This window comes from Pseudomonas sp. Pse79 (assembly GCF_024519615.1).
GTDB classification, from domain to species: domain Bacteria; phylum Pseudomonadota; class Gammaproteobacteria; order Pseudomonadales; family Pseudomonadaceae; genus Aquipseudomonas; species Aquipseudomonas veronii.
This window is the reverse complement of the sequence record NZ_JALJRR010000006.1, coordinates 1-56,385: the sequence shown is the minus strand read 5'-3', so window position 1 is coordinate 56,385 and position 56,385 is coordinate 1. Positions and strand designations below refer to the sequence as shown.

The following is a 56,385-nucleotide window of genomic DNA, read 5'->3' as shown; positions in this document are numbered from 1 at the left end:
CTGACCCTGCGCCGCACCTTGCTTGCCTTGACCGGAAGAAGCACCCTGATTGGCCTGCCCCTGCCCCTGACCCTGCGCCGCGCCTTGCTTGCCTTGACCGGAAGAAGCACCCTGATTGGCCTGACCCTGACCCTGACCCTGACCCTGACCCTGCGCCGCGCCTTGCTTGCCTTGACCGGAAGAAGCACCCTGATTGGCCTGACCCTGACCCTGACCCTGCCCCTGCCCCTGCCCCTGCGCTGCGGGAGGCATCCGGGTCTGGGGAGTATCCGCGCCCAACCTCTTACTCAAATCACCGATCTGGTCTTGAAGCCCTTTAACGACCGAATTGAAACCGGACTCCAACTTATTGAGCCTATCGCCCAGTTGCTTATTTTCGGCAGTCAAGCGCTCAAGGGAGGGAGGAGCATCCCGCCCGGCCCCTTGTGTATTGTCCATACGGCCGCGCGCTTCAGGCGACGTGCCGTTCTGCTTCGCCGCAGGATCACCACGAGTACTGGGGTTCGACGGTGCCGCCTCTTTTCCAGACGCTGCCTTCACCTTGGGGTGCTGCGCAAGCTGGTTCACTTGCTCCTGAAGCTTCATGATTTGCGGCGTTAACTTGGCGACCATCTGATCATATTTTTCGGCCAACTGTTTGTTCTGGCCAGAGAGGTGTTCCAGATGAGCGGGTACCGCGTTTTTTGCCGCAGACGACGCCTTGGCCAGAGGACTGTCAGGTACTCTGAGGCTCTCGTCGGCGCGACGGAGCCTGGCGTTCGGCGACATGTCATAGCCGACGGTGTTGGGCATTGGCGGGCGATTGTTTACGCTATTCATAAAATGGCCTTTTCAGATTCAGGTGTTTGATCCACAAGCATCGCTTGCCAGATGACCCGCGCCTGCAGGGCATCTGACACCTGATTGGCTTCTATCTGAAAACGGTTCCGAAGATGTAGGACGCATCAATCGCAAAGTATGTCTGTGTCAAAACCTGCCCTTCGCGAGCGTGCGCAACCACGGCGCGTTCATATCACCCATAAATCCACAAAGCGATTCACCGGCGTGGCTTCAAGCCGCGCCTGATCCTTGCACAACGCAAAAATCTCGGCACTGCGCTGGGCCGTAAAGCGCGTCGCCAGGTTGGCCTTGAACTTGTCTTCCAGCAACGGAATACCGTCCACCCGGCGCCGACGATGCCCAATCGGGTACTCCACCGCGACCTGCTCGGTGTGGGTGCCATCGTTGAAGAACACCTGCACCGCGTTGGCGATGGAACGTTTGTCCGCCTCCAGGTATTCGCGGCTGTAGCGGGGCTCTTCGACGATCACCATCTTTTCGCGCAGCTCGTCGATGATCGGGTGCGCAGCGTGGAACTCATCTTCGTACTGCTCGGCCACCAGCGTGCCGAAGGCCAGCGGCACGGCGGTCATGTATTGCAGGCAGTGATCGCGGTCGGCCGCATTGGCCAATGGGCCGACCTTGGAAATGATCCGAATCGCCGACTCATGGGTAGTGATCACAATGCGTTCGATGTCGTGCAGGCGATCCACAACCTGCGGGTGCAAGGTCACCGCAGCTTCGCAGGCGGTTTGCGCGTGGAACTCGGCGGGAAAGCTGATCTTGAACAGCACGTTTTCCATCACATAGGTGCCGTAGGGTTGGGACAGGCTGAAGGTGCGCTTGTCTTCGGGCTTGAGCGCCAGGTCCTTGTTGGTGTGGCTGAACAGCACGTCGTAGAAGCCCCATTGCGGCGCGCTCAACACCCCGGGGATGCCCATCTCGCCGCGCAGCGCGATGTCTGCCAACCGCACACCGCGACTGGAAGCATCACCCGCCGCCCAGGATTTGCGCGAACCGGCATTCGGCGCGTGCCGATAGGTACGCAATGCCTGACCGTCGACAAAGGCGTGGGACAGCGCCGACAGCAGTTGCTCGCGGTTGGCGCCCATCAGCTTGGCGGTGACCGCCGTCGAGGCGACTTTCACCAGCAGCACATGGTCAAGACCGACACGGTTGAAGGCGTTTTCCAGGGCAATCACACCCTGGATCTCGTGGGCCATGATCATCGCTTCCAGCACTGCGCGCACGGTCAGCGGCGCGTCGCCATTGGCCACGCGTCGTTGCGAGAGGTGATCGGCCACGGCGAGGATGCCGCCGAGGTTATCCGAGGGGTGGCCCCATTCGGCGGCGAGCCAGGTGTCGTTGTAGTCGAGCCAGCGCACGATGCAGCCGATGTCCCAGGCGGCCTTGACCGGGTCGAGCCGGAACGACGTGCCCGGCACCCGCGCGCCGAACGGCACCACCGTACCCTCGACCAGCGGCCCCAGGTGCTTGGTGCATTCCGGGAACCGCAGCGCCAGCAGGCCGCAACCGAGGGTATCCATCAGGCAGTTGCGCGCAGTGTCCAGCGCGGCTGGGGAGTCGATCCGGTAGTTGAGGACGTAGTCAGCGATGTCCTGCAAAACCTGGTCGTAGTCGGGGCGGGTGTTCTGGTCGACGTTGGCGCTCATGGCTGTTCTCCAAAGTGGGTGGGGGGGCAGTCCTCGGGCTCACGGTTACTGGAAGCAGATCTTCGATGCCTGCCTTGGAATAGAGATCCCTTGTGGGAGGGGTGTTGGGTTTTAGAAGGCGTCGCCTGGGACGCGTACAAAGCCTTCCATCAACACCCGCGCGCTACGGCTCATGATGGCCTTCTTCACCACCCAAAGCCTTCCATCAACACCCGCGCGCTACGGCTCATGATGGCCTTCTTCACCACCCATTCGCCGTTGACCTGGGTGGCTTCAGCGCCGACCCGCAAGGTGCCGGACGGATGCCCGAAGCGCACCGCGTTGCGTTCCACGCCGCCCGCCGTCAGCGATGTCCTGCAAAACCTGGTCGTAGTCGGGGCGGGTGTTCTGGTCGACGTTGGCGCTCATGGCTGTTCTCCAAAGTGGGTGGGGGGTCAGTCCTCGGGCTCACAGTTACTGGAAGCAGATCTTCGATGCCTGCCTTGGAATAGAGACCCCTTGTGGGAGGGGGCTTGCCCCCGATGACGGTGGGTCAGTCAATGAATGTGTCGACTGGTATACCGCTATCGGGGGCAAGCCCCCTCCCACATTGGATGTGTATCGAACCTTAGAACGCGTCGCCTGGGACGCGCACGAAGCCTTCCATCAACACCCGCGCGCTACGGCTCATGATGGCCTTCTTCACCACCCATTCGCCGTTGACCTGGGTGGCTTCAGCGCCGACCCGCAAGGTGCCGGACGGATGCCCGAAGCGCACCGCGTTGCGTTCCACGCCGCCCGCCGCGAGGTTGACCAAGGTCCCGGAAATCGCCGCCGCCGTGCCGATCGCCACCGCTGCGGTGCCCATCATCGCGTGGTGCAACTTGCCCATGGACAAGGCACGCACCAGCAGGTCGATATCGCCGGCCTTGATCGCCTTGCCGCTGGAAGCCACGTAGTCCGCAGGCGGTGCCACGAAGGCCACCTTCGGCGTGTGCTGACGCTGGGCGGCCTCGTCCAGATGCTTGATCAGGCCCATGCGCAACGCGCCATAGGCCCGCACCGTCTCGAACATCGCCAGGGCTTTCGGGTCGCCGTTGATCGCGCCTTGCAGCTCGGTACCGGTATAGCCCAGGTCTTGCGCGTTGATGAAGATCGTCGGGATACCCGCATTGATCAGCGTGGCCTTGAAGGTGCCGACGCCCGGCACCTCCAGGTCATCGATCAGGTTGCCGGTGGGGAACATCGAACCACCGCCGCCCTCTTCTTCAGCGGCCGGGTCCAGGAACTCCAACTGCACTTCGGCGGCCGGGAAGGTCACGCCGTCCAGTTCGAAGTCGCCGGTTTCCTGCACCGCGCCGTCGGTGATCGGTACGTGGGCGATGATGGTCTTGCCGATATTGGCCTGCCAGATCCGCACCACGGCCACGCCGTTGCGCGGCACGCGAGCCGGGTCGACCAGGCCCGCGCTGATGGCGAAGGAACCCACCGCCGCCGATAGGTTGCCGCAGTTGCCGCTCCAGTCGACGAACGGTTTGTCGATGGCGACCTGGCCGAACAGGTAGTCCACGTCATGCTCGGCGCGGCTGCTCTTGGCCAGGATCACGGTTTTGCTGGTGCTCGACGTGGCGCCGCCCATGCCGTCGATCTGCTTGTCGTAGGGATCGGGGCTGCCGATCACCCGCAACAGCAGGGCATCGCGCGCAGCACCCGGGACCTGCGCCGACTCAGGCAGGTCCTGGACGCTGAAAAACACACCCTTGCTGGTGCCGCCACGCATGTAGGTGGAGGGGATCTTGATTTGCGGTACGTGTGACATGGTTATCCTCTTCAGGCGGTCGCCGCCGATTCCAGGAAGTCCTGGGCAAAACGTTGCAACACGCCGCCCGCCTCGTAGATCGACACTTCTTCAGCGGTGTCCAGGCGGCAGGTCACCGGCACTTCGACACGTTCGCCATTCTTGCGGTTGATCACCAGGGTCAACTGCGCGCGCGGGGTGCGTTCGCCGACCACGTCATAGGTTTCGCTGCCGTCGATCTTCAACGTGTGACGGTCGGTGCCCGGCAGGAACTCCAGCGGCAACACGCCCATGCCCACCAGGTTGGTGCGGTGAATGCGTTCGAAACCTTCGGCGGCAATCGCTTCCACACCCGCCAGGCGCACGCCCTTGGCCGCCCAGTCGCGGGACGAACCCTGACCGTAGTCGGCGCCAGCGATGATGATCAGCGGCTGCTTGCGCTCCATGTAGGTTTCGATGGCTTCCCACATGCGTGTGACCTTGCCTTCCGGCTCGATGCGCGCCAGGGAACCCTGCTTGACCTTGCCGTTCTCGACGACCATTTCGTTGAACAGTTTCGGGTTGGCGAAGGTCGCGCGTTGCGCGGTCAGGTGGTCGCCGCGGTGGGTTGCATAGGAGTTGAAGTCGACTTCCGGCAGGCCCATTTTCGCCAGGTATTCGCCGGCGGCGCTGTCGAGCATGATCGCGTTGGACGGCGACAGGTGGTCGGTGGTGATGTTGTCCGGCAGCACTGCCAGCGGGCGCATACCCTTGAGCGGTCGCGCACCGGCCAGCGCACCTTCCCAGTACGGCGGACGGCGGATATAGGTGCTTTGCGGGCGCCACTCATACAGCGGCGCGACTTTCGGGCCGGTGTCTTCGTGGATCGCGAACATCGGGATATACACTTTGCGGAACTGCTCCGGCTTGACCGACGCCTTGACCACCGCGTCGATTTCTTCGTCGCTCGGCCAGATGTCTTTCAGGCGGATTTCCTTGCCGTTGGCGTCGAGGCCCAGCACGTCCTTCTCGATGTCGAAACGGATGGTGCCGGCAATCGCATAGGCCACCACCAGCGGCGGCGAAGCCAGGAACGCTTGCTTGGCATACGGGTGGATACGCCCGTCGAAGTTGCGGTTACCCGACAACACGGCGGTGGCGTACAAGTCGCGGTCAATGATCTCTTGCTGGATCACCGGGTCGAGCGCACCGGACATGCCGTTGCAGGTGGTGCAGGCGAAGGCCACCACGCCGAAACCGAGTTTTTCCAGTTCGTGCCCAAGGCCGGCTTCTTCGAGGTACATGGCCACGGTTTTCGAACCGGGCGCCAGGGACGACTTGACCCACGGCTTGCGGCTCAGCCCCAGCTTGTTGGCGTTGCGCGCCAGGAGGCCGGCGGCGATCACGTTGCGCGGGTTGCTGGTGTTGGTGCAACTGGTGATCGCGGCAATGATGACCGCACCGTCGGGCATTTGCCCCGGTACTTCTTCCCACTGGCCGGAGATGCCTTTGGCGGCGAGGTCGCTGGTGGCGACACGGGCGTGCGGGTTGCTCGGGCCGGCCATGTTGCGCACGACGCTGGACAGGTCGAAGGTCAGGCCGCGCTCGTATTTCGCGCCCTTGAGGTCGTCGGCCCACAGGCCGGTCTGGCGAGCGTACTGCTCGACCAGGGCGACTTGTGCGTCTTCACGGCCAGTGAGTTTCAGGTAGGCGATGGTCTGCGGGTCGATGTAGAACATCGCCGCGGTGGCGCCGTATTCCGGGGCCATGTTGGAGATGGTCGCGCGGTCGCCCAGGGTCAGTGCCGATGCACCTTCGCCGAAGAACTCGAGCCATGCGCCCACCACTTTCTGTTGACGCAGGAACTCGGTCAGCGCCAGCACCATGTCGGTGGCGGTGATACCGGGTTGCAGCTTGCCCGTCAGCTCCACGCCGACGCTTTCCGGCAGGCGCATCCACGAGGCGCGGCCGAGCATCACGCTCTCGGCTTCGAGGCCGCCGACGCCTATGGCGATCACGCCGAGGGCATCCACGTGCGGAGTGTGGCTGTCGGTGCCGACGCAGGTGTCGGGGAACGCCACGCCGTCACGCACCTGGATCACCGGAGACATTTTCTCCAGGTTGATCTGGTGCATGATGCCGTTGCCCGGCGGGATCACGTCGACGTTCTTGAAGGCTTTTTTGGTCCACTCGATAAAGTGGAAGCGGTCTTCATTGCGGCGGTCTTCGATGGCGCGGTTTTTCTCGAACGCGTCCGGGTCGAAACCACCGGCTTCGACGGCCAGGGAGTGGTCGACGATCAGTTGGGTCGGCACCACCGGGTTGACCTGGGCCGGGTCGCCGCCTTGCAGGGCGATGGCATCGCGCAGGCCGGCGAGGTCGACCAGGGCGGTCTGGCCGAGGATGTCATGGCACACCACCCGCGCCGGGAACCAAGGGAAGTCGAGGTCGCGCTTGCGCTCGATCAGTTGGCTCAGGGAAGCGTTGAGGGTGGCCGGGTCGCAACGACGCACCAGGTTTTCCGCGAGTACGCGGGAGGTGTAAGGCAAGGTGGCGTAGGCGCCGGGGGTGATTGCATCGACAGCCGCGCGGGCGTCGAAGTAATCGAGGCGGCTGCCGGGGAGCGATTTGCGAAATTCAGTGTTCATCGTCAGGACTCGGTCACGGTGATTACAAAAGGAACCCACTGATCCAGATTTGAAATGCGATTCAAATCTGGGAGGGGGCTTGCCCCCTCCCACCTTTTGACCTCATTTCAATCCTGGAATCGTCGGCCTTCAGCGACGTTCGATTGGCACGAACTTGCGCTGTTCGACGCCGATGTACTCAGCGCTTGGACGGATGATGCGGTTGTTGGCGCGCTGTTCGAACACATGCGCGGCCCAGCCGGTGAGGCGCGAGCACACGAAGATCGGGGTGAACAGCTTGGTCGGGATGCCCATGAAGTGGTACGCCGAGGCATGGTAGAAGTCGGCGTTGGGGAACAACTTCTTCTGCTCCCACATGACCTTGTCGATGGCTTCGGAGACCGGGAACAACACTTTGTCGTCCACTTCTTCGGCGAGCAGTTTCGACCAGCCCTTGATCACTTCATTACGCGGGTCGCTGTCTTTGTAGATCGCGTGACCGAAGCCCATGATCTTGTCCTTGCGCGCCAGCATGGCGAGGGTGCCGTCGACGGCGTCCTCGGCCGACAAGAAGCGCTCGATCATTTCCATCGCCGCTTCGTTGGCGCCGCCGTGCAGCGGGCCGCGCAGCGAACCGATGGCGGCGGTGATGCACGAATACAAGTCAGACAGGGTCGACGCACAGACACGCGCGGTAAAGGTCGACGCGTTGAATTCGTGCTCGGCGTACAGGATCAGCGACACGTTCATCACTTTGACGTGCAACTCGCTCGGCGCTTTGCCGTGCAGCAGGTGCAGGAAGTGACCGCCGATGGAAGGTTCGTCGGTCACACAGTCGATGCGTTTGCCGTCATGGCTGAAGCGGTACCAGTAGCACATGATCGCCGGGAAGGCAGCGAGCAGACGGTCGGTGACATCGCGCTGTATGCTGAAGTCCTGCTCCGGCTCGAGATTGCCGAGGAACGAGCAACCGGTACGCATCACGTCCATCGGGTGGGCGTCGGCCGGGATGCGCTCGAGCACTTCCTTGAGCGCCTGGGGCAGGTCACGCAGCTTGCTCAGCTTGGCGCTGTAGGCAGCCAGTTCGGTCTTGGTCGGCAATTCGCCGTACAGCAGCAGGTAGGCGACTTCTTCGAACTGCGCATCAGCGGCCAGTTCGCGCACGTCGTAGCCGCGATAGGTCAGGCCGGCACCGGCCTGGCCCACGGTGGACAGTGCGGTCTGCCCGGCCACCTGGCCACGCAGGCCAGCGCCGCTCAGTACTTTTGCTTCAGCCATGGTTACTCTCCAATTTTGTAGTTATCCGGGAGGCGCGTTCGTTACTTCTTGGCGGCGAACAGCGCGTCGAGCTTCTGCTCGAAGGTGTGGTAGTCGATGCGATCGTAAAGCTCCATGCGGGTTTGCATGGTGTCGATCACGTTCTGTTGGGTGCCGTCGCGACGGATCGCGGTGTAGACGTTTTCGGCGGCCTTGTTCATGGCGCGGAAGGCCGAGAGCGGGTACAGCACGATGGAAACATCGGCAGATTTCAGTTGATCGACGGTGTACAACGGGGTTGCACCGAACTCGGTAATGTTAGCCAGGATCGGCGCCTTTACCTTTGACGCGAACAGCTTGTACATGTCCAGCTCGGTGATGGCTTCCGGGAACACCATGTCGGCGCCGGCCTCGATGCAGGCGGCGGCGCGGTCCAGGGCGGATTCCAGGCCTTCGACGGCCAGCGCATCGGTACGCGCCATGATCACGAAGCTGTCATCGGTGCGCGCATCCACGGCGGCCTTGATGCGGTCGACCATTTCCTGCTGGGACACGATTTCTTTGTTCGGGCGATGACCGCAGCGCTTGGCGCCGACCTGGTCTTCGATATGGATGGCAGCGGCGCCGAACTTGATCATCGACTTGACGGTGCGTGCCACGTTGAACGCCGAGGAGCCGAAACCGGTGTCCACGTCCACCAGCAGCGGCAGGTCGCACACGTCGGTGATGCGGCGCACGTCGGTCAGCACGTCATCGAGGCCGGTGATGCCCAGGTCCGGCACGCCGAGGGAGCCCGCGGCCACCCCGCCACCCGACAGGTAGATCGCCTTGAAACCGGCGCGCTTGGCCAGCAGTGCGTGGTTGGCATTGATCGTGCCGACCACCTGCAATGGGTGTTCGCTGGCGACCGCGTCACGGAAACGCTGGCCTGGAGTGCGGTTGTTATTGGAACTCATGACTCACCTCGCTGAGTGGCTGTCTGGGGAGCACCGCCTGGGAAGTGGCGGGCGATATTGCGTTTGGAGGCGCCGATGTGACGACGCATCAACAACTCGGCCAGTTCACCGTCGCGATCGGCGATCGCGTCAAGAATACGGTGATGCTCGGCAAAGGCCTGGCGTGGACGATTGGGGGTCGCGGAGAACTGGATGCGGTACATACGCACCAACTGGTACAGCTCGCCGCAGAGCATTTGGGTCAAGGTGCGGTTGCCCGCGCCCTGGATGATCCGGTAATGAAAGTCGAAGTCGCCTTCCTGCTGGTAATAGCCGACACCCGCCTGGAACGCCGCATCCCGTTCGTGGGTATGCAGCACCTGGCGCAGTTCTTCGATCTCCGCATCGGTCATGCGCTCGGCGGCCAGGCGGCACGCCATGCCTTCGAGGGATTCGCGGATTTCATAGAGTTCGATCAGTTCCGCGTGGCTCAACGACACCACGCGAGCGCCCACATGGGGCACTCGCACCAGCAGGCGCTGGCCTTCGAGACGGTGGATCGCCTCACGCAACGGGCCGCGGCTGATGCCGTAGGTGCGCGCCAGTTCCGGCTCGGAGATCTTGCTGCCGGGGGCGATCTCGCCTTTGACGATAGCGGCCTGTATACGCCTAAAGACGTTCTCCGACATTGTCTGGGATTCTTCCGGGGAGACCACCGGAGCTTCCGATTGATCCAGCATATTGTCGACACCTTTAAAAGCAATGCCGCAAAAACTAGCCAATAAGCCCTACTTAGTCAAAGAATAAATCAACATTGTCGACAATCGTCTAATAACCGCCGTTGTAAGCAACAAGGACATGGCCGCCTGCCAGCGCTGGCGCCAAAAAAGCATCATGTTAGAATAGACGCCGCTTTTGCCTGACATCTCTTGATGAAACGGCGCACGAGGGAGCTTGCGCAGCAATGCCAGTCGCCTTGAATTGAACATCGCACTGCACCGCCTCAGGATTTATGAGACTCAAGCCCTTCCCCCGATTGTTTTGCCTACTGTTCATACCAGGACTTATGCCGGGGCTATGCGCTGCCGCCGAGAAGACCGTGTATGGCCTCAACGAATACGCCAAGCTGGCGGATATCGACCTGGAAGTGGCGGCCAAACTCGACACCGGCGCCAAGACCGCCTCGTTGAGCGCCCGCGATATCAAACGCTTCAAGCGCAACGGCGAATCCTGGGTACGCTTCTACCTGGCCATCGACACTGCCCATTCCCACCCCATCGAACGCCCACTGGCCCGCGTCAGCAAGATCAAGCGCCGCGCCGGTGACTACGACCCCGATGAGGACAAGAACTACACCGCCCGTCCGGTGATTGCCCTGGATATCTGCATGGGCAGCGCTTTACGCAGCATCGAAGTGAACTTGACTGACCGCAGCGCTTTCCAATACCCGCTGCTGATCGGCTCCGAAGCGCTGAAACGCTTTGATGCGCTGGTCGACCCCAGTCTTAAATATGCAGCGGGCAAACCTGCCTGCGCCGCCGACGCTCATACCGCCGAGTAAACCGAATGCGCTCTCTGACCCTGCACCTGAAAATCCTCATCACCCTCCTGGTGGTGCTGGGTATTTCGGTCACCGCCTACCAGATCTTCGTGCTGGGCATTCCCGTCACCGAGGACGCCACCGACGACTTGTGGAACATCGACGCCAAGGTCGAGTTCGTCGCCAACCCGAAAGACCCGGTGAAGATCCAGATGTTCGTGCCGCCCCTGAGCCGCGACTTCGTCAGCCTCAATGAGAGTTTCATCTCGAATAACTACGGGGTCAGCGTCAACCGCATCGATGGCAACCGCAAGGTCACCTGGTCGGCGCGCCGGGCCAAGGGCAAGCAGACCCTGTATTACCGCCTGGTGCTGACCAAGCGTTACAGCGGTGAAAAGGTCAAGATCAAGGGCCCGACCTTCCGCGACAGCATCGCCGTGGAAGGCCCGGAAAAAATCGCCGCCGAAGCCCTGCTCGCGCCGATCCGCCAGCACTCGGCCGATGTGGAAACCTTTATTACCGAAGCCATCAAGCGCACCAACAACCTCAACGACGACAACGTCAAGCTGCTGCTGGCGGGCGACCCGTCGACACCGCACAAGGCCAAGATCGTCGAACTGCTGCTGTCCATCGCCCACGTGCCGGTGGAAAAGGTCCACACCATCCGCCTCGTCGCCGACCAGCCGCAAACCCCGGAACTGTGGCTGCGCAGCTTCAATGGCAATGACTGGCTGTACTTCAACCCGGAAACCGGCGAACCAGGCCTGCCCGCCGACCGCCTGCTGTGGTGGACCGGCGATGAAAACCTGATCACCGTCGATGGCGGCAAGAAAGCCATGGTCACCTTCAGCCTGAACAACAGCGAAATGAACGCGATCCGCCTGGCCAAGCTGACCGACGAAAACACCGACGCCAACTTCCTCGAATACTCGCTGTATGGCCTGCCGCTGCAAACCCAGCAGACCTTCATGATCATGGTGATGATCCCGATCGGCGTGCTGGTGATCCTGATCCTGCGCAACCTGATCGGCCTGCAGACCCTGGGCACGTTTACCCCGGTGCTGATCGCCCTGGCGTTCCGCGAGACTCAGTTGGGCTTCGGGATTGTGCTGTTTACGATCATCACCGCGCTGGGCTTGTCGCTGCGCTCGTACCTGGAACACCTGAAGTTGCAGATGCTGCCGAGGCTGTCGGTGGTGCTGACCTTCGTGGTGGTGCTGATCGCGGCCATCAGCCTGTTCAGCCATAAACTGGGGTTGGAGCGCGGGCTGTCGGTGGCGCTGTTCCCGATGGTGATTCTGACCATGACCATCGAACGCCTGTCGATCACCTGGGAAGAACGCGGCGCCAGCCATGCGCTGAAAGTGGCGATCGGCACGCTGTTCGCGGCATCCCTGGCGCACCTGATCATGAGCGTGCCGGAGCTGGTCTACTTTGTGTTCACCTTCCCGGCGATCCTGCTGATCCTGGTGGGCTTCATGCTGGCCATGGGGCGTTATCGCGGCTACCGCCTGACCGAGCTGGTGCGCTTCAAGGCCTTCCTCAAGGCTGACTCGTAATGTTCGGCTTCTGGAAGACCTGGAAGGCCCTGGAAGCGCGGGGCATCATGGGCATCAACCGGCGTAATGCGGACTACGTGCTCAAGTACAACAAGCGCAGCCTGTACCCGATCGTGGATGACAAGATCATCACCAAGGAACGGGCGCTGGCGGCCGGCATCCATGTGCCGGAAATGTACGGGGTGATTTCCACCGAGAAGGAAATCGACAAGCTCGACGAGATCATCGGTGGACGCAACGACTTCGTGATCAAGCCGGCCCAGGGCGCCGGCGGTGACGGCATCCTCGTCATCGCCGACCGCTTTGAGGGGCGTTATCGCACGGTGTCCGGCAAGATCATCAGCCATGAGGAAATCGAGCATCAGATTTCCAGCATCCTCACCGGCCTGTACTCCCTGGGCGGCCACCGCGACCGCGCGCTGATCGAGTACCGCGTGGTGCCCGACCAGATTTTCAAGAGCATCAGCTACGAAGGCGTGCCGGATATCCGCATCATCGTGCTGATGGGCTACCCGGTGATGGCCATGCTGCGCTTGCCGACCCGCCAGTCCGGCGGCAAGGCCAACCTGCACCAGGGCGCGATCGGCGTGGGCGTCGACCTGGCCACCGGCCTGACCCTGCGCGGCACCTGGCTGAACAACATCATCACCAAACACCCTGACACCACTAACGCGGTGGATGGCGTGCAACTGCCCAACTGGGACGGTTTCATGAAACTCGCCGCCGGCTGCTATGAGCTGTGCGGGCTGGGCTACATCGGCGTGGACATGGTACTGGACCAGGAAAAAGGCCCACTGATCCTCGAACTGAATGCGCGGCCGGGGCTGAATATCCAGATCGCCAACGACTGCGGCCTGACCCTGCGCACCCATGCGGTCGAGGCACGACTGGAAACCCTGAAAGCTGCCGGCGTGACGGAAACGCCGGAAGAACGAGTGAAATTCGTGCAGGCCATGTTCGGGCACATCCCCGCCGTCGAAGGCTGAGCCGGCCTTCGATCTGTCTATCCCCGACATCCCCCCTAGGACCAAATCCTACGGGGGTCTACAATCCCCTCCCCCACGCCATCAGCTGATCCACCCCGCATGTCGACCTGTTCCGTACACCCACTGCCCTACCGGGCCAACCCCGCCGAGTATTTTGCGGCGATTCGCCATGCCCCTGGCGCGGTGCTATTGGACAGCGGCCGCCCGACCGCCGAGCGGGGCCGTTATGACCTGCTCAGCGCCTGGCCCGAAGCGACGCTGGCGGTGCAGTCTGACGAGAGCGGCAGCGAGTTCCTGCAACGCCTGCGGGAAAACCTTACACAGTTGGGTGAGGCGGCATTGCCGGCTGGCTACGAGTTACCGTTCGCCGGCGGCCTGATCGGTTACCTGAGCTACGATTTCGGCCGGCACCTGGAACATTTACCGCACCACGCGGTGGACGATCTGCACCTGCCGGACGCACGTTTTGGGCTGTATGCCTGGGCCCTGGTCAGCGATCACCAGGCGCAGACCAGCCAGTTGGTGTTTCACCCGACACTGGCCGATGGCGAGCGGCAGCGACTGATCAAGCTGTTCAGCCAGCCAGCCGCCGAGATAGCCGCCAACTTCAAGCTCCACGGCCCCATGGCCCCCGACATCAGCGCCCAGACCTACGCGCAGGCCATCGCCCGCATCCACGACTATATTCGCGCGGGCGACTGCTACCAGGTCAACTTCACCCAGCGCTTTCGCGCAGCGTGCAGCGGCGATCCGTGGGCGGCCTACTGCGCCTTGCGCGAAGCCTGCCCGACGCCATTCTCCGGGTTCCAGAGCCTGCCGGATGACGGCGCGGTACTGAGCCTGTCGCCGGAACGTTTCGTCAGGATCAGCCAGCGCCAGGTCGAAACCCGCCCGATCAAAGGCACCCGCCCGCGCGGCCTGACGCCTGAAGAAGACGCCGCCAACGCCGCCGAACTGCTGGCCAGCCCCAAGGATCGTGCCGAGAACCTGATGATCGTCGATCTGTTGCGCAACGACCTCGGGCGCACCTGCCGCACCGGCTCGGTGAAAGTGCCGGAGTTGTTCAGCCTGGAAAGCTACCCCAACGTGCATCACTTGGTCAGCAGCGTCACCGGCGAATTGGCCGACGACAAGGACGCCCTGGATCTGATCGCCGGCAGCTTCCCTGGTGGCTCCATCACCGGCGCACCGAAGATCCGCGCAATGCAGATCATCGACGAACTGGAGCCAACCCGCCGCGGTCTGTACTGCGGCTCGCTGGTGTACCTGGACGTGCGTGGCGAGATGGACAGCTCCATCGCCATCCGCAGCCTGCTGGTCAAGGACGGCCAGGTGTGCTGCTGGGGCGGCGGCGGGATCGTCGCCGATTCGCAATGGCAGGCGGAATATCAGGAGTCGCTGACCAAGGTGCGGGTGTTGTTACAAACGCTGGAAAGCCTCTAGCGCAGCGCCCTTCCTGGCTTCGGGACGTAGCGCCCGAGCGCAGAAAAAACCTGAATCAGAAGCGCTGTGGACGGCGTACCAGCTGGAGGATAGCGTCCGGTTTCGACCGTCCACCCGCCATCTGTGAAGGATCACATGAAGCGATTGCTTACTCGTCAGAAAATATTTCCAAGATTGCATCTGCACTTGCCTGAGCCTAATATCTCCCAAATTGGGAGGTCCGACTCATGCGGATAATCGCGTTCTCGACCTTACGTCTCTTCTGGGAGAGCCACCCAGCTTGTATCGACGCCAAAACACCGCTGGTCGAGTTGTATCGCCATATGGAGAAGGCTGCATACCCAACGCCGCAAGCGCTCAAGGCGGAGCTCGGAACCGCGAGCATCCTCAAAGGCAGCAGGGTTGTATTCAACGTGGGCGGCAACCGGTATCGAGTGATCATGGCGATCAATTATCAGCGTCAGCTTGGGTTCATACGTTTCGTGGGAACCCACGCACAGTACGATCAGATCAACGCGGAGACCGTGTGATGAACATCAAACCCATACATTCCCAAGAAGACCTCACCGCCGCGCTCGCACGCGTCGAACAGATATGGGAAGCGCCAATCGGCTCGCCTGAGGGCGATGAGCTGGAAATTCTTGCGGTCCTCATTGAAAAGTATGAGGCCGAACATTATCCGATGCCGCCGTCGGACCCGGTGGAAGCCATCCGCTTTCGCATGGAGCAACTCGGCATGACGGCGCGCGACCTGGAGGCCTTCATCGGCACCAGCGGCCGGGTGTCCGAAGTGCTCAACCGCAAGCGCAAGCTGAGCCTGTCGATGATCAAGCGCCTGCATGAAGGCTTGAGCATCCCGTATGAGCGGTTGCTGGCAGGGGCTTAAGATCTCAGGCGGCTGTAGGCCCGCGCCCACATTCGACCGCGCTTCCAGAGGATAAACGCGGTCGAATGTGGGAGCGGGCTTGCTCGCGATAGGGCCGTCAGCTGCGCGGAACGACTTACAGGCTCAACGGCCGGTTCGAAGCCTTGATGAACTCGTTCTTCAGCTCTTCAAACGTATGCACCGCCGGGAACTGCGGGAACTCGCGGATCACATTCTCCGGCGCATGGAACAGAATCCCGCGGTCGGCCTCGCCCAGCATGCTGGTGTCGTTGTACGAATCGCCGGCAGCGATCACGCGGTAGTACAGGCTCTTGAACGACAGTACCGACTGGCGCTTGGGGTCTTTCTGGCGCAGTTGGTAACTGACCACGCGGTCGGTTTCGTCAGTGATCAGGCGGTGGCACAACAGGGTCGGGAACCCCAGCTGGCGCATCAGCGGCTGGGAGAATTCGTAGAAGGTGTCCGACAGAATCACCACCTGGAAGCGCTCGCGCAGCCAGTTGACGAACTCGATGGCACCGTCCAGCGGCTTGAGGGTAGCGATCACTTCCTGGATATCGGCGAGCTTGAGCCCGTGTTCGTCGAGGATGCGCAGGCGTTGCTTCATCAGCACGTCGTAGTCGGGAATGTCCCGGGTGGTCGCCCGCAGGGATTCAATACCGGTTTTTTCGGCGAAGGCGATCCAGATTTCCGGAACCAATACCCCTTCCAGGTCGAGACAGGCAATTTCCACGAGACACTCCTATTTGTATTGTTCAAGTCGAGCGAGCAAAAAGACTGCCGAACTCTAGCGATTCAAGGCGGCGGCCGCAACGCAGGGCGGATTTTGATACCATCACTCTCCTATAGAGCGCTCAGCGCCACTGACCTGTAGGAACCGTCCTGATGAACCAAGCCTTCGATGTCGTTGAACTCGCCACGACCTATGCCAACAAATCTGCCCAGGACATTCTCAAGCTGGCGTTCAGCCAGTTCGGCGATGACCTGTGGATTTCCTTCAGCGGTGCAGAGGATGTGGTGCTGGTGGACATGGCCTGGAAGCTGAACAAGAACGTCAAGGTGTTCAGCCTCGACACCGGCCGCCTGCACCCGGAGACCTACCGTTTCATCGAACAGGTGCGCGAGTTCTACAAGATCGACATCGAGCTGATCTCGCCGGACCAGAGCAAACTGGAACCCTTCGTCAAAGAGAAAGGCTTGTTCAGCTTCTACAAAGACGGCCATGGCGAATGCTGCGGTGTGCGCAAGATCGAGCCGCTGCGCCGCAAGCTCTCCGGCGTGCGCGCCTGGGCTACCGGCCAGCGCCGCGATCAGAGCCCCGGCACCCGCAGCCAAGTGGCGGCGCTGGAAATCGACACGGCCTTCTCCACCCCGGAACGCACCCTGTACAAGTTCAACCCACTGGCGCAGATGACCAGTGAAGAGATCTGGAGTTACATCCGCATGCTGGAGCTGCCGTACAACAGCCTGCACGAGCGCGGTTTTATCAGCATCGGCTGCGAGCCCTGCACCCGCCCGGTGTTGCCAAACCAACACGAGCGCGAAGGCCGCTGGTGGTGGGAAGAAGCCACGCAGAAGGAATGCGGGCTGCATGCCGGGAATCTCATCAGCAAGGCCTAAGCGCTGACGCAGTCAACCATGTGGGAGGGGGAGCAAGCCCCCTCCCACATTTGTTTTGTGCCGAGCGTAAAAATGTACACACAAATGTAACCATCGGTGCCATTTATGTGTGCAATCCACCGACCTTCGCACCAAAACGTAACATCTCCTCTCTGCCGCTGTTTATTCTCTAAACAGAGGTTCTGCCCCGTCAAAAATAAATACCTGTTCAAACGGTCAATTTATATCGCTTTGAATTCAGTCAGTTATTTATAGAACCTATAAAAACGAAATTAACCAAGGTTTTCATAGATCGAAAACTGGCACGTATGTGGCTTAAGGTGAAGTACGCTTTGTATACAATAAATACAAAACATACATACACTTTCCCGCTGCGGCTTTGCTGCAGCAGTGCTGGAGCCTGCCGGAATGCGTACACGCCTCTCGAACACCCTCGCACTGGATCTGCCCTCCTCCGCCCTCAACCCCGAGGCCGCGAGCCCCGGCCCGCTGGTACTCAGCCCGCGCCTGCACAACCGGGACCTGGCGCCGACCAAGGTCGAAGGCCGACGCTGGGGGCGCTACAGCATCTTTGCGTTATGGACCAACGACGTACACAACATCGCCAATTACTCGTTCGCCATTGGCTTATATGCGCTGGGCCTGGGTGGCTGGCAGATTCTGTTATCCCTGGGGATCGGCGCGGCGCTGGTGTACTTCTTCATGAACTTGTCGGGTTATATGGGGCAGAAGACCGGGGTGCCGTTTCCGGTGATCAGCCGCATCAGCTTCGGCATTCACGGCGCCCAGATTCCGGCCTTGATCCGTGCGGTCATTGCGATTACCTGGTTTGGTATCCAGACCTACCTGGCCTCGGTGGTGTTCCGAGTATTGCTGACGGCGATTCATCCGGGGTTTGCCGACTATGACCACAACTCGATCCTGGGCCTGTCGAGCCTGGGCTGGGCGTGCTTTGTGACGATCTGGTTCGTGCAACTGGTGATCCTGGCCTACGGCATGGAAACCGTGCGTCGCTACGAAGGCTTCGCCGGGCCGGTGATTTTGCTGACCGTCGCTTCGCTGGCCGGTTGGATGTACTTCCAGGCCGACGGCCACATCGCCTGGTCGATCCGCGAGCCGCTCACCGGTGGCGAGATGTGGCGCAATATCTTTGCCGGCGGCGCGCTGTGGCTGGCGATCTACGGTACGTTGATCCTCAACTTCTGCGACTTCGCACGCTCTTCGCCGTGCCGCAAGACCATCCAGGTCGGCAACTTCTGGGGCCTGCCGGTGAACATCCTGGTGTTCGCCGCCATCACCGTGTTGCTCTGCGGCGGGCAGTTCCAGCTCAATGGCCGGGTGATCGAAAGCCCGACCGAGATCATCGCGGCGATCCCCAATACGTTCTTCCTGGTACTCGGCTGCCTGGCGTTCCTGATCGTCACCGTGGCGGTGAACATCATGGCCAACTTCGTCGCCCCGGCCTTTGTGCTGAGCAACCTGGCGCCCAAGTACCTGAACTTCCGCCGCGCCGGGTTGATCAGCGCGGCCGTGGCGGTGCTGATCCTGCCGTGGAACCTCTACAACAGCCCGCTGGTGATCGTGTATTTCCTTTCCGGCCTGGGCGCGCTGCTCGGGCCGTTGTACGGAGTGATCATGGTCGATTACTGGCTGATCCGTAAAAGCCAGGTCGATGTGCCGCAACTGTACAGCGAAGACCCGAATGGCGTTTATTACTACAGCCGTGGCGTGAACATGCGCGCGGTGGCGGCATTTATTCCTGCGGCGGTGATCGCCATCCTGCTGGCGCTGTTGCCGGGGTTTGCCAGTGTCTCGCCGTTTTCCTGGTTGTTTGGCGCCGGTATTGCAGGGCTGTTGTACCGGCTGATCGCCAAGCGCCAAGCGTTCTACGCTGATGTCAGCGGTGAAAGCATTGCAGTCGATAACGTCAGTCATTAAAAAGGACATTCCATGCGTATCCTCGTGGTCAACGTCAACACCACCGAATCCATCACCCAGACCATCGCCGAGCAAGCGCGGTCCGTGGCCTCGCCGGGCACCGAGATTGTCGGGCTCACGCCGTACTTCGGCGCCGAATCGGTGGAAGGCAATTTTGAGAGCTACCTGGCGGCCATCGCGGTGATGGACCGCGTGATGGCCTACGACCAGCCGTTCGATGCGGTGATCCAGGCCGGGTATGGCGAACATGGGCGCGAAGGCCTACAGGAATTGTTGAATGTGCCGGTAGTGGACATCACCGAAGCGGCAGCCACCACCGCGATGTTCCTCGGCCACGCCTACTCGGTGGTGACCACCCTGGACCGCACCGTACCGCTGATCGAGGACCGCCTGAAACTCGCCGGCCTGTATCAACGCTGCGCCTCGGTGCGGGCCAGCGGCATGGCGGTGCTGGAGCTGGAAGAACACCCGCTGGCGGCCATGGAGGCCATCGTGCGGCAGGCGGAACTGGCGATCCGCGAGGACAAGGCCGAGGTGATCTGCCTGGGATGCGGCGGCATGGCCGGGCTGGACGAACGCATTCGCCAGCGCACCGGGGTGCCGGTGGTGGACGGGGTAACGGCGGCGGTGACGATTGCCGAAGGGTTGGTGCGATTGGGGTTGTCGACGTCGAAGGTCAGGACCTACGCCACCCCGCGGCCGAAGACTGTCATCGGCTGGCCGCGCAGCCGATAGAACAGGTCGCGGCGATCAAATCGCGCTGAAGCGCTGCGCCAGTCCCGCGATTAAAAACTGCTCGAGGATGAAGTCGACAAACGCCCGGGTCTTGCCGGGCAGCAGTTTGTGTTCGGCGTAGTAGAGGGAGATGTTGCCGTCGTCGACGTACCAGTCGGGCAGCACCCGCACCACCGCGCCACTGTCGAGGAACGGCACTGCCATCGGCATGCTCACCAGCGCAATGCCCATCCCCTGGGCACTCGCGCAACAGGCGGCCTCCGAGTCGCTCAGGGTCATGCGCGGCTTGAGCGCCAATGGACGCTGTTCGCGCTCGCGGCTGGTCAGTTGCCAGGAGCGCACGCGGCCGGTTTGCGGGGAGCGGATCAGGATGCCCAGGCAGCGCGCCAAATCCTCGGGCGCCAGTACCGGCGGGCGTTGCGCCAGGTAATCCGCTGACGCCACCAACACCCGGTGCGCGGGCGTCAGCTTGCGTGCAACCACGCCCTGGGGCAGCTCAAAACCACCGCCGATGGCCGCATCGAAGCCCTGGCCAATCAGGTCGACCTGGCGGTTGTCAAAATGCCAATCCGGGCTGATATCCGGAAAACGCCGGACGAATTCCCCCAGCAACGGCATGACATAACGATTACCGAACACCGTGCCCATGCTGACCTTGAGCGTCCCCACCGGCCGCCCCTCGGCGCTGGCCAGGTTGGCCACGGCGTTCTGAATGGTGATGAGGCTGTCGCTGACTTCGGCGAGGAACCGCTTGCCGGCTTCGGTCAGGGTCAGGCGCCGGGTGCTGCGCTGGAACAGCCGCACCCCCAGGCGCGCTTCCAGCTTGGCGACACTTTTGCCCACCGCCGCCGGGGTCAGGCTCAAGCGCCGGGCCGCTTCGGCAAAGCTGCCGCCTTCGGCGCTGCGCACAAAGCATTCGATACTGCCGAAGCTCTCCATATCCGCCCACTCTAAACTTTTGGTTTACACAGACTATAGCAATCCGGGTCTACCGACAGCGGCGGGTGAGGTCGATACTCGGCTGCATCCACAAGGCATCCCGCCTTGAACAGTGAGGAGATCAACATGACTACCCAGAACCTCAGCGGCAAAGTCGCCTTGATTCAAGGCGGTTCACGCGGCATCGGCGCCGCCATCGTCAAGCGTCTTGCGGCGCAAGGTGCGGCCGTCGCCTTTACCTACGTCAGTTCCGCCGCCAAGGCCGCAGAACTGCAGAACAGCGTGATCAGCGCCGGCGGCAAAGCCCTGGCGATTCAGGCCGACAGCGCCGATGCCACGGCGATTCGCAACGCGGTCAACGCCACGGTCCAAGCCTTTGGGCGCCTGGATATCCTGGTGAACAACGCCGGCGTGCTGGCCATCGCGCCGCTGGAAGACTTCAAACTGGAGGACTTCGACCAGACCCTGGCAATCAACGTGCGCAGCGTATTCATCGCCACTCAGGAAGCGGCCAAGCACATGGGCGAAGGCGGCCGCGTGATCAACATCGGCAGCACCAACGCCGAACGCATGCCCTTTGGCGGCGGCGGGCCGTATGCGATGAGCAAGGCGGCGCTGGTCGGCCTGACCAAGGGCCTGGCGCGGGACCTGGGGCCACGTGGCATCACCATTAACAACGTGCAGCCAGGGCCGGTGGACACCGACATGAACCCGGCGAACAGTGAGTTCGCCGAGAGCCTGATCGGGTTGATGGCGGTGGGCCGTTATGGCCATGTCGAGGAGATCGCCAGCTTTGTGGCCTACCTGGCCGGGCCGGAAGCGGGTTACATCACTGGGGCCAGCCTGACCATCGACGGTGGCTTCAGCGCATAACCGCCTGTAGGCGCCGGGTCAGGACATGGGCGGCAGGCCGTAGGCGGCGAGGTCGAAGTCCGCGAGTTTGCGGATGATCTGGTCGGCGTGGTGGTACTTGCTGTCGGCCATGGCTTCGTCGGGCACGGCGATGGCGGTCATCCGGGCCGCCTTTGCTGCGGTGACGCCGAACGGCGAGTCTTCAAACACCAGGCAATCTTGCGGCGCGATGCCCAGGCGCCGCGCGGCGGTGAGGAAGATGTCCGGCGCGGGTTTGGCGGCACCGACTTCCGGGTCGTCAGCCGTGACGATGGTGCCGAACAGGCCAAACCATTCGCGGTGCAGCGTGGTCTTGTGGCCAAAGGAGTTGCGCGACGAACTGGTGCCCACCGCAATCGGAATATTGTGCGCGTTCAGGTGCCGTACCAACGCTTCGGCGCCGGGCATGCCCAACGCCCTGGGGAAACGCTCGCTCATCAGCGGCTCACGGATTTCGAGGAACTCAGCCGCCGTGATCGGCAGGTCCAGCGCCTTGACCACGTAGTCGGCCAGGTCCTGGGCCCCGCGCCCGATGATGTGCTGTTTGATCCCCCAGTCATAGGTACGTCCGAAGCGTTCGGCGATGATCTGCGTCACTTCGGTGTAGATGCCTTCGGTATCCAGCAACAAGCCGTCCATATCGAAAATCACGGCCTTGATCGGACCGACTGCGCTACGCGGTGCATTCATCGTGACGAAACCCTGGAGGTAGGACTAAAAGGATTCAGCACAATAACGGCCACGCTTGTCGGCAGGCAACCTTTTAGGCTGTACACCTGATCAGGCCGGCGTGGGCAGGCAGCCCAGGCGGGTCAATGCGGCCTCCACCGCGTGCTCCAACGGCGTATGGGGTTCGTGGCCCAGGGCCGCAAGCAAGCGTTGGTTATCCATACGCAACGGGGTTTGCCACAGATAACGCATCTCCTGTATCTCGCGAAAGGTCACGACAAACGGCGCAGCCAACTTCAACAGCCACCAGGGAAATACGCCTACACGCGGTTGCAGGCCCGTCCTGCGTAACACTACGCGCTGGATCGCCTGGCTCATCTGCGTGCCATCACTGTCCACGTGCCCGGCCATATGAAAGCAGGCAAAGGCGTCGAGGGCGGCGCGGCGCTCAATCAACTCGAGCATGGTGCGCGCCACATCCGGCAGGTAGGCCCATTGGTGGGCGACGCCTGGCGCACCTGGGGCGCTGACCGCGCGCACCGGTTTACCGGGTTTGACCAGGCCTTGGGAGAACCAGTTGTTGGCCGCCCCGGCGCCGAAAAAATCTCCGGCACGCACGATCACTACACGAGCGCCCTCGCGGGAAGACTGAAGCAAGCGCTGCTCCAGTTGCACACGTATCGCGCCCTTGCGGGTCAGCGGGTGCTGGGGTGAGTCTTCGGAAAGCACCGGGAACGCATCCGGCCCGAAGTTGTAGAGCGTGCCGGGCAACACGATGGTCGCGCGCTCGGCGATGGCGGCAGCAATGGTGTTGTCGATCATCGGCAGCACCTGCTCGGCCCAATTGCGATAGCCCGGCGGGTTCACCCCATGGATGATCACCGCGCAGCCACGGGCGGCAGCGATGACGTCCTGGCGATTGAGCGCATCGCCTTTGAGCCAGGTATAGGCGGCATTCTGGCTACGGGCCTTGGCGACATCCCGGGTCAACGCACACACCTGCCAGCCCGCCACGCTCAACTGTCGCGCCACTTCGCCGCCGATACCGCCGGTTGCACCCAATACCAGTACCTTGCTCATCACCCGCTCCCACATTGGTTGGAGCGGTCATTCTGTTCGTAGCCTGGTTATAGAGGAATTGCCGAAGACCATCCAGACGCTATACATTTACGCATGACATTGAACATTGGCTGGGAGCTTTACCGATCGTTTCTTGGCGTACTCAAGGAAGGATCGCTGTCGGGGGCCGCACGGCAGCTCGGCATCACACAGCCCACCGTCGGTCGGCACATTGCCGCGCTGGAAACGGCCCTGGGCGTGGTGCTGTTCACTCGCTCCCCCACCGGCCTGCTGCCGACGGCAGTGGCTCACACCATGAGGGCCCACGCCGAGACCATGGAGCGCACGGCCGCCGCCCTGGAACGCAGCGCCTCCTCCCAGGGCGACGAAGTGCGCGGCGTGGTGCGTGTCTCCGCCAGTGAAGTGGTCGGCGTGGAAGTACTGCCGCCGATCATCACGCGGTTGCGCCAACAGCATCCTCAGCTCAAGGTCGAACTGGTCCTGACCAACCGCCTGAGCGACCTGCTGCAATTGGAAGCCGACATCGCCGTGCGGATGGTCCGCCCCAGCCAGGAGCAATTGCTGGCACAGCGCATCGGCCTGATCGAAGTCGGCCTGCATGCCCGCGACGATTACCTGCACCAGCACGGTACGCCGCAAGAGCTGAAAGACCTGACCGACCACGCGGTGATCGGCTACGACCGGGAAAACGCGTTTATCCGCAGCCTGGCCGTCAAAGGCTTCGAGCGCGGCACCTTCGCCCTCAGCAGCGACAGCGACCTGGCGCAACTGGCGCTGATCCGTGCCGGCGCCGGCATCGGCGGATGCCAGGTCAAGCTGGCCCAACAAGACACGCGCCTGCGTCGGGTACTGCCGGAGGCATTCGCGCTCAAACTCGACACCTGGGTCACCATGCACGAAGACCTGCGCAACAGCCCGCGCTGCCGGGCGACGTTTGATGCGCTGGTGGCGGGTTTGCAACGTTACGTACAGGATTGAGACAGCTTCGCTGAGGAACAATGAAAATCCCTCAATCCCTTCACAGCCGCCGCCATGACCGAAGCCTTCGAAGTCCCCAGCCCCCACGAAAAACACATCGAACACACCACCGAACATGCCCACGCGCGCGGCGACAATTTCGCCAGCCGCATTGCCGTGATGACCGCGCTGATGGCCACCCTTGGCGCCATGCTCAGCTACCAGGCCGGCTCCACCGAAAGCGAAGCGGCGATGGACAAGAACAACGCTGCCATTTTCAAGACCGAAGCCGCCAACCAGTGGAACTACTACCAGGCCAAATCCAGCCGGCAAAACCTGGCGGAACTGGCTACCCATATTCCCGGTGTGGACGCCGCGCATTACAAGGATGAGAGCGAGCGCTACAAGGGCCAGAAGGAAGACGTGCGCAAACAGGCCGAAAAGCTGGAGGCAACCTCACGGGAATGGGATCAGAAATCCGAAGAAGCCTTGCACCAGCATCACCGCTGGGCCCAGGCGATGACGGCGATTCAGATCGCGATTTCGTTGGCGGCGATCACGTTGTTGACGCGCAAGGAATGGTTGAAGCGCCTGTCGTATACCGCGGGCGGTGTGGCCTTGGTGCTGGGCGGCCTGGCGGGGCTGCATTTCTGATAATTTCGCTTGGGCGCCCAACACCCGTCGCTATATAGTAAACCGCATAACGCTAACCACCGTACAAGGAGATACCGGTGTCCGTACTACCCAAAGAAGCCGTGGGCGCAGCCTACAGTATCGAATCCATGCGTTACGCCCAGGCCATGACCTGGCAGGCCATCGAACAACTGGCCCAACGCATCCGCCCCGGCATGCTCGAATCCGAAGCGCGCGAGTTGGGCAAACACGTCCTCGCCGACCTCGACATGCAGCGCATCTGGCACCCGCTGCTGGTGCGCTTCGGCGCCAATACCCTCAAGGCCTTCAAGCAACACTCCGACGGCGACCCGGTACTGGGTGAAAACGATATTTTCTTCATCGACATGGGCGCCGTCTGGCAAGGTCACGAAGGCGACGCCGGCGCCACGTTCACCACCGGCACCGACCCGGACATGATCGCCTGCGCCAACGCGGCCAAAGCGCTGTTCGACCGCGTGCAAGCGCGCTGGAAAAACGACCAGGTCATCGGCCTCGAACTCTACCGCTACGCCGAGGCACAAGCCCAGGCCATGGGCTGGCAGTTGAACCTCGACATCAAGGGCCACCGCGTCAGCGACTTTCCCCACGCGATCCATCGTGGCGGCAACCTCGGCGACTTCGAGCACTACCCGAATGCAGGGTTGTGGATTCTGGAGATCCAGATCGCTCACCCGAGCAAGCCGTATGGCGCATTCTATGAAGACCTCCTCGCTTAATCGTTCAAAGGAACCAGAATGGAACGCTACGCCGAATTTCCCGAGCTGTTGTTTTCCTACGGCACCCTGCAGGACAAAGCCGTCCAACTCGCCAACTTCGGCCGAGAACTGGCAGGCCAGCACGACGCCATGTTGGGCTACTCGAAAAACTGGGTAGAAATTACCGACCCGCAAGTGCTGGCCACCAGTGGCAAGACCCACCACCCGATCGTCGCGCCGAGCACCGAACAAGGCGCCAGCGTTGAAGGCATGGTGTTTCAGATTAGCGAGCAGGAGTTGGCGGCGGCGGATGCGTATGAAGTGTCCGACTACAAGCGGGTCAGCGTGGCGCTGGCATCGGGCCTCACGGCTTGGGTGTATGTGCAAGCCTGAACGACGGGCGATTGATTTCAATCTGTTACAGGAGCGTTTAGAGTATCGCCCCCCGAGAATTGAATCTCGGGATTCAGTCCATGGAGTTACTCAGTGAAGTACGTCAGTAAAGTGGTTGCAGCAGCAGTTCTCGGTTTCACCCTCGCCGGCTGCACCGGCACCGCCATCAAATCCCCGCAATACGACAGCAGCCAATACACCGTGCTGGGTCACAGTGAAGCCAGCGCCACCGGCATCATGCTGTTCGGCGTTATCCCGATCGGCCAGAACAGCCGTTTCGTCCGCGCCCAGACTGCTGCCATCCAGGCAAAAGGTGGCGACGCGCTGATCAATACCGAAGTCCAGGAAAAATGGTTCTGGGCTTGGGTGCTGAGCGGTTACACCACCAAGATCTCCGGTGATGTGGTCAAGCTGAAAACTGCACACTAAGCCGGACGTTGCTCTATTTGCGCGGGATTTGACCTGAGCAAGCGACGTATCATGGGCCAACCTTTCGAGGATGGCCCATGAACCTCAGTATCCTTTACGCACTCGCCGCCGCCGCGCTGTTCGGCGCCAGCACCCCGCTCGCCAAAAGCCTCGGCCTGGGCCTCTCGCCCGTGCTGCTCGCAGGCCTGCTTTACCTCGGCAGCGGTGCCGGACTCGCCATCGTGCGCCTGATCCGCGATCGCGGCTGGACCCCCACCGGCTTGACCCCCTCCGAATGGCCCTGGCTGCTCGGCGCCATTGCGTTCGGCGGCATCCTCGGGCCCGTGGCCCTGATGTTCGGCCTGACCCGCACCTCGGGCGCCACCGCGTCGCTGATGCTCAACCTTGAATCGGTATTGACCGCGTTGATCGCCTGGCTCGTGTTCAGGGAAAACGCAGACCGTCGCATCGTCCTCGGGATGATTGCGATTGTGCTGGGTGGCGTGGCGTTGTCATGGCCCCAAGGCGGCGCCGACAGTCACGATTGGACCGGGCCGCTCGCCGTGGCGGTGGCCTGCCTGTGCTGGGGCATCGATAACAACCTGACACGTAAAGTGTCGGCCTCGGACGCATTGTTTATCGCCGGTGCCAAAGGCTTGATCGCGGGCGTGGTCAACTGCAGCCTGGCGCTGTATCTCGGCGCGCAGATCCCCGGCCTGGCGCAGCTCGCGCCGATCTTGCTGGTCGGGTTTCTCGGCTATGGCATCAGCCTGGTGCTGTTTGTGCTGGCCTTACGCGGGCTGGGCAGTGCGCGTACCGGCGCTTATTTCTCTACCGCGCCGTTCCTCGGCGCCGCGCTGGCTTTGCTGGTGCTGGGCGAGTCGGTGACCGGCGCGTTCTGGATTGCAGCAGCGCTGATGGCCGCCGGGGTGTGGCTGCACCTGACCGAGCGCCACGCCCATGCACATCAGCATGAGGCGACGGAACACGGGCATCGGCATGTCCACGATGAGCACCATCAACATGAACACCCGTTCGAGTGGGACCCGGCGATGCCGCACAGTCACCTGCATACCCATAGCCCGATCAAGCATAGCCATCCACATTTTCCGGATATTCATCATCGGCATCGGCATTAAAGGCTTGACCCGATAGCCACAGCCTCCCATCGAGCCTGCTCCGCTACCACCCGATTACGCCCGCTTTGCTTGGCCTGATACAAAAGCTGATCAGCCCTCTCCAGCACAGCGGATATCGAATCGCCACCGGGATGCCATAGCGCGACGCCCATCGAAACGGTGATGTGCCCGACCGTTTCGATGTTGGCGGCATCGATCGAGGCACGCAGTCGCTCGGCGACATCCGTTGCAACCTGAAGCGAACTATTGGGTAACAACAACACGAACTCCTCGCCACCGACCCGACAAGGCAGGTCGTTGGACCGTGAATTCTGCTGCATGAGCCTCGCAATGGCGCGCAGCGTTTCATCGCCCACGCCATGGCCAAACGTATCGTTCACGCGCTTGAAGTGATCGATGTCCATGGACACGACCGCGAACGCCTTGTAGGCATCCTGCCAACGCAACAGAACGTCCTGCATCGCCCGGCGATTGGCCAGCCCGGTCAACACATCGGTTTGCGCTTGCTGGTTGAGTTTGCCGATCTTTTCCTGCAGCAGGGTGGCACCGAGCAGCAGCGCTCTGCGAATCTGCCAGCTTTCGAAATAGCGCGTCGGGATTGCACTGATACGTTCGTAGCTGTCCGGTGAATCCAGCCGTTTGGCGCAATCGGCAAGCCTGGACAACGGCACCGAGATTCGCGCGCCCAGCCACCAGATCAACACGATTCCGAACAGCGCCAGCGGCGCGATGCCCTGCGCCACCTTGGCCATGGTGTGTCGCAGGATGGCTTGGATGTTATCGAGCGGCTGCTGCGAGATCACCCCCCAACCGCTGATGGGCACCCTGGCGAAACCGGCGAGCATTTGCACGCCATCGGCATCTATCGCCTGCAATGTTCCCCCGTCGCGACTGAGCGCCGCGTCGTCGATCAACCCCTTTCCAGCGACTGTCCCGATGTGCTCGGGATCGGAGTGATAGAGCACCCGGCGGGCGCTGTCGACAAGATAGACATGCGCCCCGTCCTTGCGCACATTGGTGTCCATCAGCGCCTGGAGCGTATTCCTCTGCTCAAGTCGGACACTGCCCCCGATCAGCCCCAGGTACTCTCCTTTCGCGTCGAATATGGGGTGGCTGACAAAGACCACCAGATTGCCAGCCATGGACTTGAACGCGTTGCTGATTATCGGCACGCGAAGGCTGAGAGGCTCGCGGTGTTGCAGCGTGCGCCCATCGAGGTGGAGGTTTTCGGGAGCCGAGGCAATGATTGTCCCCGTCGCATCGGCGATCAACACGGAGTTGAAACTGGCGTCTTGCCCAAACAGTCGCTGGGCTTCCTCCGTCAAATTCTGCTTATCGCCAAACGCTTTGCCAATGACGAACGAGCTGTATTTCAATTTATCGAGGTCGGAATTGAGTACCTGCTCCACACTCCGGGCGATCCGAGAGGCGTAGGCCTTGTTCACTTCCAGCGCATTCTCGATCAACTCCTGCTTCTGAATCGTGAACGTCACCCAAAAACTGTTGGCCAGGGTTGCGATTGCCGAAAGCATTACAAAGATAAGAATCAGAATACGAAGGTTGAGTTTCGGCTTCGGTCGGGTGGTCATATTACGCAGTCCGGATGGGCGGAAGAATTGCAAACGATTCGATGCAGGATGAATCGTCCTTGTTTTCGCAGGCACCTCTTCGACCATCGTTGACCGAAGCAGCCCGTTTAACCAGCCTGGAAGCCCACCTGCCAATTCTGAACGCGCCGAGCGGGCGTGTCCGAAGGCTGACGGAAAAAAACAGCGTCAGTCCCACATTGGGCCTATATGGCCTTTTTTTCAGCCGCAAGAAACCACAAACCCCCGACTTTCACTAGGAAAATCAGGGGTTTGTGTTTGCAGAATGTGGCGGTGAAGGAGAGATTCGAACTCTCGATACAATTTCTTGTATACACACTTTCCAGGCGTGCTCCTTAAGCCACTCGGACACTTCACCGTATCTCGTCAAACCAGTTCAGTCTGTCGAGGCGCGCTAATGTAGTCGAAAGACTTGCTGATGGCAAAGGTTTTTTTCAGAATTTTCATGCGGTTAGACCGGTATTCCGTGACGGGCCAGGCGAGGGCGATGATTCTGCCATTCTCAGGCATCGACGGCACGCGTCTGGGACGGTTGCTGCGCCCTGCCCCAGGCGGTTTACCGCCGGGTATAGAGGGAAAGCCTGACTGGCCAGTCAGTCACAGCGCTTTACCAGGCCGGGCGTGGTGAGTAACGTCTGCGCATGCACCTCTATAACAAGTCCTACAAGGAACCACGTCATGAGTGAGTTGATCTCCTACCACCTGGAAGACGGTATCGCGACCCTGACCTTGAGCAACGGCAAGGTGAATGCCATTTCTCCGGCGGTGGTCAGTGCATTTAATGAAGCGCTGGATCAGGCCGAGAAGGATCGGGCGGTGGTGATCATCACCGGAACGCCGGGGATTCTGTCGGGTGGCTATGATTTGAAAGTGATGACCGCCGGCCCTAAAGAAGCGATCGGCCTGGTGACGTCGGGCTCGACGCTGGCGCGGCGCCTGTTGGCGCATCCGTTCCCGGTGATCGTCGCGTGCCCTGGGCATGCGGTGGCCAAGGGCGCGTTCCTGCTGTTGTCGGCGGATTATCGGATCGGGGTCGAGGGCCCGTTCAGCATTGGCCTGAATGAAGTGGCGATCGGCATGACCATGCACCATGCGGGGATCGAATTGGCGCGCGATCGTCTGCGCAAGTCGGCGTTTCAGCGTTCGGTGATCAACGCCGAGATGTTCGACCCGCAAGGCGCATTGCAAGCCGGTTTCCTCGACAAGGTGGTGGCGCCAGAAGCGTTGCACACAGCGGCACTGGAAGCGGCGCGGCAGTTGAAGAAGCTCAATATGAACGCCCACAAGCAGACCAAATTGAAAGTGCGCAAAGCCCTGCTCGAAGCCTTGGATGAAGCAATCATCCAGGACCAGGGCCATATTTTGAGCTAAGCCGCCTGCATGTGCCGTATCAAAGCCCGACCTTGAGTCGGGCTTTTTCTTACAAAAACAACCGACTAATCCTTGGCCGCTCTAGTCTGCCCCTGCTGGCACTTATTGAAACATGTACTTAAACATCGCCTATCTCCTACCTCTATCGGGGCAATTGCCGAATACAGTGTACATCCGTACACTGCGCCACCTTTTGTCTCGATGGTGCCGTGTCGATGCTGTTTCTGTTGCGTATGTCGTTGATGGGCCTGCACTTTATCCTCGCCGGCGGCTTGGGCGTGTTGCTGGGGATCTGTCGGCCGTTCAACCCGGACAATAGCCGTCTGTGCGCGCGCCTGTATGCGCTGCCGGCGATGCGAATACTGGGGCTGCGCGTCAAGGCCGATGTCGATTCGCTGCGCAACAAGCCCGGCAGTTGTCTGATCATCGCCAACCACCAGTCCAACTATGACCTGTTTGTGCTGGGCACCGTGGTGCCGCACCGCACCGTGTGTATCGCCAAGAAAAGCCTGAAATGGGTGCCGTTGTTCGGCCAGCTGTTCTGGCTGGCGGGCAACGTGCTGATCGACCGCGGCAATGCGTACAAGGCACGCCGTGCGATGCTCACCACCACCCGGACGCTGCAGCATAAGGACACGTCGATCTGGGTCTTCCCGGAAGGCACGCGCAACCTAGGCAAGGGCCTGCTGCCGTTCAAAAAAGGCGCGTTCCACATGGCGATTGCCGCTGGCGTGCCCATCGTGCAGGTGTGCGTGAGCAATTACGTCACCCATATGCAACTCAATCGCTGGAACAGTGGCGATGTACGCATACGCTCGCTGCCGCCGATTCCTACCACCGGACTGACTGCGGATGACATCCCGGCGTTGATGCAAGCCTGCTACGCGCAGATGGATGAATGCATCAAGGCGATGGACCACGAACTGCAAAGTGCCATAACAATAGAACTCGCTTCCAGCTAAGCTGCCCAACATCTGTTCCCCTGATAAGAAGTGATCGGCACCATGGGTAGAGTTGTTGCGGCCGCTGTTTACAGCGCCGGAAAGAAAGTTACTGATATCACCCTCGACGAAGGCGCGGCCTGGGCCGCCAAACCCGGGCATTTTGTCTGGATCGGCCTGGAAGAGCCCGACGCCCGCGAGCTGGGCAACCTGCAACGCCAGTTCAACCTGCATGAACTGGCCATCGAAGACGCCCTGGAAAAACACAGCCGCCCCAAGCTGGAAACCTTCGGCGACGCGCTGTTTATCGTCACTTATTCTCCGGTGCGCGAGAACGGCAAGCTGGAGTTTATCGAAACCCATATCTTTGCCGGCAACGGCTACATCATCACGGCGCGCAACGGGCACTCGGCGTCCTACGGTTTTGTGCGCCAGCGCTGTGAGGCACGGCCATTGTTGCTGGAGCATGGGGAAGATTTCGTACTCTATGCGCTGCTGGATTTCGTCACCGAAAACTACCAGCCGGTCAGCGAGGCGATCCACGCCGAGATCGATGAACTGGAACGCAACGTGCTGTGCAGCTCACTCAATGAGCACGATATCCAGAACCTCCACGGCCTGCGCCGTGACGTACTGCGCCTGCGCCGCTACGTGGCACCGATGGTGGAGATCAGCGAAGAGCTGCAGAAGCTGAGTTTTCCATTCATCGACAAGAACATGCGCCCGTATTTTCGTGATGTACAAATCCACGTCACACGGCAGATGGAAGACCTGGCCACCCTGCGCGACATCGCCAGCCAGACCATCGAGATCGGTGTGTTGCTGGAGGCATCGCGCCAGAGCCTGGTGCAGCGCAAGTTCGCCGCGTGGGCGGCGATCCTGGCGTTCCCCACCGCGGTGGCGGGGATTTACGGGATGAACTTCCAGAACATGCCCGAGCTGCAATGGCATTACGGTTATTTTGGCGTGCTGGGGTTCATCGCCGTAGGGTGCAGCGGCTTGTGGATCAGCTTCAAGCGTTCGGGCTGGCTTTAACCTTGGCTTCAGGCTTGTGCGCGACGAAGCGCATCATCCACTCCGCCACGGTCACACCGTGGTGGTCGCGCTCGAGGCTAGCCACGCCATTCTTGTAGACCTTCTCGCCCAAGGTTGTCTGAAGAATCTCCAACAGCTCGCGGGAATAGTCGTGGATGAACTCGGGGTGCCCCTGGAAGCACAGCACCTGATCGCCGATGTGGTACGCCGCAAACGGGCAAAACTCGCTGGAAGCAATGACCGTGGCATTGTCCGGCAAGGTGGTCACCTGGTCCTGGTGGCTGATCAACAACGTCAGCTCCGGTACCTCAGGGCTCATCCACGGCGCCTTGGCATCGATTTTGTAATCGTGGATGCCCATGCCCCAGCCCTGGCCGGCGCGCTCGGTCTTGCCGCCTAGCAGCAACGCCAACAATTGGTGACCGAAACAGATGCCCAACAACTTGTCGCCGCGCTCATAGCGGTCGAGCAGGTAGGTTTTGAGCGTCTGAATCCAAGGGTCGGTGCCAAACGAATCGGCCTTGCTGCCGGTTACCAGATACGCGTCAAACACCTCATCATCCGACGGGTATTCACCCTGCACCACGTTGTACACGACAAACTCGGCCGGGATCGGCTGCTTGGAGAACAGGCGCTTGAACATCTGCCCGTAACCTTGGTACTGATCGATCAAGCCTGGACGCAGGATATCGGTTTCCAGGATGCAGACGCGTAGCGACATAAAAAATACCTGACACGGCGATGGGAATATTGAACACCTCCAGAGCCTGCCTTGAAATGTACCTGCAAAGCAAGCCCCGCATTGATCACCGAAATACTTCACCCTGTGCGGCTTTCTGCAGCAACAACGCCGGCGGCGAGAAGCGCTCGCCATACTGCTCGGCCAGGTAGCGCGCCCGTGCAATAAAGTCGTTCAAGCCGTACTGGTTGATAAATTGCAAAGCGCCACCACTCCACGCCGCAAAGCCGATACCGAAGATCGAGCCGACGTTGGCGTCCGCGGTGGACATCAACACGCCCTCCTCCACGCAGCGCACGGTTTCGATCGCCTGGATGAACAACAAACGGTCGCGCACGTCCTGCGCTGAAATGCGTTGGTCGGGGCGTTCGAAGCGGCTTTTCAGTTCCGGCCACAAATACTTCGGCCCACCTGCGGGGTACTCATAGAAACCGCCCCCCGCCGCCTTGCCCATGCGCTGGTATTCGTTGACCAACAGATCAATCACCTGCGTCGCCGGATGGGTTGGCACGGCTTTACCTTCAGCCTGCAGATCCTTGGCTGTCTGCTGTCGGATATGGCTCATCAGGCTAAGCGACACTTCGTCGGACACCGCCAGCGGCCCCACCGGCATACCGGCCTTGCGCGCTTCGGTCTCGATCATCGGCGCAGCCACGCCTTCGCCGAGCATGGCGATGCCTTCGTTGGTGAACGTGCCGAACACCCGCGAGGTGAAGAAGCCGCGACTGTCGTTGACCACAATCGGGGTTTTCTTGATTTGCAGGACGAAGTCGAAACCACGGGCCAGGGTTTCGTCCGAGGTCTGTGTACCCTTGATGATTTCCACCAGGGGCATCTTGTCCACCGGGCTGAAGAAATGCAGGCCGATGAACCTGGTCTGATCCGGCACCGCCGTGGCCAGGCCACTGATAGGCAAGGTGGACGTGTTGGAAGCGATCACCGCGTCCGGGCCGACCACGTTTTGCGCGGCCGCAGAGACTTTGGCCTTGAGCTCACGGTCTTCGAACACCGCTTCGATGATCAGGTCGCAGCCGGCCAGGTCGGCATCAGACTGCGTAGGATGGATACGCGCCAGGGTGGCTTCGCGCTGCTCGGCGGTCAATTGCCCACGGCTGACCTTCTTGTCCAACAGTGTGGCCGAGTGCGCCTTGCCTTTCTCGGCGGCTGCGAGGTTGATGTCCTTGAGCACCACTTCAACGCCTACACAGGCGCTGACATAAGCGATCCCCGCGCCCATCATCCCGGCACCGAGCACGCCGACCTTGCGCGTCAGGTAAGGCGCAAAACCCTCAGGGCGCGAACGCCCGGCGTTGATGTCATTGAGCTGGAACCAGAAGGTGCCGATCATGTTTTTCGCCACCTGCCCGGTGACCAACTCGGTGAAGTAGCGGGTTTCGATCAGGTGCGCGGTGTCGAAATCCACCTGGGCACCTTCCACCGCCGCGCAGAGAATTTTCTCCGGCGCCGGCAAGCAGCCATTGGTTTTGCTGCGCAGGATCGAGGGCGCGATGGCGAGCATCTGCGCGACTTTCGGGCTGGACGGCGTGCCTCCGGGGATCTGGTAAGCCTTGTTGTCCCAAGGCTGCGCGGCGTCGGGGTGGGCGAGAATCCAGGCACGGGCCTTGGCCAGCAGTTCGTCGCGATCCACTGCCAGCGCGTCGATCAAGCCCGCCTGCAGGGCCTGCCGTGGGCGGATCTTCTTACCTTCGAGCAAATACGGCAGGGCTTTTTCCAAGCCCAACAGGCGCACCATCCGCACCACACCACCGCCGCCCGGCAGCAGGCCCAGGGTGACTTCCGGCAGCCCCAGTTGTAGCGACTGGTCGTCCAGCGCGACCCGATAGTGACACGCCAGGCAAATCTCCCAGCCGCCGCCGAGGGCCGCGCCATTGATGGCGGCGACCACCGGTTTGCCAAGGGTTTCCAGGCTGCGCAGTTGCGCCTTCAGTACCCGCACACTGTCGGAAAATTCCTTGGCGTGGGCCTTGTCGACCTTGATCAGTTCATTGAGGTCGCCACCGGCAAAGAACGTCTTCTTCGCCGAGGTGATAACCACGCCGGCGATCCCGTCCTTTTCCGCTTGCAGCCGCGCCACGGTGGCCGCCATGGCCTCGCGGTACACAGCGTTCATGGTGTTGGCGCTCTGGCCGGGCATGTCGAGGGTCAGGACCACGATCTGGTCCTGGCCTTTTTCGTAACGAATGGCTTGGGTCATGACAATTCCTTGGGCTCAGCGGCGTTCGATAATGGTGGCGATGCCCATGCCACCGCCGACACACAAGGTGGCCAGGCCGTAGCGTTGTTGGCGCACTTCCAGTTCGTCGAGCAAGGTGCCGAGGATCGCGCAACCGGTAGCGCCCAGCGGGTGGCCCATGGCGATCGAGCCGCCGTTGACGTTGACCCGGGCGGCGTCGATGCCCATGTCTTTGATGAACTTGAGTACCACCGAGGCGAACGCCTCGTTGACCTCGAACAGGTCGATGTCTTCGACGCGCAGCCCGGCCTTGGCCAACGCCTTGCGCGTGGCTGGCGCCGGGCCGGTGAGCATGATGGTAGGGTCGGTGCTGGTGACCGCCGTGGCGACAATCCGCGCCCGCGCTTGCAGGCCCAGCTCGCGGCCCTTGGCCTCGGAGCCGATCAACATCAACGCGGCACCGTCGACGATACCGGAGCTGTTGCCGGGGGTGTGGACATGGTTGATCCGCTCGACATGGCTATAGACCCGCAGCGCGGTGGCGTCGAAGCCCATCTGCCCGATCATCTCAAAGCTGGGCTTGAGCTTGCCCAAGCCTTCGAGGGTGGAGTCGGCACGGATAAATTCATCGTGGTCCAACAGCACAAGGCCGTTCTGGTCCTGCACCGCGATCAGCGACTTATTGAAGGAACCGTCTGCGCGCGCCCGGGCCGCTTTCTGCTGGGAATGCAGGGCGAAGGCGTCGACGTCCTGACGACTGAAGCCTTCCAGGGTCGCGATCAAATCCGCGCCGATGCCCTGGGGCGTGAAATGGCTGTGCAGATTGGTTTGCGGATCGAGCACCCAGGCGCCGCCATCGCTGCCCATGGGCACGCGGGACATCGACTCGACGCCACCGACCACCACTAGGTCTTCGAAGCCGGAACGCACTTTCATCGCGCCCAGGTTCACCGCCTCGAGGCCCGAGGCGCAGAAGCGGTTGACCTGGACACCGGCGACGCTGACGTCCCAGTCCGCCACCAGCGCGGCGGTCTTGGCGATGTCGGCGCCCTGGTCGCCCACGGGGGTGACGCAGCCGAGGACGATGTCATCGACCTGGCGGGTATCGAGGTCGCTGCGCCGGGCCAGCGCCGTCAACAAACCCGCCACCAGGTTTACCGGCTTGACGCTGTACAAGGCACCGTCGGCCTTGCCTTTGCCCCGGGGCGTGCGTATCGCATCAAAGATCAAAGCTTGGGTCATGACATCCTCGAACCGCTGTGCATGTGTGCCCTTACCTTAGGCCCGATTGACACGGTTTCAATGACGGATGCGCTCATTGCGTTTGACCCCCTCGCTCGGACGAACGGTAGCAGATGAGTGCAACCGTTTGATTAATCGTTTTAGCGGTCTAGCCAAGGCATTGGCGCCAAGATGGCGATAGGCCTCATACCTTTTTCAGTAAAAAATATGACAAGTTGATATGAAATGGATCTAAGCCACGCAGAACGAGGGCTCTAAGGTTCACTCAGTAGGAAGTTGCTGCCGGGTTTTGCTGGAGCAGCTGTAAGAAAAGCGACACGTCACGTTGCGATACTGAAATAAACCGGCACGCATTTGACGCTCAGGAATAACAACAAAAGGCAGTCAGCCATGTTCAAGCATTCGAAAATACGTCAGGCGGGACTTATTCTGTTCGCCACCACACTGATTCTGATCTTGCCCAACCTGACCAAGGTGCTTGGGTGACGAATCACACGCGCCATTCTGTACATCAGGCTTGCAGTTTTTGGCAGCTCCTGCGAGGACATTGCGTATAGCGGTCCTGTTGCAGGGGCTGCCGTTTTGCCTGGGAATTTTCCGGTATCTTAGGCGCCACTTCTTCTCGCACCGGGCCTCTCTCTTGAAATCGATCCTCGCCCTCTTCGCCTTGTTCCTCGCCCTGCCCGTTGCCGCCGCGCAGTTGACCATCGAGCTGGACCACACCAGCAAGACCTGGCAGACCGAAGACCTGCTCAAGCACCCCGATGCACAGACGGTGCATATCGTTGATGACGTTTCCTACAAGCGAAGCATGACGTATCGCGCAGTCCCACTGGCGGTACTCCTACCGGGTCTGCAGACGGAAAACCATCTGCAGGCCATCGCGCTCGACGGGTTCGCCGCCGAACTGAGCGCCGCGCCTTTGCTGGAAACACACGGCGCCCGCGCCTGGCTGGCGGTGGAAGATCCCAGCGATCCGTGGCCCGCGCTGGCCGCCGACAAGCCGAGTGCCGGGCCGTTCTACCTGGTGTGGACGAACCCTCAGGCCGGGCACATCAGCCCCGAGCAATGGCCGTTCCAGATCTCCGGGATCAAGCAGTTGAAGACGGTTGCCGAGCGTTTTCCGGCGTTGCTGCCCGATCCGAAGCTGGGCGCGAATGATCCGGTCAACCAAGGTTTTGCGCTGTTCCAGAAAAACTGCCTGGCCTGTCACCGCCTCAATGGGGCTGGCGATGCACAGGTAGGGCCGGACCTGAACCTTCCCTACAACCCCACCGAATATTTCAGCGGCGATTTCCTCAAGCGCTATATCCGCGACCCACAAAGCCTGCGGCGCTGGCCCCAGGCGAAAATGCCGGCCTTCGCCGCCGGCGTGTTGCCCGACAGCGAGCTGACGTTGCTGGTGGGGTATTTGAAGCATATGGCCGGGCGCAAGCAGCAGCCCTGAGCTATTGCTGCTGCACCGAAACCAGCGGCGTCGGCGCCACCGACACCTTGGCATGCATCTGCTCATGCCCGCCGCCGCGCCGCATGCCGCGTACCGGGCAGGCGTCCAGATAATCCAGGCCCACGGCCAGTTTCAGGTGCCGCTCCGGCCGCGCCAATTGGTTGGTCACGTCAAAGCTGTACCAGGCGTCGTCCAGCCAGGCTTCGGCCCAGGCGTGACTGGCCAGGTGCGTGCTGTCCTCGGTGTACAAATACCCCGACACATACCGCGCTGGAATCCCCAGGCTGCGCGCGCAGGCCAGGAACGCGTGGGTGTGGTCCTGGCACACCCCCGCACGCCCCGCGAAGGCCTGCGCGGCGCTGGTGTCGACCTCCGTGGCGCCGGGCGTGTAGACCATCGAGTGGTTGAGCGCGTGCATCAGGTCGATCAAGGCGCTGCGGTCGCGGCGCTGATGGCAATGCTGCTCGGCAAAGCGGCGCAGGGCTTCGTCGGGCTCGGTCAGCCGCGTACTGCGCAGGAACGGGTAGGCGGACTGGCTCTCGTGCTCAGCCTCGCGCAACTCGTCGATATCGACCTGGCCCCGGGCGCCGATGATGATGGCGTCGTGAGGCTCGTCCAGGGTCAGCACATGCAGGATATTGCCGAACGGGTCGACCTGGGCGCGCACCGGACGCGGTAGATCCAGTTGCCAACTGAGTACGTGCTGGCGTTCGCTGTCGTGGGGCGTAAGGCGCAGGTACTGGATGCTGGCGCGCACCTGATCGTCGTAGTGGTAGGTGGTTTCGTGGCTGATGGAGAGTCTCATGCCGCCTCCAGGTAGGAACTGTAGATGGCGTCGCCCAACTGGCGGACCAAGGGAATAAAGTCGGTCAGCCAGGCATGCAGGCCTTCTTCGAGGATTTCGTCGATGGCGGTAAAGCGCAGGCGCGCATCCATTTCGGCGGCCAGGCGCTGGGCCGGGCGGCCGTTGAGGCCGGGCAGGCTGGCGAGGATCTGGTCGATCTCTTCGCTGCAGGCCCGCAGCGAACGCGGCACATCGGCGCGCAACAGCAACAGCTCCGCCACTTGCCGGGCGCCGGGGGCGTCGCGGTAGATCTCGGTGTAGGCCTCGAACGACGACAACGCACGCAACAAGGCACTCCACTGGTAGTACGCGTGGGCTGTGCCATCGCTGACCGCTTCGGCCTGGTCGCCGGCCATTTCATAGCGTGCGTCCAGCAGGCGCAGGGTGTTGTCGGCGCGCTCGATGAAAGTGCCCAGACGGATAAAGCGGAAAGCATCGTTGCGCATGATCGTGCCGTAGGTGGCGCCGCGAAACAGGTGCGAACGCTCCTTGACCCACTCACAGAACCGGCTCATGCCGTAGCGGCTCAAGCCTTGCTGGGCGATGTCGCGGATATCCAGCCAGGTGGCATTGATGTTTTCCCACATGTCGGCCGTGATTCGCCCACGCACCGCATGGGCGCTGGCCCGCGCAGCACCGAGGCAGCTGTAGATGCTGGCCGGGTTGGCCGCGTCCAGGGCGAAAAAGTGCAGCAGGCGTTCGGCGTGCAGCTCACCGTGTCGCGCGTGGTAGTCGTCCAGCGTGCCGGTGATCAGCAACGGCATGGCCAGTTCATGCAGGCCGTCGCCGCGCCCGTCCTGGGGCATCAGCGACAGCGAATAGCTGACGTCGAGCATGCGCGCGAGGTTTTCCGCGCGTTCGAGGTAGCGCGACATCCAGTACAGATCCGAGGCAGTTCTACTCAACATGGCATCAGTCCTCAACCACCCAAGTGTCTTTGGTGCCGCCGCCCTGGGACGAGTTGACCACCAGTGAACCTTCGCGCAGGGCCACGCGGGTCAGGCCGCCGGGCACCACGCGGGTTTCCTTGCCGGACAACACGAACGGGCGCAGGTCGATATGGCGCGGGGCGATACCGTTTTCGACGAAGGTCGGGCAGGTGGATAAACACAGGGTCGGCTGTGCAATATAGGCGTGGGGCTTGGCCTTGATACGCGCGCGGAAGGCTTCGATTTCCGCCGCCGTGGAAGCCGGACCGACGAGCATGCCGTAGCCGCCGGAGCCTTGGGTTTCCTTGACCACCAGGTGCGGCAGGTTAGCCAGTACGTGGGACAGTTCGTCGGGCTTACGGCATTGGAAGGTCGGAACGTTCTTCAAGATCGGTTCTTCATCCAGGTAAAAACGGATCATCTCGGTGACAAAGGGGTACACCGACTTGTCATCCGCCACCCCGGTGCCGATCGCGTTGGCCAACACCACATTGCCCGAACGATAGGCGGCAAGCAGGCCGGGGACGCCGAGCATGGAGTCCGGGTTGAAGGCCAGCGGGTCGAGAAACGCATCGTCGAGGCGGCGATAGATCACGTCCACGGCCTTGGGGCCGTCGGTGGTACGCATGAAAACGCGGTCATCGCGCACGAACAGGTCGGCGCCCTCCACCAGTTCCACGCCCATTTCCCGGGCGAGGAAGGCATGCTCAAAGAACGCACTGTTGAAACGCCCGGGGGTCAACACCACCACGCTGGGGTTATCCAGGGGGCTGGCGCTTTTCAGGGTGTCGAGCAGCAAGTTGGGGTAGTGGTCGATCGGCGCGATACGCTGGGCCGCGAACAGTTCGGGGAACAGGCGCATCATCATCTTGCGGTCTTCGAGCATGTAGCTGACGCCGCTGGGCGTGCGTAGGTTGTCCTCCAGCACGTAGTAAGTGCCGTCACCATCACGCACGAGATCGACACCGGAGATGTGGGAATACAGATCGCGGTGCAGATTCAAGCCCTGCATAGCCAACTGATACTGCTCGTTGGCCAGCACCTGTTCAGCGGGAATGATCCCGGCCTTGATGATGCGTTGTTCATGGTAGAGGTCGGCGAGAAACATGTTCAGCGCCTTGACCCGCTGAATGCAGCCACGTTCGACAATCCGCCATTCACTGGCGGGAATGCTGCGCGGGATGGTGTCGAAGGGAATCAGGCGCTCGGTGCCCTGCTCATCCCCGTAGAGGGTGAAGGTGATCCCGGCGCGGTGAAACAGCAAATCGGCTTCACGTCGGCGCTGGGCCAGCAGTTCAGCGGGGGTTTCGGCCAACCAGCGGGCGAACTCGCGGTAATGAGGGCGAACCTGCCCTGCCCCATCGTACATTTCGTCGTAATAAGTGCGGATCATGCCGTACTCCTTGTCACCCGGACGCAAGAATCATCGCAAGGCCCGTGCCAGCGGCATAAACACTTAAGAATCAGTGAGTTAAATAATAGCGGGGAGTTAAGTGCACCATCCTGGTGCGCGGAATGCCCGGTGTCTTGTCGCGCGCTTCATCACAATGCGGGCTTTGACTATCAACAGCATAGCCAGTGTTGATTTCACTGCCCGCCCCCTGGTGCGGATAATCACCGTCATCTGCTGAACAGGACTCGTCCTACAGCCTTACCCATCGCGCAATCGGTACCGTGTGATCTCGTGTATCGACCGACTCCTCCGGTCTTCCCTTTCGACCACCCCACTCGGGTGGTTTTTTTTGCCTGGAAATACCGCGCGAGTTGCGTCTGATTTCAGACGCCACAAACAAAATCGGCCGACCCAAAGGTCAGCCGATACGCTGTGTTTCTCATACTGCTACATGGGTAACCCACGCACCTCCTGCTTGACGCCCCATCCTTCGATGATCCCGCCCAGCGGCTCGACCACCGCTTCAAAGTCTTGCTCGAAGTCTCCTATGCCGTCGTAGGTTGCAAACATGATCTTGCTCAGTTCCAGGTACCAGGCGCCATCGTCGCGCGCGCTGACCTGGGCATTCAGGGATTCGCCACGAAACCGACCCGCAGCCCTGCGCGCCCGTTCCTCGTCCGGGAAAATGGCGTAGAACTCGATGGGGTGGAACCGTGAAAAATCGAAGCCGCCTTCTTTCATGCGGCGCAGAACGTTGGTGCTGATGTCTTCTTGATAGGCTGTGCTCATGAAACGTCCTCCTCAAACCGATGGATAGACTTTCCGTGCTTCCCGAAGCCCACGCCTTACTGGCGCGGGTACTACGGCAATGACATCACCGCTGGAAAACAAGCATGTAGCTGACAAGACCAGACCTTAGCGATTCATTCGCTGATCTCACTTGCAGAGTAGCGCGAAGCTATCACCTCCACCAGAGGCGCTTGAATGGCAGACAGGGAATGTTCAGACGACGGGAGAGATGTCGAGGATCTGGATACTGTTCTGGTCTTTGAGGATCTTGACCGTCGGTTCGGGTTTACGGCCTTCCAGGTCATTGAGGTCCAGTTCGGCGGCCACCGGCACCAGCTTGTCGCGAATCAAGTGTGCCGCATCTTCGAGGCTGGGCTTGTGCTCGCAGGTGAACTGCTCCACGGACTGCACGCCGTGATCATCAACGAAGGTAATCTGCCACTTTTGCATCGGTGCCTCCTCGATAAAGCCCGCGTGTGGGCTTACCTCTATCTGGACCTTGAGGGCTCGCTAAACGTTCCACTCAAGGTCGCAGGCACCGGGTCTGCCGCGCTTACTTCTCGGCGCGTTCCCTGAGGGCTTTCAAGGTGTTGAACGGGGCGTCCACCACGAACTTGTTGGCCAACCACGAAGGCACGCTGCCGCCTGGCTCGGTGTGTACCTGGTAGGTCACTTCGGTTTCGTTGGCGCCTTTAGGCACCAGTTTCCAGTAGCCGTCGACCTGGGCCACGCGCACATAGCCCTTCACTTCCGGCTGATAGGTCGGCACTTCCAGCAGCGTGCGGGTCACGCTGCCGTCGGCGGCCTTGGACGTGGTGATTTCCAGGATCGAATCGCGGTCGGTCACTGGGAACGGGGCCTTGAATTGGGTGTAGGTCCAGCTCTTGACGCCCTCCTGCTTGAGCAGTTTTTGCGACTTGCAATCATGAATCCAGGCGCAGGCACCGACCGCATCTTCCTGCAAGGCCTCGATCTTGGCCACGGGGGCCTTGATCACTGTCACACCGCGATACGCCTTGTACTTGGAACCGGCGACTTCGCTCAGCGATACCTTGATCCCGTCTTCATCCTTGGCGACTTGCCAATCCTCAGCCTGAGCAGTGGCAGCAAACAACACCGTAAAACCGCACAACACAGCCATTCGTTTCAGCGAACCCATTGTTGTATTCCTTATTGTTGAAGTTCCGATAGTAAAGCCATCAAGCCGCCGTCATCTGCTCCCACCAGCCGATCAACCTGATCGCATCGGCCTGGTCGGTGCCGCAGACCTCGATATCCGCCTTGAAATCACTGCACACCGCCGGCCGTTCCGGTTGCCCGAACAGCAGGCATAACTGTTCGACCGACAGGTGCAGGCAGCGTTCGCCCGCGGGTTTGCCGTGGGGCATTCCCGGCAGCGGTGAACTGATGGAGGGGGCGATGCAGCAAGCGCCACAGCCTTCACGGCATTTCATGAGCAACAGGTCCTCGACGGCTCAATAGGGACGGCCGGGCTAGAGTACGCCCTTAAACAGCCGTTTTAAAATGGTCTAACAGGGGTTTTTCGCAGAAAATAAAAGTGACTGACCAGTCTGCGACAGATGGTCGGGGGTCGACGTCACCTTCGCCGGAAAAGTTTATTGTTTGAATTCGAAATCCAGCGCCGCGCCTTCCACCTCACGCCGTTCTTCGTTGCGCAGTTGCAGCCTCATCTCATTGCTGAGCAGGCGACCGTTGATCTGGAATGCACTGTTGTCGGCCGGCTTTTCACCAAACATCGGCGGTAACAACGGTACGTTTTTCGGCGCCGGCATGCTGCCGATGGGCTGCAAATGCCTGACCATGTCGGAGGGCAGGGACAAGTCCAACTGTGCCGGTGGCAAGTGGGTCTGGGCCACTTCGTGGGCGGACTTGGACTTGCTCGCAACCGGCGCGCGTTTTTTTGCCGATGCGTTTTTTTTGTTGGTCGCCGGGGCTTTTTTCGCCGGGGTCGGTTTTTTTGCGGGGGTTGTGTGCTCGGTACTCGCGGTCGGTGCGGGGTCCGCCACAGGCGTCGCCGCCAGCGTGACGCCGACGTGACTCAGGCTGAGCAGGCTAATCACTAAAACAGCGCGAAAAATAGAAGTCATATTGCCAACAGCATTAACGGCAGAAGGCCATATGCTCGCTTGTTGAGGGCAGCATGACAAGCGCGGTGATTGGCCAGCTATCAGAACTGGCTACTTGGCGAGCCTCACAAGCCGGCCGCTGTCTCCAGGCATAACTGACTGGCGAGCATCCCCAAAGTCATCAGCGCCCGCTCTGCCTCGCGATTCCACGGCGTGCCGCAGTTAAGACGAATACAGTGGTTGAACTGTTCCGTATTACTGAAAATCAACCCCGGTGCGATGCTGATGCCCTGTTGCAATGCACGCACATGCAGTTCCTGGGTATTGACCCGCCCCGGCAAACTGACCCACAGGATAAAACCGCCGGTCGGACGGGTCATCTGGGTGCCTTCGGGAAAATACTGCTGAACCGCCAGTTGGAACGCGCTGAGGTTCTTGCGGTACTCCTGGCGGATGTAACGCAAGTGCCGATCGTAACCGCCGTTCTCCAGGTACGCGGCGACGCCCATCTGGGTGACGCTGCACGCCGAATGGGTGCTGAACATCTGCAAACGCTGGATTTCCTGCTGATACTTGCCAGCGATCATCCAGCCGATACGCACGCCGGGTGACAGGGTTTTGGAAAAGCTCGAGCAATAAATCACCCGGTCGAGGCGATCGTAGGCTTTCAGGGCTTTGGTGCGCCCCAGTTCGAACATCAGTTCGCCGTAGATATCGTCTTCGACGATCTGGATATCGAAATCCGAGGCCAGGCGCAGCAAGTGTTTCTGCCGCTCCTCGGGCATGGTGCCGCCCAACGGGTTGCTCAGGCGCGTGGTCAGCACCAGGGCTTTGATCGACCACTGGTTAGCGGCCAATTGCAGGGCTTCCAGGCTCATGCCGGTGGCGGGGTCGCTGGGGATCTCGATGACCTTGAGGCCCAGCAGATCCGCCAATTGCAGCAAGCCGTAATAGGTCGGCGACTCGGCGGCGATCAGGTCGCCCGGCCGCGTCAGCACCCGTAACGACATCTGCAGGGCATCGACGCAGCCGTGGGTGATCACCACTTCGGAGGGGTCCACCACCACGCCGGCATCGCGCATGCGGATCGCCACCTGGCGGCGCAACGGCTCGAAGCCGGGGCTGAACATGTAGCTGAACGCCCGCGGGCTCTGGAAGCGCGTGACCTTGGCCAACTGCTGGTGCAGTGCGCGTACCGGCAAGTAATCCACACTCGGCACGGCCGCGCCCAGCGGGAATACGCCTTCGCGACGCGACTCCACCAACACTTGCTGAATGATGCTGCTGCGCGTCACCAACCCCGGGCGCTCGACCCGGGCGATATCCGGCGTCGGCGCCGTCAGCGCCGGTGTCTGGTGTACGTAATACCCGGACTGCGGCCGTGCGCGAATCAAGCCCTGATCTTCCAGGTTGGCGTAAGCCTGCAACACCGTGGCATGGCTGACGTTGAGCTGGGAGCTCATCTTGCGCACCGAAGGCACGCGCTCGCCCGGTTGATAGACACCGCGCCGGATATCCTCAGCCAGTTGCTGGGCGATACGTTGGTAAAGCAACAGATTGGTCATGACGCAGCACTCGATTTCACGGCTATTTTATTTTTGTGTGAAACATACCGGCACAGTTTAGAAGTGTACGGGGACAGTTGCCACAATAGTCGAGCGCGAGCGGCAGTGATAGAAAAAACTGTAAGGGTGGCCTGAGGCGTTTCGGGTACCCCCGAAAAAATGTGGGAGGGGGCGCCCCCTCCCACATTTTGCTTGCGCCAGGTTCCTAGCGGGCGGCGCCCAACTGGCCCTTCGCGTCGGAGAACACGATCTCTACCCGGCGGTTCTGCGCGCGGCCGCGCTCGGAAGCATTGGCCTCCACCGGGTACTGGTCGCCATAGCCTTCGACCTGGATGCGCTTTTCGTCGATCCCCAGGTCCACCAGCACATCCGCCACCGATTGCGCGCGGTCGCGGGACAGTTGGAGGTTTTCCTGCTCGCCGCCGGTGCTGTCGGTGTAACCCTCGATACGCACGATGCGCTTGGGGTTCAGTTGCAGGAACTGGACGATTTTCAGCACGGTGCGGTTGGCCGAGTTTTTCAGTTCGGCTTCACCGGTGTCGAACAACACGTCACCCAGGGTCATCACCAGGCCGCGATCGGTCTGGGTGGTGGCCAGGCTGGCGATCTGTTCCTCGAGCCATTTGCCCTGCTGTTGCACGCTGATCAGCTTGCTCTCGCGCAGGGCCAGTTGCAGGCGCTGGCGTTCCAGTTCGAGTTTGGCGCCGCGTTCCTGATTGAGCGCCTGCTCGGTGTGTTCGCGGGCGATCGCGCTGTAGCGCTGGCTGAGGTAGGCGTAATGCACCACGTCGGCACCGCTGCCCCAATAGCTGGACAAGCGATCGGCACGGGCCAGGGACTCTCCGGCGCGGATCACGTCCTTGGGCGCGAAACGCAGCACATTCGCGTCTTCCTTGACCTTCTGGAAGTCGCTGCCCGCCTGTTGCAGGGCCTGCTCGCCATTCGGGTGGCTGGCGCAACCGCCCAGGGCCGCGCTGCCCAGCAGCACGACGCAACTCAAGCCACGGATCATCGGGCTCATTGGGCTTCTCCCAGCTGCAATTGCTTGCGCAGGCGGGTGATACGGGTATTGAGCACGTTCAGTTGTTCCTGACTCTTGCGGGTCAACACTTGGGCTTCGGCGAGACGCGCATCCAGCTCGGCCTGTTCGGCCCGCATGCGCGCGTTCTTGTAGGACTGGTCGGCCATATCAGCCTGAGCCTGGGCGAATTTACCTTCAGCCAGTTTCAGTTCGGACGATTCATCGGAGTTGGCACCCACGGCGTTGGCTTGTTCCAACGCTTGCTGGGTGAGGCGTATTTGTTCATTCGGCGCAGGATCGGCTGCACATCCCGCCAGAGCAACGACGGCGAGGGCCGCTAAAAAAGGTCGAAAAATCACTGAAAATCCCTACTTTGTTGGGGTGCCGACGGGTTGCTGCAATTGCGCTTTCCAGCGCTCCAGATTGCGCTGCAGCGCAGCTTGCGCCACACCAGACCCGGACAATTCTGTCATCTTTTTCGCCAGCTGTCCGCGCAGCCAGGGATCATTGCACGCGGAGTTGTGGGAAATCGCCAGGTACAGGCCAGGCTGATCGACGGGCACGTCGCGGGCGAACAGGTCATTGCTCATGCCCAGGGTCTCGGCCATGGCCATGCCGGAGTAACGCCCGGCGAGTACGTAGTCCACTTCCCCCAGCAGCAGTTTCTGAAACGCCGGAGTCAAGGTGGGCAGGCGTTGCAGGGTCAATTGCTGGGCGGCGAAGGTTTCAAAGTCGTGGCTCAACCGCGCCCGTTCCGACACCGCGCCCTGATGGCCGTGCAGGTCGGCGGCCGTGGCATAGGCCAGCGCCGAGTCCTTGCGGGTCCAGACCAGATAGTCGATCTGCACCAGCGCCGGGTGGAGGTAGTCGAGGGTTTCCAGCTCGCCGATATTCAACGGCGCATCGGCCAGCAGATCCATGCGCCCGCTGCGCACTTCGTCCAAGGCCTGGGAACGCTTGCCGCCATAGAGCAGGTCGATTTTCAGCCCAAGGTCCTGGGCCACTTGCTGCAACATGTCGGCGGTGGCGCCGATCAAGTGCGTGGGGTCCTGGGGATCGCGCCAGAGCAAAGGCGGAGCGTCCGGGCTGCCGGTAGCCACTAGGCGCTCGCATTTGCCGGCCGCCAGCGACAGGGTCGGCAGCAACAGTGTGAAACCCAGCAGTGTGGCCCAGGGGCGCAATTCCATGGCGAGGTGCTCCGATAATAAAAAGCCCGGTCAAAAGACCGGGCTCTTTATAAGTGAAGCGACTGGATTAGACCAGCTTCTCCAATTCAGGTACGGCTTCGAACAAGTCCGCCACCAGGCCGTAATCAGCCACCTGGAAGATCGGTGCTTCTTCGTCCTTGTTGATCGCCACGATCACCTTGGAGTCTTTCATGCCGGCCAAATGCTGGATCGCGCCGGAGATACCGACGGCGATGTACAGCTGTGGCGCAACGATCTTGCCGGTCTGGCCGACCTGCATGTCGTTGGGTACGAAACCTGCGTCGACCGCAGCGCGGGAAGCGCCGACGGCAGCGCCCAGCTTGTCGGCCAGGGCGTACAGGTGCTTGAAGTTGTCGCCGTTCTGCATGCCACGCCCGCCGGAAACGACGATCTTGGCAGCGGTCAGCTCAGGACGATCCGACTTGGCCAGCTCTTCGCCGACGAAGCTGGAAATGCCCGCGTCGTGGGCCGCGGAGACGGCTTCAACGGCGGCCGAACCGCCTTCGGCGGCAACCGGGTCGAAACCGGTGGCGCGCACGGTGATGACCTTGACTGCAGCGGTCGATTGCACGGTGGCAATGGCGTTGCCGGCGTAGATCGGGCGCTTGAAGGTGTCGGCGCTTTCGACCGAGATGATCTCGGAGATCTGGTCAACGTCCAGTTGCGCGGCAACCCGCGGCAGGATGTTTTTGCCGTTGGAGGTGGCAGCGGCCAGGATGTGGCTGTAGCCAGCACCCAGCTCGGCGACCAGAGGCGCGACGTTTTCCGGCAGTTGGTGAGCGTAAGCGGCGTTGTCGGCCAGCAGTACTTTGCTCACGCCAGCGACTTTCGCCGCGGCTTCAGCCACGGCGCCAGCGCCCTGACCTGCAACCAGCACGTGGATGTCACCACCGATTTTCGCCGCGGCGGCCACGGTGTTCAGGGTGGCCGGAGCCAGTACCTTGTTGTCGTGTTCAGCGATTACCAAGATAGTCATGATTAGATTACCTTCGCTTCGTTTTTCAGTTTCTCGACCAGTTCAGCCACCGACTTGACCTTGATGCCCGCGCTGCGTGCAGCCGGCGCTTCGACTTTGACGGTCTTGTTGGTAGAGGCGGTGGAAACGCCCAAAGCATCCGGAGTCAGCACTTCGAGAGGCTTCTTCTTGGCTTTCATGATGTTTGGCAGAGACGCGTAGCGCGGCTCGTTCAAACGCAGGTCGGTGGTGACGATGGCCGGCAGTTTCAACGAAACCGTCTGCGCGCCGCCGTCGATTTCGCGGGTCACGGCAACGCTGTCGCCGCTCACTTCGACTTTCGAGGCGAAGGTGCCCTGGCCGTAACCGGTCAGTGCAGCCAGCATCTGGCCAGTCTGGTTGTTGTCGCTGTCGATGGCCTGTTTGCCGAGGATCACCAGCGATGGCTGTTCCTTGTCGACAACGGCTTTGAGCAACTTGGCCACGGCCAGGGAGGTCAGTTCTTCAGCGGACTCGACCAGGATGGCGCGATCGGCGCCCAGGGCCAGAGCGGTACGCAGCTGCTCTTGAGCAGTGGTCGGGCCGATGGTAACCACGACGATTTCAGTCGCCACGCCTTTCTCTTTCAGGCGCACGGCTTCTTCCACGGCGATTTCGCAGAAAGGGTTCATCGACATCTTGACGTTAGCGAGGTCGACGCCGGAATTGTCCGCCTTGACGCGAACTTTCACGTTGTAATCGACAACGCGTTTGACAGCTACAAGAACCTTCATGGATTCCTCGTTACTCTCCGGTGAAAAGAAAGTCGCCTAGGCGAACCTGGCGGTTGATGCTCATCGGCACACAAGGGCACCTTCAAAACCTTCGGCAAGTGACGCAGCGATGGAGAGTGATGACCGTTCGTCAGTGGTGACTGGGAGGTCATTCATGATCGCGACGTGTAAACTGCGCGCCAGCATTGGGCACGCGTCACTCTTTTTCGCCTTCGCCTGTCTTTAAAGGTGCTCTTGAAACCTACAGTCAGCCTACGGCGAGCGCAAAACCGACCGTATCTTGACCGGAACGCCTATTCTGGTCAATACGGCAAAATGGCCAGTCATAAGCCCCGTTGCTTTGATTTACCTAGCTTCCAAGCAATTCAAACAAACGTTTGTATTGGACGCTGAGAGTGGTGTAGATATAATGCGCCACCTAGAGAGAAAGGTGGTCATCCGCCTGCCCAGTGAACGCAGCGATGACGCTTACGACACCCAACCTCCACCCATTAGAAAAAAAGCCTGTGAGCCTGAGTAGGAGATAGCCTGTGGAACGCGAATACATGGAATTCGACGTGGTCATCGTCGGCGCTGGCCCGGCGGGCCTGTCTGCCGCCTGCCGACTGAAGCAGAAGGCCGCCGAAGCCGGTAAGGAAATCAGCGTCTGCGTGGTCGAGAAAGGCTCCGAGGTCGGCGCACATATCCTTTCCGGTGCCGTGTTCGAACCACGCGCCCTGAACGAACTGTTCCCGGACTGGAAAGAACTCGGCGCTCCGCTCAACACCCCGGTGGTGCGCGATGACATCTATGTGCTGCGCAGCGCCGACACCTCGACCAAGGTGCCTGACTTCTTTGTGCCCAAGACCATGCACAACGAAGGCAACTACATTATCTCCCTGGGCAACCTGTGCCGCTGGCTGGCTCAGCAGGCCGAGAACCTCGGCGTGGAAGTCTACCCAGGCTTCGCCGCGCAGGAAGCGCTGTTCGACGAAAACGGCGTGGTGCGCGGGATCATCACCGGCGACCTCGGCGTCGACCGCGAAGGCAAGCCGAAGGAAGGCGTCTACACCCCCGGCATGGAACTGCGCGGCAAGTACACGCTGTTCGCCGAAGGCTGCCGTGGCCATATCGGCAAGCAACTGATCCAGCGCTTCAAGCTGGACAGCGACGCCGACGCCCAGCACTACGGCATCGGCCTGAAGGAAATCTGGGAAATCGACCCGGCCAAGCATCAACCCGGCCTGGTGGTCCACACCGCCGGTTGGCCGCTGGACATCATGAGCAACGAGAACACCGGTGGCTCGTTCCTCTATCACCTGGAAAACAACCAAGTGGTGGTCGGCCTGATCGTCGACCTGTCCTACAGCAACACTTTCCTGTCGCCGTTCGATGAGTTCCAGCGCCTCAAGCACCACCCGGTGCTGGCCCAGTATCTGGAAGGTGGCAAGCGCGTCAGCTACGGCGCGCGCGCGCTGGCCAAGGGCGGCATCAACTCGTTGCCGAAGATGGTGTTCAAGGGCGGCGCATTGATCGGCTGTGACCTGGGCACCATGAACGTGGCCAAGATCAAAGGCAGCCACACCGCGATGAAGTCCGGCATGCTCGCCGCCGATGCCGTGGCCGAGCGCCTGTTGGCCGACGCCGAAGGCGGCGATGAGCTGACCAACTACGTCGACGCGTTCAAAGCCAGCTGGCTCTACGAAGAACTGTTCGCCACCCGTAACTTCGGCCCGGCGATGCACAAGTTCGGCCCGATCATCGGTGCCGGCTTCAACTGGTTCGACCAGAACATCCTCGGCGGCAAGATGCCGTTCACCCTGCACGACACCAAGCCGGACTACGCCTGCCTCAAGCTGGCCAAGGACTGCCAGAAGATCGACTACCCCAAGCCCGACGGCAAGCTGAGCTTCGACAAACTGAGCTCGGTGTTCATCTCCGGCACCAACCACGAAGAAGAACAGCCGTGCCACTTGAAACTCAAAGACCCGAGCATCCCGATCGGCACCAACCTGCCGCTCTACGATGAACCGGCGCAGCGCTACTGCCCGGCCGGTGTGTATGAAGTGGTGACCAAGGAAGACGGCGAGAAGCGCTTCCAGATCAACGCCCAGAACTGCGTACACTGCAAGACCTGTGACATCAAAGACCCTTCGCAGAACATCACCTGGGTCACGCCGGAAGGCGCAGGTGGGCCGACTTACCCGAATATGTAAAAGGGTAGCATGACCCAGGAGGCTCCCAGATCGGGAGCCTTTTTTGTGGCTGGCATCAACTCAATGTGGGAGGGGGCTTGCCCCCGATAGCGGTGGAACAGTCAGCACATCGATGGCTGACCCACCGTCATCGGGGGCAAGCCCCCTCCCACATTTTTAATCCCGTTGAGCCAGGGAGAATCAGGCAGCGCGCTCTTCGCCTGGGTTGCGCTCGAAGTAGCGCTTATATTCGCGGCTGAACTGCGACGTACTCTGATACCCCACCCGATGCGCCGCCTGTGCCACGCCCATGCCTTCCACCAGCAACAACTGCTGCGCCTTGAGCAAACGCAAACGCTTCAGATACTGCACCGGCGACAACAAGGTGCAGCGCTTGAAGTGTTCATGAAAGGTCGACGCACTCATGTGCGCGTAACCTGCCAACGTCTCGATATTCAGCGGCTCAGCGTAATGAGCATGCAGGTGATTCAACGAGGTGGCGATCCGCGAGAACTGCCCCTGCTGTTCCACCAACGCCCGCAACACATCGGCCTGGGGCCCGCGCAAGGCGGTGAAGAGTAACTCGCGCACACGCGCCGGGCCCATGATCCGGCTTTCCAACGGATCATGCAGGCATTGCAACAGGCGCTCGACGCAACCGCGCATGGCGTCATCCAGCACCACCGAACTCATCGACTCCAAAGTCTGCGCCGTCGGCGGCGGCCCGGCCTGCATGCCCATGGCCATCACCAATTCGCCCAGCACCACCCGGTCAATCCCCACCGTCACCCCCAGCAGCGGTGCGCCGGGCGCCAGGGCGAACGTCTCGCATTCGAACGGCACCGGCATCGCCTGGATCAGGTAGTGCCCCGCGCCGTACTCCAGGGTACGCGGGCCCAGGTATGCGACTTTGCTGCCCTGGGCGACGAACATCAGGCTCGGCTCATAGATCTGCGGCCCGCGTGCGACGTCGCAACTGGCGCGCAGCACCTGCACGCCCGGCAGGTGGGTCGGGGAGAAACCGTCGCAGGGCGTCAGCCGCTCGATCAAGGAAACCAGGGTGGCGTTGGCGTCGAGATGGCGGGTCAACAACATGGCAAAAAACTTCGCGAATAAGGGATGAGAGCATCATCGCAGGTCTGGCGCGCCGTGCATCCAAACCAGGCGTACTGCCGGACGAATAGGCATGAGACTCGGAGCAATCGCCATGGCCGCCTCCGGGGTCGGCGCGGAAAATGGCCCACCTCACTTGTCACTGCTTCTGCGAGGTTCACTCATGTACACCGCTATCGGTTATGCCGCCCAGTCGGCCACCACTCCCCTCGCCCCCATGTCGTTTGAACGCCGCAGCCCGCGCGCCGATGACGTGGCGATCGAAATTCTGTACTGCGGCGTCTGCCACTCTGACATCCACCAGGCCCGCAACGAATGGGGCATCGCCGTGTACCCGCTGATGCCGGGCCATGAGATTGTCGGCAAAGTCACCGCCGTCGGCGCCAGCGTCACCGCGCATAAGGTCGGTGATCTGGTCGGCGTCGGCTGCATGGTCGACTCGTGCCGCCATTGCGACGCCTGCCAAGCGGACCTGGAGCAATACTGCCTCGAAGGCCCGACCATGACCTACGCCACCCCGGACCGTGTGGACGGCAGCAACACCATGGGCGGCTACTCCGACAGCATCGTGGTCAGCGAACACTTTGTGGTGAAGATCCCGGCCAAGCTCGACCTGGCCAGCGCCGCACCGCTCCTCTGCGCCGGCATCACCACCTACTCGCCGCTCAAGCACTACGGTGTGAAGGCCGGCGATAAAGTCGGGATTCTCGGCATGGGCGGCCTGGGCCATATGGGCATCAAGTTCGCCAAGGCGATGGGCGCCGAAGTCACGCTGTTCACCCGCTCCGCGAGCAAGGCCGAGGAAGGCCGCCGCCAGGGCGCGGATCATGTGATCGTGTCCACCGACGCCACGCAAATGCACGCCGCCGCCGGGCACTTCGACTTCCTGCTGGACACCATCCCGGTGCAGCACGACCTGAACCCCTACCTCGATGTACTGCGCTTTGACGGCGTGCATATCCTCGTTGGCCTGATCGAGCCGGTGGACCCGCCCGTCAACGCCGCCAAGTTGGTGCTGGGGCGTAAAATGCTCGCCGGTTCGCTGATCGGCGGCATCGCCGAAACCCAGGAAGTCCTGGATTTCTGCGCCGAGCATGGCATCACCTGCGACATCGAAATGCTCGACATTCGTCAGATCAACGAGGCGTTCACGCGCATGATCGCCGGCGATGTGAAGTACCGCTTTGTCATCGACATGGCGACCTTGAAGGCCTGATCAGGCCTTCGCGCCCAACTCCGCGGACAGCCGCGCCGCAACCTGCTTGATCACAGGAATCAGCTCGGCCATTTTCTCCAGCGGCATGTAGGGCACGGTACTGGCGATGCTGATGCCGGCGACGATTCGCCGGCTGGCATCGCGCACCGGTGCCGCCACGCAGCGGATCGACGGTTCGTTGTCTTCCAGGTCGAACGCATACCCGCCCAGCACATACTCATGCATGCGCTGCTCGAACTGCGCCCAGGATTGCTCGGGGTGTTGCGGCCACTGCAGGTTTTTCCCTGCCGCCGGCTGGCTGACTTCGTACAGGCGCTGCCACTCTTCGACGCTGTCATCCAACAGCAACGCCTTGCCGATGCCGGTCCGCGCCAGCGGCATGCGATGGCCGACCCGCGAGCGCATTTCCGGACCGTTGCGCCCGGGGTTCTTGTGCAGGTAGAGCACGTCGTCGTCTTCGCGAATCGCCAGGTGGATGGTGTCACCGGTCAGCGCCGACAACTCATCCAGGTACGGCACCGCCAGGGTCACCAACGGCAACTCTTCACGCGCCTGAAACCCCAGCTCGATCAGCTTCGGCCCCAGCAGGTAACCGACTTGCGGCACCACGCGCAAGTAGCGCTCCTCCACCAGGCAACTGGCCAGGCGGTGCGTGGTACTGCGGGTGGTGCCGATGCGCCGGGCGATCTCTTTCAGATCCCGCGCACCGGCCGCCACCGCCTGCACCACGCCCAAGCCACGCAGCAAGGTCTGGGTGCCAGTGGGGGCGGCGTCTTTGACGGGGGTGTGGGCGGTTTCCTGCATATCGAGCCTATGTGGTGGTACGAAAACGAGCGGCATTATGGCAAATACCGAACCTCAATACAGTTGAGATCCAAATGTGGGAGGGGGCTTGCCCTCGATAGCGGTGTGCCAGTCTGCACATCTGTTACTGATAGACCGCCATCGGGGGCAAGCCCCCTCCCACACTTAGATCTTCACATGGCATGAATTCAGCGCTGCTTCATGCGGTCGATAATAACCGCCAGCAGCAGGATCGAACCGCGGATCACGTACTGGTAGAACGTGTCGATGTTCTTCAGGTTCATCGCGTTCTCGATGATCGCCAGGATCAGCACCCCGGCGATCACATGGCGGATCATGCCGATGCCGCCGCTGAGCGACACCCCGCCCAGCACGCAGGCGGAAATCACCGTCAGCTCGAAGCCCTGGCCGATCATCGGCTGGCCCGAGGTCATGCGTGACGCGAGGATCACCCCGGCCAATGCGCCGATCAACCCGTGTACGGCAAAGATGATGATCTTGGTGCGGTCGACATTCACCCCGGCGAGCAACGCCGCCTCCTGGTTGCCGCCGATGGCCATGGTGTTGCGCCCGTAGGTGGTGTAGTTGAGCAGCCAGCCGAAGAACACAAAGCACAGCACCGTGATGACGATCGGCACCGGCACGCCCAGCAGTTGGCCGTTGCCGAATACGAAGAAGCGCTCGTCCATCACGCCGACCGCTTTGCCGTTGGAGAAGATGTAGGCCAGGCCGCGCACGATCTGCATGGTCGCCAAGGTGGCGATCAACGCATTGATGCGCAGCTTGGCGATGACGATGCCATTGATCAGCCCCACCACCAGGCCCATGGCCAAGGCTGCCGACACACCGAGCACCACGCTGTCGGTGTCGCGGATCACGATCCCGGCCACCACCCCGGCGCAGGCAATCACCGAGCCCACCGACAAGTCGAAGTGCCCCGACGCCAGGCAGAACAGCATGGTGCAGGCGGCGATGCCCACGGTGGAAATCGCCAGGCCCAGCCCGCGCATGTTCAGCGGCGAGAGGAAGTTGTCGATAAACAACGCGCTGAGCACAAAGATGCCCAACGCGGCGAGCAGCATCACCCAGTCATCGAGAAACTTGCGCTGGTTGAAACCCGGCCAGAAGCTTTTTGCAGTTTTTACTTGAGACATACCTGTGCCCTCGAATGCTTCAAACCCGCGACCGCGGGAGTGCCAGTTGCAGCAGCCGTGCTTCATCCGCGTGATCGCGGCTCAATTCACCGGTCAGGGCGCCTTCGCTCAGCACCAGAATGCGATCGGAAACCCCCATCACCTCCATCAAGTCGCTGGACACC

At 61.4% G+C, this 56,385-nt stretch carries 54 protein-coding genes, 1 tRNA gene and 1 pseudogene (1 of these 56 only partly in view); 22 read left to right on the top strand and 34 right to left on the bottom strand.

Going from position 1 to position 56,385, the window contains the following annotated elements; all coding sequences use genetic code 11:
• The 8 genes and pseudogenes from NR164_RS09935 to NR164_RS09895 all read right to left on the bottom strand — a co-directional run.
• Positions 1-819, bottom strand: partial view of a hypothetical protein gene (locus NR164_RS09935; protein ID WP_256822699.1) — the 5' portion only. The gene continues 255 nt to the left of window position 1, outside the view; the window shows 819 of its 1,074 coding nt (coding positions 1-819); its start codon is at positions 817-819; its stop codon lies off the left edge, out of view.
• Between the two features lie 188 nt (positions 820-1,007).
• Positions 1,008-2,492, bottom strand: coding sequence for a 2-methylcitrate dehydratase (gene prpD / locus NR164_RS09930; RefSeq protein WP_108524771.1), 1,485 nt, complete (start codon positions 2,490-2,492; stop codon positions 1,008-1,010).
• Between the two features lie 111 nt (positions 2,493-2,603).
• Positions 2,604-2,842: pseudogene (locus NR164_RS09920) on the bottom strand (PrpF domain-containing protein); the annotation flags it as partial.
• A 257-nt stretch (positions 2,843-3,099) separates the two neighbouring features.
• A complete protein-coding gene (gene prpF, locus NR164_RS09915) occupies positions 3,100-4,290 on the bottom strand; it encodes a 2-methylaconitate cis-trans isomerase PrpF (RefSeq protein WP_256822697.1) in 1,191 nt (396 codons plus the stop codon).
• A gap of 11 nt (positions 4,291-4,301) precedes the next feature.
• Entirely contained in the window at positions 4,302-6,896 is a 2,595-nt protein-coding gene (acnD, locus tag NR164_RS09910) for a Fe/S-dependent 2-methylisocitrate dehydratase AcnD (RefSeq protein ID WP_046382417.1), read from the bottom strand.
• Positions 6,897-7,025: 129 nt separating this feature from the next.
• Positions 7,026-8,153 (bottom strand): 2-methylcitrate synthase, encoded by a 1,128-nt coding sequence (gene prpC, locus NR164_RS09905; protein WP_256822696.1) that lies wholly within the window; start codon positions 8,151-8,153, stop codon positions 7,026-7,028.
• Positions 8,154-8,194: 41 nt separating this feature from the next.
• Positions 8,195-9,088: a methylisocitrate lyase gene (prpB, locus tag NR164_RS09900; RefSeq protein WP_017848474.1), complete on the bottom strand. Its 894-nt coding sequence runs from the start codon at positions 9,086-9,088 to the stop codon at positions 8,195-8,197.
• A complete protein-coding gene (locus tag NR164_RS09895; RefSeq protein ID WP_046382415.1) occupies positions 9,085-9,807 on the bottom strand; it encodes a GntR family transcriptional regulator in 723 nt (240 codons plus the stop codon). The genes prpB and NR164_RS09895 overlap by 4 nt, the downstream gene beginning before the upstream one ends.
• Before the next feature lie 272 nt (positions 9,808-10,079).
• Here NR164_RS09895 and NR164_RS09890 point away from each other — a divergent pair, with 272 nt between their 5' ends.
• The 6 genes from NR164_RS09890 to NR164_RS09865 all read left to right on the top strand — a co-directional run bounded on the left by NR164_RS09890 (position 10,080) and on the right by NR164_RS09865 (position 15,481).
• Positions 10,080-10,628 (top strand): ATP-dependent zinc protease, encoded by a 549-nt coding sequence (locus tag NR164_RS09890; RefSeq protein ID WP_026140213.1) that lies wholly within the window; start codon positions 10,080-10,082, stop codon positions 10,626-10,628.
• Positions 10,629-10,633: 5 nt separating this feature from the next.
• Positions 10,634-12,166, top strand: a complete 1,533-nt coding sequence (locus NR164_RS09885) for an inactive transglutaminase family protein (RefSeq protein ID WP_046382414.1) — start codon at positions 10,634-10,636, stop codon at positions 12,164-12,166.
• A complete protein-coding gene (locus NR164_RS09880; RefSeq protein ID WP_079444515.1) occupies positions 12,166-13,152 on the top strand; it encodes an alpha-L-glutamate ligase-like protein in 987 nt (328 codons plus the stop codon). Before NR164_RS09885 ends, NR164_RS09880 begins: the two co-directional genes overlap by 1 nt.
• A 99-nt stretch (positions 13,153-13,251) precedes the next feature.
• The gene (gene pabB / locus NR164_RS09875) at positions 13,252-14,595 is read left to right on the top strand and encodes an aminodeoxychorismate synthase component I (RefSeq protein ID WP_256822695.1); all 1,344 of its coding nucleotides are present in this window, start codon (positions 13,252-13,254) and stop codon (positions 14,593-14,595) included.
• 227 nt (positions 14,596-14,822) lie between these two features.
• A complete protein-coding gene (locus tag NR164_RS09870; protein ID WP_046382411.1) occupies positions 14,823-15,125 on the top strand; it encodes a type II toxin-antitoxin system HigB family toxin in 303 nt (100 codons plus the stop codon).
• A complete protein-coding gene (locus NR164_RS09865; protein ID WP_017848481.1) occupies positions 15,125-15,481 on the top strand; it encodes a type II toxin-antitoxin system HigA family antitoxin in 357 nt (118 codons plus the stop codon). The genes NR164_RS09870 and NR164_RS09865 overlap by 1 nt, the downstream gene beginning before the upstream one ends.
• A 115-nt stretch (positions 15,482-15,596) precedes the next feature.
• Here the strand turns inward: NR164_RS09865 and thrH are convergent, their stop codons facing one another.
• The gene (thrH, locus tag NR164_RS09860) at positions 15,597-16,214 is read right to left on the bottom strand and encodes a bifunctional phosphoserine phosphatase/homoserine phosphotransferase ThrH (RefSeq protein ID WP_017848482.1); all 618 of its coding nucleotides are present in this window, start codon (positions 16,212-16,214) and stop codon (positions 15,597-15,599) included.
• Positions 16,215-16,366: 152 nt separating this feature from the next.
• Here thrH and NR164_RS09855 point away from each other — a divergent pair, with 152 nt between their 5' ends.
• The 3 genes from NR164_RS09855 to NR164_RS09845 all read left to right on the top strand — a co-directional run bounded on the left by NR164_RS09855 (position 16,367) and on the right by NR164_RS09845 (position 19,774).
• Positions 16,367-17,101: a phosphoadenylyl-sulfate reductase gene (locus tag NR164_RS09855; RefSeq protein ID WP_017848483.1), complete on the top strand. Its 735-nt coding sequence runs from the start codon at positions 16,367-16,369 to the stop codon at positions 17,099-17,101.
• Between the two features lie 408 nt (positions 17,102-17,509).
• Entirely contained in the window at positions 17,510-19,039 is a 1,530-nt protein-coding gene (locus NR164_RS09850) for an NCS1 family nucleobase:cation symporter-1 (protein ID WP_256822694.1), read from the top strand.
• 12 nt (positions 19,040-19,051) lie between these two features.
• Positions 19,052-19,774, top strand: coding sequence for an aspartate/glutamate racemase family protein (locus NR164_RS09845; RefSeq protein ID WP_017848485.1), 723 nt, complete (start codon positions 19,052-19,054; stop codon positions 19,772-19,774).
• 15 nt (positions 19,775-19,789) lie between these two features.
• Here NR164_RS09845 and NR164_RS09840 read toward each other — a convergent pair whose 3' ends face one another.
• The gene (locus NR164_RS09840; protein WP_017848486.1) at positions 19,790-20,713 is read right to left on the bottom strand and encodes a LysR family transcriptional regulator; all 924 of its coding nucleotides are present in this window, start codon (positions 20,711-20,713) and stop codon (positions 19,790-19,792) included.
• A gap of 126 nt (positions 20,714-20,839) precedes the next feature.
• Here NR164_RS09840 and NR164_RS09835 point away from each other — a divergent pair, with 126 nt between their 5' ends.
• Complete coding sequence (locus NR164_RS09835; RefSeq protein ID WP_017848487.1) at positions 20,840-21,586, top strand: 3-oxoacyl-ACP reductase family protein; 747 nt, start codon at positions 20,840-20,842, stop codon at positions 21,584-21,586.
• Positions 21,587-21,604: 18 nt separating this feature from the next.
• Here the strand turns inward: NR164_RS09835 and NR164_RS09830 are convergent, their stop codons facing one another.
• On the bottom strand, positions 21,605-22,294 hold the full coding sequence (locus NR164_RS09830; protein ID WP_017848488.1) for an HAD-IA family hydrolase: 690 nt from the start codon (positions 22,292-22,294) through the stop codon (positions 21,605-21,607).
• A 90-nt stretch (positions 22,295-22,384) separates the two neighbouring features.
• Complete coding sequence (locus NR164_RS09825) at positions 22,385-23,353, bottom strand: NAD-dependent epimerase/dehydratase family protein (RefSeq protein ID WP_256822693.1); 969 nt, start codon at positions 23,351-23,353, stop codon at positions 22,385-22,387.
• A gap of 93 nt (positions 23,354-23,446) precedes the next feature.
• Between NR164_RS09825 and NR164_RS09820 the strand changes: the two genes are divergently transcribed.
• From NR164_RS09820 to NR164_RS09795, 6 genes are all read left to right on the top strand, one after another.
• Positions 23,447-24,331 carry a LysR family transcriptional regulator gene (locus tag NR164_RS09820; RefSeq protein ID WP_256822692.1) on the top strand — a complete coding sequence of 295 codons (885 nt, stop codon included), beginning with the start codon at positions 23,447-23,449 and terminating at the stop codon, positions 24,329-24,331.
• A 54-nt stretch (positions 24,332-24,385) separates the two neighbouring features.
• Complete coding sequence (locus NR164_RS09815) at positions 24,386-24,964, top strand: DUF4337 domain-containing protein (protein WP_017848491.1); 579 nt, start codon at positions 24,386-24,388, stop codon at positions 24,962-24,964.
• 77 nt (positions 24,965-25,041) lie between these two features.
• On the top strand, positions 25,042-25,701 hold the full coding sequence (locus tag NR164_RS09810; RefSeq protein ID WP_046382403.1) for a M24 family metallopeptidase: 660 nt from the start codon (positions 25,042-25,044) through the stop codon (positions 25,699-25,701).
• Between the two features lie 18 nt (positions 25,702-25,719).
• A complete protein-coding gene (locus NR164_RS09805; RefSeq protein WP_079444520.1) occupies positions 25,720-26,073 on the top strand; it encodes a gamma-glutamylcyclotransferase family protein in 354 nt (117 codons plus the stop codon).
• Between the two features lie 93 nt (positions 26,074-26,166).
• On the top strand, positions 26,167-26,502 hold the full coding sequence (locus NR164_RS09800; RefSeq protein WP_046382401.1) for a hypothetical protein: 336 nt from the start codon (positions 26,167-26,169) through the stop codon (positions 26,500-26,502).
• A 77-nt stretch (positions 26,503-26,579) separates the two neighbouring features.
• Entirely contained in the window at positions 26,580-27,620 is a 1,041-nt protein-coding gene (locus tag NR164_RS09795; RefSeq protein WP_177029511.1) for a DMT family transporter, read from the top strand.
• Here the strand turns inward: NR164_RS09795 and NR164_RS09790 are convergent.
• The gene (locus tag NR164_RS09790) at positions 27,617-29,209 is read right to left on the bottom strand and encodes a sensor domain-containing diguanylate cyclase (RefSeq protein ID WP_079444521.1); all 1,593 of its coding nucleotides are present in this window, start codon (positions 29,207-29,209) and stop codon (positions 27,617-27,619) included. The two genes, NR164_RS09795 and NR164_RS09790, sit on opposite strands and share 4 nt — an antisense overlap.
• Positions 29,210-29,495: 286 nt before the next feature.
• A tRNA-Ser gene (locus NR164_RS09785) sits at positions 29,496-29,585 on the bottom strand.
• Positions 29,586-29,905: 320 nt separating this feature from the next.
• Between NR164_RS09785 and NR164_RS09780 the strand changes: the two genes are divergently transcribed.
• The 3 genes from NR164_RS09780 (at position 29,906) to NR164_RS09770 (ending at position 32,574) form a co-directional block, all read left to right on the top strand.
• Positions 29,906-30,598, top strand: coding sequence for a crotonase/enoyl-CoA hydratase family protein (locus tag NR164_RS09780; protein ID WP_017848500.1), 693 nt, complete (start codon positions 29,906-29,908; stop codon positions 30,596-30,598).
• Positions 30,599-30,813: 215 nt separating this feature from the next.
• Positions 30,814-31,560, top strand: coding sequence for a 1-acyl-sn-glycerol-3-phosphate acyltransferase (locus tag NR164_RS09775; protein ID WP_046382398.1), 747 nt, complete (start codon positions 30,814-30,816; stop codon positions 31,558-31,560).
• A gap of 42 nt (positions 31,561-31,602) precedes the next feature.
• Positions 31,603-32,574 carry a magnesium and cobalt transport protein CorA gene (locus tag NR164_RS09770; protein WP_079445038.1) on the top strand — a complete coding sequence of 324 codons (972 nt, stop codon included), beginning with the start codon at positions 31,603-31,605 and terminating at the stop codon, positions 32,572-32,574.
• Here the strand turns inward: NR164_RS09770 and NR164_RS09765 are convergent.
• The 3 genes from NR164_RS09765 to NR164_RS09755 all read right to left on the bottom strand — a co-directional run bounded on the left by NR164_RS09765 (position 32,552) and on the right by NR164_RS09755 (position 36,749).
• Positions 32,552-33,295: an amidotransferase gene (locus NR164_RS09765; RefSeq protein ID WP_017848503.1), complete on the bottom strand. Its 744-nt coding sequence runs from the start codon at positions 33,293-33,295 to the stop codon at positions 32,552-32,554. The two genes, NR164_RS09770 and NR164_RS09765, sit on opposite strands and share 23 nt — an antisense overlap.
• A gap of 85 nt (positions 33,296-33,380) precedes the next feature.
• Entirely contained in the window at positions 33,381-35,528 is a 2,148-nt protein-coding gene (locus tag NR164_RS09760) for a 3-hydroxyacyl-CoA dehydrogenase NAD-binding domain-containing protein (RefSeq protein WP_256822690.1), read from the bottom strand.
• A gap of 15 nt (positions 35,529-35,543) precedes the next feature.
• Positions 35,544-36,749: an acetyl-CoA C-acetyltransferase gene (locus tag NR164_RS09755; protein WP_256822689.1), complete on the bottom strand. Its 1,206-nt coding sequence runs from the start codon at positions 36,747-36,749 to the stop codon at positions 35,544-35,546.
• Between the two features lie 640 nt (positions 36,750-37,389).
• Between NR164_RS09755 and NR164_RS09750 the strand changes: the two genes are divergently transcribed.
• Positions 37,390-38,196 (top strand): cytochrome c, encoded by an 807-nt coding sequence (locus tag NR164_RS09750; RefSeq protein WP_256822688.1) that lies wholly within the window; start codon positions 37,390-37,392, stop codon positions 38,194-38,196.
• Between the two features lies 1 nt (position 38,197).
• On the opposite strand, the gene NR164_RS09745 is transcribed toward NR164_RS09750, so the two are convergent.
• The 14 genes from NR164_RS09745 to NR164_RS09680 all read right to left on the bottom strand — a co-directional run bounded on the left by NR164_RS09745 (position 38,198) and on the right by NR164_RS09680 (position 49,760).
• Positions 38,198-39,001 (bottom strand): transglutaminase family protein, encoded by an 804-nt coding sequence (locus NR164_RS09745; RefSeq protein ID WP_017848508.1) that lies wholly within the window; start codon positions 38,999-39,001, stop codon positions 38,198-38,200.
• Positions 38,998-39,948, bottom strand: coding sequence for an alpha-E domain-containing protein (locus NR164_RS09740; RefSeq protein ID WP_026140215.1), 951 nt, complete (start codon positions 39,946-39,948; stop codon positions 38,998-39,000). The genes NR164_RS09745 and NR164_RS09740 overlap by 4 nt, the downstream gene beginning before the upstream one ends.
• A gap of 4 nt (positions 39,949-39,952) precedes the next feature.
• Positions 39,953-41,362: a circularly permuted type 2 ATP-grasp protein gene (locus NR164_RS09735; RefSeq protein ID WP_046382394.1), complete on the bottom strand. Its 1,410-nt coding sequence runs from the start codon at positions 41,360-41,362 to the stop codon at positions 39,953-39,955.
• 447 nt (positions 41,363-41,809) lie between these two features.
• Positions 41,810-42,151, bottom strand: coding sequence for a ribonuclease E inhibitor RraB (locus NR164_RS09730; RefSeq protein ID WP_003193463.1), 342 nt, complete (start codon positions 42,149-42,151; stop codon positions 41,810-41,812).
• Positions 42,152-42,364: 213 nt separating this feature from the next.
• Entirely contained in the window at positions 42,365-42,601 is a 237-nt protein-coding gene (locus tag NR164_RS09725; RefSeq protein WP_079444524.1) for a hypothetical protein, read from the bottom strand.
• Positions 42,602-42,704: 103 nt separating this feature from the next.
• Positions 42,705-43,310 carry an START domain-containing protein gene (locus tag NR164_RS09720; RefSeq protein WP_046382392.1) on the bottom strand — a complete coding sequence of 202 codons (606 nt, stop codon included), beginning with the start codon at positions 43,308-43,310 and terminating at the stop codon, positions 42,705-42,707.
• Positions 43,311-43,350: 40 nt separating this feature from the next.
• Positions 43,351-43,605 (bottom strand): YkgJ family cysteine cluster protein, encoded by a 255-nt coding sequence (locus NR164_RS09715; protein ID WP_017848513.1) that lies wholly within the window; start codon positions 43,603-43,605, stop codon positions 43,351-43,353.
• Between the two features lie 162 nt (positions 43,606-43,767).
• A complete protein-coding gene (locus tag NR164_RS09710) occupies positions 43,768-44,259 on the bottom strand; it encodes a translation initiation factor 2 (protein ID WP_256822687.1) in 492 nt (163 codons plus the stop codon).
• A gap of 104 nt (positions 44,260-44,363) precedes the next feature.
• Positions 44,364-45,803, bottom strand: a complete 1,440-nt coding sequence (locus NR164_RS09705; protein ID WP_017848515.1) for a PLP-dependent aminotransferase family protein — start codon at positions 45,801-45,803, stop codon at positions 44,364-44,366.
• Between the two features lie 205 nt (positions 45,804-46,008).
• Positions 46,009-46,824 carry an OmpA family protein gene (locus NR164_RS09700; protein WP_017848516.1) on the bottom strand — a complete coding sequence of 272 codons (816 nt, stop codon included), beginning with the start codon at positions 46,822-46,824 and terminating at the stop codon, positions 46,009-46,011.
• On the bottom strand, positions 46,821-47,183 hold the full coding sequence (locus NR164_RS09695) for a DUF4398 domain-containing protein (RefSeq protein ID WP_046382390.1): 363 nt from the start codon (positions 47,181-47,183) through the stop codon (positions 46,821-46,823). The genes NR164_RS09700 and NR164_RS09695 overlap by 4 nt, the downstream gene beginning before the upstream one ends.
• Before the next feature lie 9 nt (positions 47,184-47,192).
• Positions 47,193-48,011, bottom strand: a complete 819-nt coding sequence (locus NR164_RS09690; RefSeq protein WP_046382389.1) for an ABC transporter substrate-binding protein — start codon at positions 48,009-48,011, stop codon at positions 47,193-47,195.
• Positions 48,012-48,078: 67 nt separating this feature from the next.
• Positions 48,079-49,008, bottom strand: a complete 930-nt coding sequence (locus tag NR164_RS09685) for an electron transfer flavoprotein subunit alpha/FixB family protein (RefSeq protein ID WP_017848519.1) — start codon at positions 49,006-49,008, stop codon at positions 48,079-48,081.
• 2 nt (positions 49,009-49,010) lie between these two features.
• A complete protein-coding gene (locus NR164_RS09680; RefSeq protein ID WP_017848520.1) occupies positions 49,011-49,760 on the bottom strand; it encodes an electron transfer flavoprotein subunit beta/FixA family protein in 750 nt (249 codons plus the stop codon).
• 530 nt (positions 49,761-50,290) lie between these two features.
• On the opposite strand from NR164_RS09680, the gene NR164_RS09675 reads away from it, so the two are divergent.
• Positions 50,291-51,955 (top strand): electron transfer flavoprotein-ubiquinone oxidoreductase, encoded by a 1,665-nt coding sequence (locus NR164_RS09675; RefSeq protein WP_017848521.1) that lies wholly within the window; start codon positions 50,291-50,293, stop codon positions 51,953-51,955.
• Positions 51,956-52,135: 180 nt separating this feature from the next.
• Here the strand turns inward: NR164_RS09675 and NR164_RS09670 are convergent, their stop codons facing one another.
• A complete protein-coding gene (locus NR164_RS09670) occupies positions 52,136-53,029 on the bottom strand; it encodes an AraC family transcriptional regulator (RefSeq protein ID WP_046382388.1) in 894 nt (297 codons plus the stop codon).
• A gap of 181 nt (positions 53,030-53,210) precedes the next feature.
• Between NR164_RS09670 and NR164_RS09665 the strand changes: the two genes are divergently transcribed.
• Entirely contained in the window at positions 53,211-54,263 is a 1,053-nt protein-coding gene (locus NR164_RS09665) for an NAD(P)-dependent alcohol dehydrogenase (protein ID WP_126588822.1), read from the top strand.
• On the opposite strand, the gene NR164_RS09660 is transcribed toward NR164_RS09665, so the two are convergent.
• The gene (locus NR164_RS09660; protein WP_046382387.1) at positions 54,264-55,067 is read right to left on the bottom strand and encodes an IclR family transcriptional regulator; all 804 of its coding nucleotides are present in this window, start codon (positions 55,065-55,067) and stop codon (positions 54,264-54,266) included.
• A 188-nt stretch (positions 55,068-55,255) separates the two neighbouring features.
• Positions 55,256-56,221, bottom strand: coding sequence for an L-arabinose ABC transporter permease AraH (gene araH / locus NR164_RS09655; protein WP_090234700.1), 966 nt, complete (start codon positions 56,219-56,221; stop codon positions 55,256-55,258).
• Positions 56,222-56,385 lie beyond the last annotated feature (164 nt).

What these genes read in the sequence shown, in the direction of transcription:
- NR164_RS09745 (WP_017848508.1), bottom strand. Translation starts at nt 39,001, where the DNA reads ATGAGACTCTCCATCAGCCACGAAACCACCTACCACTACGACGATCAG.
- prpD (WP_108524771.1), bottom strand. Translation starts at nt 2,492, where the DNA reads ATGAGCGCCAACGTCGACCAGAACACCCGCCCCGACTACGACCAGGTT.
- NR164_RS09715 (WP_017848513.1), bottom strand. Translation starts at nt 43,605, where the DNA reads ATGAAATGCCGTGAAGGCTGTGGCGCTTGCTGCATCGCCCCCTCCATC.
- prpB (WP_017848474.1), bottom strand. Translation starts at nt 9,088, where the DNA reads ATGAGTTCCAATAACAACCGCACTCCAGGCCAGCGTTTCCGTGACGCG.
- NR164_RS09700 (WP_017848516.1), bottom strand. Translation starts at nt 46,824, where the DNA reads ATGAGCCCGATGATCCGTGGCTTGAGTTGCGTCGTGCTGCTGGGCAGC.
- NR164_RS09880 (WP_079444515.1), top strand. Translation starts at nt 12,166, where the DNA reads ATGTTCGGCTTCTGGAAGACCTGGAAGGCCCTGGAAGCGCGGGGCATC.
- araH (WP_090234700.1), bottom strand. Translation starts at nt 56,221, where the DNA reads ATGTCTCAAGTAAAAACTGCAAAAAGCTTCTGGCCGGGTTTCAACCAG.
- NR164_RS09890 (WP_026140213.1), top strand. Translation starts at nt 10,080, where the DNA reads ATGAGACTCAAGCCCTTCCCCCGATTGTTTTGCCTACTGTTCATACCA.
- NR164_RS09665 (WP_126588822.1), top strand. Translation starts at nt 53,211, where the DNA reads ATGTACACCGCTATCGGTTATGCCGCCCAGTCGGCCACCACTCCCCTC.
- NR164_RS09680 (WP_017848520.1), bottom strand. Translation starts at nt 49,760, where the DNA reads ATGAAGGTTCTTGTAGCTGTCAAACGCGTTGTCGATTACAACGTGAAA.
- NR164_RS09805 (WP_079444520.1), top strand. Translation starts at nt 25,720, where the DNA reads ATGGAACGCTACGCCGAATTTCCCGAGCTGTTGTTTTCCTACGGCACC.
- NR164_RS09850 (WP_256822694.1), top strand. Translation starts at nt 17,510, where the DNA reads ATGCGTACACGCCTCTCGAACACCCTCGCACTGGATCTGCCCTCCTCC.
- NR164_RS09830 (WP_017848488.1), bottom strand. Translation starts at nt 22,294, where the DNA reads ATGAATGCACCGCGTAGCGCAGTCGGTCCGATCAAGGCCGTGATTTTC.
- prpC (WP_256822696.1), bottom strand. Translation starts at nt 8,153, where the DNA reads ATGGCTGAAGCAAAAGTACTGAGCGGCGCTGGCCTGCGTGGCCAGGTG.
- NR164_RS09740 (WP_026140215.1), bottom strand. Translation starts at nt 39,948, where the DNA reads ATGTTGAGTAGAACTGCCTCGGATCTGTACTGGATGTCGCGCTACCTC.
- NR164_RS09825 (WP_256822693.1), bottom strand. Translation starts at nt 23,353, where the DNA reads ATGAGCAAGGTACTGGTATTGGGTGCAACCGGCGGTATCGGCGGCGAA.
- NR164_RS09710 (WP_256822687.1), bottom strand. Translation starts at nt 44,259, where the DNA reads ATGACTTCTATTTTTCGCGCTGTTTTAGTGATTAGCCTGCTCAGCCTG.
- NR164_RS09725 (WP_079444524.1), bottom strand. Translation starts at nt 42,601, where the DNA reads ATGCAAAAGTGGCAGATTACCTTCGTTGATGATCACGGCGTGCAGTCC.
- NR164_RS09760 (WP_256822690.1), bottom strand. Translation starts at nt 35,528, where the DNA reads ATGACCCAAGCCATTCGTTACGAAAAAGGCCAGGACCAGATCGTGGTC.
- NR164_RS09835 (WP_017848487.1), top strand. Translation starts at nt 20,840, where the DNA reads ATGACTACCCAGAACCTCAGCGGCAAAGTCGCCTTGATTCAAGGCGGT.
- NR164_RS09840 (WP_017848486.1), bottom strand. Translation starts at nt 20,713, where the DNA reads ATGGAGAGCTTCGGCAGTATCGAATGCTTTGTGCGCAGCGCCGAAGGC.
- acnD (WP_046382417.1), bottom strand. Translation starts at nt 6,896, where the DNA reads ATGAACACTGAATTTCGCAAATCGCTCCCCGGCAGCCGCCTCGATTAC.
- NR164_RS09845 (WP_017848485.1), top strand. Translation starts at nt 19,052, where the DNA reads ATGCGTATCCTCGTGGTCAACGTCAACACCACCGAATCCATCACCCAG.
- pabB (WP_256822695.1), top strand. Translation starts at nt 13,252, where the DNA reads ATGTCGACCTGTTCCGTACACCCACTGCCCTACCGGGCCAACCCCGCC.
- NR164_RS09660 (WP_046382387.1), bottom strand. Translation starts at nt 55,067, where the DNA reads ATGCAGGAAACCGCCCACACCCCCGTCAAAGACGCCGCCCCCACTGGC.
- prpF (WP_256822697.1), bottom strand. Translation starts at nt 4,290, where the DNA reads ATGTCACACGTACCGCAAATCAAGATCCCCTCCACCTACATGCGTGGC.
- NR164_RS09790 (WP_079444521.1), bottom strand. Translation starts at nt 29,209, where the DNA reads ATGACCACCCGACCGAAGCCGAAACTCAACCTTCGTATTCTGATTCTT.
- NR164_RS09730 (WP_003193463.1), bottom strand. Translation starts at nt 42,151, where the DNA reads ATGAGCACAGCCTATCAAGAAGACATCAGCACCAACGTTCTGCGCCGC.
- NR164_RS09755 (WP_256822689.1), bottom strand. Translation starts at nt 36,749, where the DNA reads ATGACCCAAGCTTTGATCTTTGATGCGATACGCACGCCCCGGGGCAAA.
- NR164_RS09815 (WP_017848491.1), top strand. Translation starts at nt 24,386, where the DNA reads ATGACCGAAGCCTTCGAAGTCCCCAGCCCCCACGAAAAACACATCGAA.
- NR164_RS09855 (WP_017848483.1), top strand. Translation starts at nt 16,367, where the DNA reads ATGAACCAAGCCTTCGATGTCGTTGAACTCGCCACGACCTATGCCAAC.
- NR164_RS09820 (WP_256822692.1), top strand. Translation starts at nt 23,447, where the DNA reads ATGACATTGAACATTGGCTGGGAGCTTTACCGATCGTTTCTTGGCGTA.
- NR164_RS09775 (WP_046382398.1), top strand. Translation starts at nt 30,814, where the DNA reads ATGCTGTTTCTGTTGCGTATGTCGTTGATGGGCCTGCACTTTATCCTC.
- NR164_RS09770 (WP_079445038.1), top strand. Translation starts at nt 31,603, where the DNA reads ATGGGTAGAGTTGTTGCGGCCGCTGTTTACAGCGCCGGAAAGAAAGTT.
- NR164_RS09795 (WP_177029511.1), top strand. Translation starts at nt 26,580, where the DNA reads ATGAACCTCAGTATCCTTTACGCACTCGCCGCCGCCGCGCTGTTCGGC.
- NR164_RS09685 (WP_017848519.1), bottom strand. Translation starts at nt 49,008, where the DNA reads ATGACTATCTTGGTAATCGCTGAACACGACAACAAGGTACTGGCTCCG.
- NR164_RS09720 (WP_046382392.1), bottom strand. Translation starts at nt 43,310, where the DNA reads ATGGGTTCGCTGAAACGAATGGCTGTGTTGTGCGGTTTTACGGTGTTG.
- NR164_RS09780 (WP_017848500.1), top strand. Translation starts at nt 29,906, where the DNA reads ATGAGTGAGTTGATCTCCTACCACCTGGAAGACGGTATCGCGACCCTG.
- NR164_RS09705 (WP_017848515.1), bottom strand. Translation starts at nt 45,803, where the DNA reads ATGACCAATCTGTTGCTTTACCAACGTATCGCCCAGCAACTGGCTGAG.
- NR164_RS09765 (WP_017848503.1), bottom strand. Translation starts at nt 33,295, where the DNA reads ATGTCGCTACGCGTCTGCATCCTGGAAACCGATATCCTGCGTCCAGGC.
- NR164_RS09895 (WP_046382415.1), bottom strand. Translation starts at nt 9,807, where the DNA reads ATGCTGGATCAATCGGAAGCTCCGGTGGTCTCCCCGGAAGAATCCCAG.
- NR164_RS09885 (WP_046382414.1), top strand. Translation starts at nt 10,634, where the DNA reads ATGCGCTCTCTGACCCTGCACCTGAAAATCCTCATCACCCTCCTGGTG.
- NR164_RS09735 (WP_046382394.1), bottom strand. Translation starts at nt 41,362, where the DNA reads ATGATCCGCACTTATTACGACGAAATGTACGATGGGGCAGGGCAGGTT.
- NR164_RS09670 (WP_046382388.1), bottom strand. Translation starts at nt 53,029, where the DNA reads ATGTTGTTGACCCGCCATCTCGACGCCAACGCCACCCTGGTTTCCTTG.
- NR164_RS09865 (WP_017848481.1), top strand. Translation starts at nt 15,125, where the DNA reads ATGAACATCAAACCCATACATTCCCAAGAAGACCTCACCGCCGCGCTC.
- NR164_RS09870 (WP_046382411.1), top strand. Translation starts at nt 14,823, where the DNA reads ATGCGGATAATCGCGTTCTCGACCTTACGTCTCTTCTGGGAGAGCCAC.
- NR164_RS09690 (WP_046382389.1), bottom strand. Translation starts at nt 48,011, where the DNA reads ATGGAATTGCGCCCCTGGGCCACACTGCTGGGTTTCACACTGTTGCTG.